We start from the raw sequence: 43,361 nt of genomic DNA on the forward strand, positions 1-43,361 counted from the left end.
TCATCAATGATACTGATTGATCCCCCCAACCCCCCTTAAAAAGGGGGGCTAAATTCTTTAAAGTCCTCGTTGAAAAGGGTGATTTAGGGGGATATGAAAATATTTGATACATCATGAGAGACTTTTAAAACATCCTCTGAGTTAAATTTCATTGGGAGTGCAACACAAGGGAATTAAAACCCCACAGGCTGATGTTGACCTCACAGCCAGAAGTATCTCATTTAATGAAAGGAGAATTTCAACGGTTCAGCGAGGGAAAACTGCTGATTTTCCTCAAGCGACTAGATACGGAAATCACCTTGCATCTTCGCAGTCGTTACCCGCAAGGCGAATCTGCTCAAACCGTCATATCACTATAGGGGAGTTTACTCTCTAGGTTGCTCAGGTGGTTCATTTTCAAGATCAAAAGTCGAAACCCGGTGGTTGAGCGTAGTCGAAACCCCGAAACCCTCAAGAAAGCTGTTCTAACCACCTTTGTAACTGTTCTATATCCCTAAAGTCTAGTAATTCTTCTGCTAAACTTTCCAGTTGCTCTACTGGTAGCATTTGAATTTGCTGTTTTACTGTATCGTCCAAGGTTCCTAAGCGACGCTGTAACAAACGTAGAACCATTAAGCTCTGTCCTTCAAGTCGTCCCTGTTGTAATCCCTGTTATAATCCCTGTTTTTCCCCCTGCTGTAATCCCTCTTTCAAGATTTCCTCATACCAGGGTGATTCTCTCAATACTGTCATGTCCCACCTCATGATTTGTTGAACTAAGGGAATATCTACTAATACAAAACTAGCAAAAAATGATAATTAAGCACCGGTGTTTTACGTAAATAGGATTTACGCAAGATTGGACTAAAAACCTGGTTCTGATGTAGGGGTGATTCATGAATTACCCCTACTTTTGTTCTGTTGTGCGTAAGTCCTGGTAAAAATCAAGTAGAGTAGCAAGTGTTGTTTAAATGCAATTTGAATGGAATCCAGACAAGGCGAACTCGAACCTGAAAAAGCATGGCGTTTCATTCAACGAGGCGTCTACTGTTTTCAATGATCCTTTATCTGTGACATTCCCTGACCCAGATCACTCTTACGGTGAGGAGCGTTACGTTATCATTGGATTATCCAGTGCTAATCGTATCCTGATAGTCTCCCATACAGATCGAGCAGATCGCGTTCGGATTATCAGCGCACGAGAAGGAACCCGAAATGAGCGGAGGTTTTATGAAGATGGAGAGTAACCACGAGCTAGAAGACGACTTAAGACCTGAGTATGACTTTAGCAAGATGCACGGTGGTGTTAGAGGAAAATATGTGGAGCGCTACCAAGCGGGAACAAATGTAGTATTACTTGAACCTGACGTTGCTCAAGCCTTTCCCACAAGTGAATCGGTTAACGAAGCACTTCGTCTGCTTATGCAAATCGCTCAGAGACAGAAATCTTAAACAGCAAACCGATGGCTTTAAGCATCATTCCCCACCCATCAAAACCATCCCTCTTGTTCTAAGGTTTCAATGAGCTGTAAGCCACGGGGGTCACCTACCCCTAATAGTGAGGCTTTAGCGTCTTCCCGCACTCCTAAATCCTTATCTTCGGCGAAGGCTTGAATCAAAGCGTCGATCGCTGTGGCATAGATAATATTAGACGGTAATTCTCGGCACAACTGCCCAATTGTCCAAGCGCAGTTACTGCGCACAGCTGCTACTGGGTCTTGGACTAAGGACTCAATTAGTGCTGGTATTGCTCCCACAACAGCCTCATATCCAACATCCGCCATCTGCGCTAAGGCGCTAGCAGACCACAAACGCACGGCGGAAATGTCGGTTTTTAAAGCGTCTGCTAGGGGCGCTAGAGAACGGCGATCGCGGCAATTTCCTAAAGCCCAAACTACCCCCTTACGTACATAGCCATTCCAGTCTTTGTTAAGTTGATTGATTAACGGTTCTACTGCTTCTGGGCTGGGATTGCGTCCAATCCCATAGGCTGCACTCACCCGCACCAAGGGACAGGTATCAGTTAACAGGCGAATTAAATGGGGTGTAGCCCGTGCATCTTCCAGATCACAAAAAGCACGAGCCGCAAGCATCCGCTGCTGGGGTTGATGATTTTCTAAAAGAGCTAGCATCTCCTCTGGATCTGGCTTTGGCCCTTGAGATTCAGTGGTGAGGGCTGCTATATTATCCAGGGGGCTTTCTAGCTCTACCTCTCCATCAAGTAGGCTTAGGTCTTCTTCGTCATACATAATTAATATTTATATATTTATCTGAGCACATAAAAATGGTTGATATATTTAGATCATTTAGGGGTCAGTAGAACTAGGACTCCTGACTACAAACCTTTAGATAGTGATTTTAGCATCCATAGGGATTGGGTTTGATAACCTAAGTTATGGTAAAGGTTTAAGGCTGCTGAGTTGGATGGAAAAACCTGTAAACCAATTTGGCGATCGCCTCTTTGAGTTGCCCAATTTTCCACATACTTGATCATAGCTGTACCAATACCCCTTCGCCGATATTCTGGGACAACGTAGAGAAGAAAAATGTGAGCATGGCGATCCCCCCGGACTTGATCTATGGCATTTCCTACCCAGAGACAGGCAATAATAGGGGATTCCTCACCCAAACACTCTACCCACCACAAGGGTGTATCTGGGGAGAAATACTGATCAACGGTTCTGGCTAGATGGGCAAAGTCTTGCTGGGGAAATAGTTCCCGGTAAGTTTGCTGCATAAACGTGACTAGCAGCGATCGCTCTTGTGTTGAACCGGGACGAATATAGTAGCCTGGTAGCAGTTGCTCAGACACACTCAATTTCCGTTAAATTCCTTGTTACCGTGGGTAACATAGACAAAGACACCCCAGGGGTTTGTGAAACAGAAAATAATTCTTCTTCCCCATTCACCCATGTTCCTATTTGCCCATTTTCTTCAACTGGTGCGGGTGCTGCCATATCAGAGGGTAGGAAAATGCGGGCGCTGACTGCTACCAGTGCTAATGAAAAGATTAACACTACGATCAATGGGGCAATATACTGACGAATGATCACCATAATTTAATTGCAATCTTGGGGCTGCTGAGAATATTGGCTTGATTTATTCTATCGAGTTTTGAATCTGGTTAGCGTTGCTCCCGTTCCAAATCATCAATAGCCCTCTCACAGTACCAATTTTCTGGCATTCCCGGATAATTGACCTTTGCTTGTTCAATCAGTCGTTCAGCAGCGGCTACATCACCTCCTAATTTAGCAATGAGTTTGTTTTTGAGATGGCTATCGTTTATGAGGGTTGTTGTTTGCTCCTGTACCGCATCTCGCCTGTGTTGATCTCTTAAGCGTGATTGTTCTCGACCTAGCTGCCAAAACAAAACGTAATAAAGTGTACCAAAGATTACAACTAGACTGAATGTTCCGAAGATTGTTAGTTGGTTAAGTTCTAGAAATCCTAAAACTAACTGTGAGAGAACATAGCCGAGTAACAAGCCGGTGAGTAAGAGAATAAATGTGCCAACAATAATAACTATTTGGTTCCCCATAAATCCTCATCTTCTTCAAGTCCTGGTCTGGATATTGCCACTGGTTTAGGGTTCCAAGGGGCAAAGAATGGTAACAGAAGTAGTCCTGGGATAGCAGCAACCATACTGATAATGAAAAATAGAGGCCAACCTGTGGTTTTTGCTAAATTCCCAGCAGGGGCGACTAGGATATCACGACTGACCGCCATGAAACTGGATAATAAAGCATATTGGGTGGCGGAAAACCGCTGGTTACACATATTCATCAAAAATGCCACAAAGGCTGCTGTTCCCAAGCCGCCACAGAAGTTTTCAATGTTAATTGTTAAGACTAAAGCCGAGTAGTTTTGACCAAGATTAGCCAGAGTATAATAAGCTAAGTTACTCACCGCTTGCAAAGCACCAAATAACCAGAGTGAACGGTTGATACCAATTCTACTCAAAATTGCTCCCCCTGCTAAGGTGCCAACGATGGTAGCAATTAGCCCCATACCACCTTGAATTGCGCCGATATCGGTTTGGGTAAATCCTGTTTGCAACAAAAAGGGTGTAGACATATTGTTAACAAAGGCATCGCCAAGTTTATACAGGACGATGAACAGCAAAATTAAAATTGCTTGGAGTACACCGTGGCGCCCGAAAAATTCCCCAAAGGGTAAAATGACCGCCGCTGCTAAGGATTCTGGTGGGCTGCTTTCTTTGGGTTCTGGTGCAAATAAGGTGGCAATAATTCCAATACCCATACCCAAGGACATCAATAAGTAAACTGATGACCAAGGTAAACTGTCGGCTAGAATTAATGCCAAAGACCCTGTGAATAAAAGTGCTACTCGATAACCTAAGACGTAAACAGCAGCACCTGCTCCTAATTCTAATTCTTCTAGAACATCGGTACGGTAAGCATCGGCGGCAATGTCTTGACTGGCACTTAAAAAGGCGATCACCACAGCATTGATCGCTAATAATTGTAATGCTTGCTTGGGTTGTTGCCAAGCCATGAGGGCAATGGCAATGAATAACCCAATTTGCAGTATGATTAACCAGCCGCGTCGCCTCCCTAAAATTGGCACTGCAAACCTGTCTAGCAAGGGTGACCAGATAAATTTTAAGGAGTAGGGTAGACCCACAAGGCTAAATAACCCAATAGCACCTAAATCTACCTGTTCTACAGTCATCCAAGCCTGTAGGGTTCGGCTGGTTAAGAACAATGGTAAGCCGGATGAGAAACCTATTAATGTCAAGGCGGCCATTTTACGGCTACCAAAAACTTTTACTAGCGATCGCACGGGGTTCATTTTGTCCAGGTTCTTTCTCAATTTGATCAATTGCAGTTATCTTGCCACAGTTGCTGTATTTTTCTTAGGAAACATGGAATTTAGTTAAAATTCTTTGAGTTGATGAATTTGATGTCCTGTGATTTTTACACCGTGTGCAGCCAAGCATTTTTCCCAACCTGCACGAGTACCAATGTCACTTTTTTGCTTGAGTAATCCTAATTCTTCTTCTTGTTGGGTAAGTTGGGTAAATTCTTGGTAGTGTGGGTAATTGGGAGTTACAAAGGTTTCTTTGCGGTGCAAAATGGGCGGATTGGCTCTATCTGCATAATCTCGGTGAGTGATGTATAAGGTTTTTAAGTCAATGGTAATACTGGCTGTTAAGGCTGGATGGGGATCAGTGTCAAATTGTGGGTAAAATAAGTAAGATATTTGTTGTTTGTCAAGATGGTATTTGATTAATGTGGCTCCGTCTACACGCCCGATGGTGCGGCTAGCACAGCTTTCATAAATTCGTAGTAAGGGGTCAAGGGCTGCTAGGGCAGACACATGAACGTAAAGTGCGCCCCGTGTGTGTTTGCCAATTTTGCTCTTTTCGCAGGCTTTGTGGATAACTTGGGGATTACCTAAGCTGAAAAGCTTTTGGTCAGCTACTTGACAAGCTTCTTCGTAGCTACCAAAAAAGGCTTTGATGTCTTGGCGCATTTCTGGGGGTAGTTTGTGCCATGTGGGACGTTGATCAAAGTGACTGAGGGCAAGATATACTTGAATGTCTAAGGAACGACGATAGGCGATCGCATCCCATTCTGCTTCATCGGTAACTTGTAAAACTACATTAAAGGCTCGGCGGAAGCTACCAAATTCTGTGAGTAGTTCCTCTTGATTCCCTAATTCACCTTTTACAGGTAGCCTGCCACGTTTGGTAAAAAAGTCCATCAGTGGTTTTAGTTGTTCTTGGTAGTCTTCAAATCGCTTACTGGGGATACGGACTCTTGGTGTAGAAGTGCTAGAAAAGAAGCGGATGGCTTTAAAACTTTCCTTTTCCACATCATCACGAAAGACAAAATACACACCCAATGCTACTGGTACGGCATCTACATTCAGTACCTCATCTATGTAAGTTTTGAGTTCTTGTTGTTCGTAATATTTCTGAAAGGTGTTGCGGCGAGTGACTATACCATCGCTGTAAGCTAGTTGAGTTTTACTAGGGGCGTTAATTAATACTTGTGCCGCGACAATTAGAACTTTTTGGGTAATTTCCCAGGCGCGAATCAGACTTTGGCGGCGTTCCTCTTGGTCTTCAATGACGTTGAGGACATAACCCAAGTTGACTACATCTGCGATGCTAATGGTGTCGTTGGGAAAGTAGTAAGGGTCCCAACCAGCGCTACTATAGCCTAATTTGGCTACTCGCTCTACATCACCACCGTACCCGCAGCCATAATCAAAAAATGAAGTCTCTTGATTGAGGATCTGCGATTCTATTACCAAGCGCACTGGGCGAGATATATCATGACGAGCGATCGCAGCTCTGTGACGCTCGATTTCTAAAGATTCGGCCATATCAGTTAACAGTCAACAGTTAACAGTTAACTAATATCCTTTCAATGTTTGAGTGCTAATTCAATTAAGTCTTCAATTTTCTTGATATTTGGGTCTCCTGCTAAGTAACCAATTCCACGATGCAAGTGCAGGCGAAATTGCGTGGCTAGGGTTTCTTTGTCTGTACCATAGCCATCATTATGGCAGCGTTGCTTGAGTGCGAGCAGAAGAATATCGGAGATTTCGCCACCAAATACCCGCCAGGTCATTTCTACGTTGCTATCTTGGGGAATTGGTACCGGTGAGGGTGGGGCAGATTCTGCTAAGGAACGACAAAAAGCCCAACGACATAAAATATTCCATTGGTCAATTTTAGTGCTACGTTTAAGTTTAAGTAGTTGTTCTTTGGCTGTTTGAGAAAGTTTGATTCTTTCAATAGGAGATTCCATATTTACCAAAAATATTGATTTTGTATGACTGTAGTTTGACGGGTAGAGGAGTTATACTTGAGGAGGTATTCCCGGGCGATCGCTTGATTATTTCTCAGTGTTTCTACTTCATGCTTACCAATTTCCGTATCTGTCGATAACAGTATAACTTGATGGCTAGCAGAGGGGAAATACCTTTCTAGGAGGTTTCCCCGATGAGATGAGTCTAGTCTACCCAGGGGTGTATCTATGGCTACGGGTAAGCGACGGCCTGAGACTCGCGCTAATCCCCAGAGAAACGCGATGGCTAGTAGTTGCTTTTCTCCTGCGGAAAGTCTCTGTTTGGATACTGATTTACCATTCAGATCATACAGCGATAGGCTGAATGTGTTGGTGTCGATGGCGACCCGATGCACTAAATCTGATTTGTGTAGCAGGTAGCGAAAGCATTCCGTAACTTCAATTTCTAGTTTATTTAGTTTTCTCAGAGTTAATTTCTCACGGAACAGTTTTAATGTATCTTGAACTTTAGCGGCTGCGTTAATAATATGTTCATTATGTTTGCGGTCAATATTAGTTTCTGTATATTGTTCTAGGCTTTTTTTTGTGTTACGAATCTCACTTTCTAATTGATTTAATTGACTTTTGGCTATTTCACAAGTTGCTTTTGCTTGTGCAACTTCCTTTTGTGTTTGTTGTAAGTTATCCACTAATCTTTGATAGTCTTCTGGAGATGCAGCGGTTTGAATTTGTCTTTCTAGGGTGATAATTTCTTCTTCTTGAAAGCGCAAATCTGTTAACTTATCTTGGGTTAGTTTTTTTGTATACAACAGATAATGATGAATAATATTATCTAATTGATTCAGGGTTTCTGAGTCAGTTAATAGCCAGGATTCTTGTATGGTATCTTGCTGAATCTTCTTATTTTCGGATGAGATAAATTCTGTGATCTTATCAACTTGCTTGTTGCTAATTTTTAATTGATTAATCAAGTCAATTAAACGCTGATCTCTTTGTAAGAGTAAATCATAGGCTACTTTAGCTTGTTGAGTACGAAATTCTCTCTCTCCTTGAATATAAGTTTCCTGGAGTAAAGGTTCAATTAAACCTAAAGGTAAGATATCCGCAGCTAATTCACCCATGGCTAAACGTGTCTTTTCTGCTGCGCTATTTATGTCATATTTTTGTTTTTCTAACTGACTGCGATCGCCTGCTATTTTACCACCTTCAGCAATGAATTTGTCAAAAGCTTCTTGCTGCTTTGTCTCCGCTTCCAATAAAGTCTGATTAAATTCTTGGAATTGCCGCTCAATTTTATGATATTCCTGTAGTTGTACCTTCAGTTTTTGCTCAATTTCTTCTAAATTCACCAAGTCTTGAGTATCAGCGATTTCCTTACGCTTGCGGTTGACTATAATATCTAAATCAACTGATAATCGTTCAGCTAGTTCTAAACCTAAAAGCCCACGAATTGCATCAACCACAATGGGAGGAGGTGTTTCCTGCTCCGCCAGTTCCTTGACTTGTTCACCATCAAATAAAAACAAGTTAGAAATTCCTAATGGTAAGAGATTTTCTATATACTCATCCCAAATATTCACTAAGGCAATATCCAGCCATTCTTGAGCATCTAAAATACCTAGTTGGTCTTTACCATCTTTAGGTTCTTTTGTCCAGCGTCGCACCACTCTATATTTTACTGGCTCATCATTTTCAATATGTTCAAAAACCAATTCAATGCGAGTATCTTCCAGTGGTGGAGTGTGGCTATTAACGCATTGGGTGAGAAAGTCGTTATAACTTAGGTTACCACGGGTGGAACATTGGGCGCGATGACCATATAATGCTAGGCGCATTGCATCCATCAGGGTAGTTTTTCCCCCGCCATTCATTCCCCCTAATAGGATAATGGGACAAGCATTTTCTCCATCAATTTTTGGGTTAAGATTGATTACCTGACGACCACAGTAAGGACCAAAGTTTTGTAATACGAGTTCAAGGAATATCATTGATTTGTGGGTTTATAGAATATGGGGGAATAACAGATTTTGACTAATTCCCTGTTATATCTTGCTTTTTAAATTTCATGCTTCCCCAAGATGGCGATTTATTGGGTTCATCCATAGCATTACCTAAAGTCAGCTGCTTAACCCTTTCTATATCACCTGCGTCAACGGCTGTTTTTAAATCACGTTTCAAATGGGCGTTTTTAATTGCTTCTTCAGGGGAGCGGGAACTGGTAGCAAAACATTTTTCTAGGGTGTCATATATTCCTACCCGTCGTCCCTTTTTACGATACTGGCGTTCTGTGTCCAATAACTTCGCCATTAGCTCCAAATGCATAGCATCATCACCACAGATTTCTTCTAGTACCACCCATTCATCACTACCGAGTAAACTATACCCAGCACCGGGACGGGGGTCTTGGAATACCTCACCAGTCACCTCTTGATAAATGCGCGGTAAGGTGTCATCAAACTCATGTCTTTCTTCTAGCCAGATGCGGCGAATTTCACTCAGTTCTTCAGGGGTAATTAAAGTAATATCGCGCATATTTTCTGGTGCTCTAACTCGGAGTTGTTTTTGAACTGTGAGTAACTTTCTGAGCCAATCTTCACGCGCTTCTTTAATATATGGTCCAGGAATAGGCTCAACTGATACTTCACCTTCTAAGTTACGTTCATATAGTTGGACATCCCCACTTCTGCGGCGAAAGTCTCTGCGATCGCGGTTTTCTTCAATATCTAATTCTTTACGGAAATCAAGTAAAGGTTGCATCCACTCTTTTTCTTCATCATTTTGAATCATAGCTGTCAGTGATTTATCCTGACTAACTAATGTACAAACCCAGCAACCAAAACGAGAGCTACCACAACTGGGAGTAGTTGTATCCACTACTAAAGGACATTCATTATCAGCAGATGCACCTCTATAAATGGCGAATAAATCTTTATTGCTATAATTCCAAGGGTTTTCCCATTGCATCAGATAAATCCAAACCTCATCATTTTGCCAGTCCTCAATGGGACTGTAAACTAGAGAGTTTGGCAAGTTCATGTTAGGACTCAGGTGAGCACGTACCCGTTTAGCTTCCCATTTTTTCATTCTATTAGCACGCGCTCTGCTTTCAGCTTTGCGAGTACCTAGTACAACAATGGCCTCCCCTTTCGTACGGATGACATCACGAATAAAGCGATTGGAGGGATTTATTTTGAGACGTTCTGTACACCAGCGAAATTTACCTCTTGGCGCTGGGTACCCTTTACCAATCAAACCAACCCAAAAAGTCTGTTTAGGTTCTGGCTGTAATAAATGGGTTTCAAATGGTAATCTTTGCCTTTGGGCTTCAGTTTTCATCTGTTTGAGCGAATTACGTACCCACGCAGCTACGATAGGATTTTCTACCAGTGTATCCGTAGTAATTACGTAAATTTTTTTGTGGATTTTTTCCGGTGGTAGTCCAGCGATCGCATTCCATACCAGTTGTAAAGTTGCTGTACTGTCTTTACCACCTGAATATCCCACTACCCAAGGTACATCATCTAAACAATACAATTCTTGAATTTCAGTGGTCAAAGCTTGGATATCAGCCACTAAATTTGCTACAGTAGGCGATTGCTGACCTTTATTTTCTGGTTGTTGTGCTGTATTCATGGTCTTTCTACCTCTGAAAATATCGGCGTGACTATTTCCATCCGTGTGAATGGAAATGGCTAACATACAAAAAAATTTACTTAATATAGGTACGAAAAATTTTTAAAAACCTTACTACTAATACCCAATTTTGCGGATAATTCTACTATCCTACACTATTTAGTTTTGAAAATTTAACATGACCCACTCTGACATCGCTCAGGAATACCTGGAAAGAGAACATAAGGAACAACAGGTACTATCCTTACTCCTCCAAAATTTCTTAGCCAAAAAAGACCATATTTTCGTCCAGAAAACTGAGATGGGTGGTACTGAGGCTTATGTTGGTTCTGTCACCCTAGAATGGTTTGCGGGTCGCGTTCACTTCGCCTCTGGTTTACCCTTACTTCAGAAAAAGTACAATCCACAAACTGGTAATGTAGTTGACGCAGACAGCATTGACGAAATTCAGCAACGTCCCCTTGACTGGTCACGACAAGCGCCCCTAGTACAGTACTTAGCAGCTCGGAAAAGTCACAAATTCCCACCTGTTCTCGTGGTGATTAATCAACCCTGGGTGGATAATCCCAAAGCTCCTGAGTGGGATAGTCAGGGAATAGCTTTAAAATCTACTACTGATTTTACCCCTTTGGATCAAGACGGTAAAGTGGGTCTGCTGAATATTTCCGAAGATGATGTGACTATTTATGCTTTAGATGGTCAACACCGCCTGATGGGTGTGCAGGGTTTGATGGAGTTAATCAAAACCAGCAAACTTCAGCGCTATAAGAAGGATAAAACTGCTGATGATAATTCGATCACAGTCAGTGATTTGATAGAACAGTACCAAGTAGACCTTGACGAGTTACAAAGTTTACCCAAAGAAAAAATCGGCATTGAGTTCATCTGTGCAGTTGCGTCTGGGGAAACTCGCACCCAGGCGCGGCGCAGAGTGAGATCGATTTTTGTTCATGTTAACTTGATGGCTGCACCTTTAACTAAAGGTCAATTAGCACAGCTAAATGAGGATGATGGTTTTTCCATTGTGGCCAGAAAAATCGCTGTTACTCATCCGCTTCTCGAACAACGACCAGATCGCAATCCTCGCGTTAATTGGAATAGTGGGACAGTGGCATCTAATTCTACTGTTTTAACCACCCTGCAAGCTCTCCATGATATGTGTGAGCGATATTTGGGGCAAAAGTTCCCTCACTGGAAACCGGCGGAAAAAGGCTTAATTCCTATGCGACCAGAGGATGACGAACTTGAGCAGGGAATTGAGGAATTCCGCCAGCTATTTGATTATTTAGCAACCCTTCCCAGTTATAAGCTGCTGGATGAAGAAGACACCCCCACTTTGCGACGCTTTAGTTTTGAAAAGGATGGAGGTGACGGAAATATGCTTTTCCGTCCTGTAGCTCAAGTGGCTTTAGCTCAAGCTTTGGGAATTTTGGTTTTTCAAAAGGGTTTCTCACTGGAGGATATCTTTAAAAAGCTGCGGAAATTCGACCGACAAGGCGGCTTGAGTGGTATGGAGTATCCACAATCGTTATGGTATGGTGTTTTGTATGACCCCAATAAAAAGCGGGTGCAGGTTTCTGGACGGCAATTAGCAGCCAAGTTACTCATTTATATTTTGGGTGGAGTTCAGGAGCAGATGGAACGAGCTGAACTGCGCAGGGCTTTGGCTGATGCGAGAACTGTGGAAAATAAAACCATAGGCTTTGATGGTCAGTTGGTTGAACCTAAGCAAGTAGGACTACCAATTATTTTATAAGTAGCAGAGTTAGCAAGGTTATGGTCATCAAAAAAGAAATTTGCTTAAATCAAATTCCTCTTCTTCTTCCCCGTAATTGCTTCTTTCATAAGTTAAAAATAATAAAATGCGCTCTGAATAATCCACTGCTCCCCTTAACTCTTGTTCTAATATCTCCAGTCCCCCATTAGCATATTCTTCAAAAATATGGTTACGTTGCTTATCATATTCTTCTTCATGGGGAGATAATACTTTAATATGCTGAGTTTCAGTTACTCCCAATAATTTAATCACTATGTCAGTTCCCACTGAAGCAAAATATTCTAACCTAATAGGTGATGGTTCCCTTTTGGAAATTTCCCCCAAAGGGACACGCTTTTTATGCTTTGCACCCAAAGCTGCTGCAAATACGATGACATCAGCAAAAGTGGAAAACGGTCCTGTTCCGCCCTCTGAAGATGTTAAATCCTTAACTAACTGAGCCTTATCTTTAGCAACCCTGATTCTACCAGTTTCAACCATTATCCGTAAAATCACTATTTTATACTAAAACATCTGGCGATCGCCTTTTTTCTCTTATCCTGCATCATTCACACCACAGTTAATTACGAACTACTTCCATAATTTCGGTATACTCAAAATCGTTGGGACTTTGCCTTATTAAAGAATATCTTTCTTTCCCTAACTGAATATAATCTTGCTCACAATCTGGTTTAGAAGAATAATAATTCAGCACATATTCTCTCCCAATCATCTCCGTCATTTCCTCTTCCACCTCACCCCGCCATTGAGTCTTAGTTACTAACACAATTAACTGATTAGCTAATTCAGGAATTTTCGCTGCTATACGTCTACGTGAGGTTTCATCCAAACTACCAAAGGGCGAATCCATGACTATGGGAAAAGTACTACTATCAGGAAGCATCATCATTTTGCGCTTTTGACTCCATTCCCTGACCTTATCCATGATACTAGTAATAAAAGATAAACTAAGAATTTGGTTTTCCCCAGTGGAAGATGCAACTGGTGCTTCTATACCCGCAGTATATTCTACTAAAGTCAATTCATATTTTTCGCTAATTTTGGGAGTATATGGTTTGACTGAAAGCAGATTGAATATCTCTTGTACTCGCTTTTCTAGTTGCAGACGAAATTGTTTTTCTTGCCGATTTTTAACTTCTGTTAAGCGTTCAATAGCATCTTGAGTAGCATGAATGCGGCGCTGTGCTAATATTTGTTTTCCTTCATTTAGTTGCTGTTTAGATATTTGTTTAGCTAAAGCATCAAGTTCTGTTTTTAATTGGATAACTTGCTGCTGATTTGCACCCTGTTCTCTATTTAATTCATCAATATTGAGTTCTATTTCGTCTAAACGTTTTTGTAAACTGCTAATTTCCTCATTAGTATCTTTTCTGAGTTTATCTTGAATATTATCTAACTCATTCTCCACTTGAGATATTGTGTCCCTTAACTGTTTAATCCTGGCTTGTTCTTTATCAACTTCTTCCCAAAAAGCCGCTGCTTGTTTATCGAGTTCATCTACTTGAACAGCCATACGAATTGCTGTTTCTTCTACTACTGAAGAACCTGCTTTAACCAACCAAGTTTGAATATGTTTATGATGAGCAGTACCAATGCTTAATTCAGCACCACAAATACAGCGTTTAGATTTTAATAAGTCATTGACAAATTCCCGCGAAATACCCGACTTTAACTCACCTCGCTGCTTTAAATCATCAATAATTTTCCGAAATTGAGATGTAGTATCCGAAAGCATGACTGTATAACCCCTTGCTGAAATGATCTTTTTCAGAGCTTCTTTATTTTTCTTAAATGCTTCCTGGTTTTCTGCTTTCTGTAATTCTAAACTTTTCCATCTGTCTTGCAATTCTTTAGCAGCAACAAGTTCTAGCAAGCGGTTACTTGTCTCTTTCTTCAAAGTGTGTTGATATTCTAATTCTTTTTTAATTTCTGTTTGTCGGTTGGTGATGCGTTCACTCTCTTGTTCTATCTTCTCTTGCTGTCTCAGTAGCTGTTTCGTTTCTGCATTACCAATCGCTTTTAGTTCATTTTCCAAACTTTTTTTAGCTTCTCCTAGGTGTCTAATGGAACGGTTAATCACCTCCACACCCAAGAAAATTTTAGTCGCTTCGGCAATTTCGGCTTTTTTATCACATCGCACTATTTCTTCTATGCGTTCACCGTCAAAGAAAAAATACTGATGTAAACTTGCAGGTAAAATCTGATTAATGATATTATCGGGGTGTTGGTTTGGGATATACCATTGACCATCATCCTCACATACCCACATCCGTAACTCAGTTTTACTCGCTTCAAAGTCAATATCATTTTTATAAACTCGACAGGAACGTTTAACTCGATAGCGTTTACCTTCATGTTCCCAGGCCACTTCTACCCAACATTCCACAGCTTGACCTTTTTGAGCTTCTGCTATTGAGCGTTTATTAACTAGTTGTTCTGTGGAAGCAAAAGCAGCAGTGAATTTTTCATATAAAACCCAAGTAAATGCATTGAGTAGACTCGTCTTTCCAGAACCATTATTTCCATGAATAATTGTGGTGTTACGATTATCTCCTACTGCAAGCAGTATTTCTGGTGTTGTGCCATAAAAGGAGCGAAAGTTGCACAGTTTAATTGAAGTCAGCTTCATCGCACCTCTTCCTTGACAATATCCAATATCTCTTCATTTATATGGCTATTGCTTTTCTTATCTAGTCTCCCTTTTTCTAACTTCCATACTCGCTCAATAATTTGCCGCACTTCTGGCGGTGCGCTGGTAATTGGTTCCTGCACATCCTCGATATTTGACTCTGAACGCATTTGAGATTTTCAATAGGTTTTTTATATTCTATCTACCTGATTATATTTATCTTTTTGTTCTATTGCGAATTGATGGCGGAAAAAGGTTGATTTTCACAATTGTTTCTGCTAAGATTATGTTGGTTATTCATCATAATGGGGCATTAGTAAAATTTTTATTTGCATTCACACCCAATTATAATTAACCTTAGTATCATTTTCCCATATTACGCCCCATTTATTCCCCAACTTATAAAAAAAATTTACAATATACAACTAATTTTAAGTGAGTGAGATGTATCCGTAGGTGGCAAGATATTTATATTACATTTGCTGTATTGTTTCTCTTGCACGAGGAAAAGGAAACCGCAGAATACCTCCAGGGAACAAGGCACAATTTATGAAATATCTCAAGTCGCGGGAAAAAGGTTGATTTTCACAATTGTCTCTGCTAAGATTAGGTTAGTTTTTAATCATAATCGGGTACTAGTAAAATTTTTATTTGCATTTACACCCAATTATAATTAACCTCAGTATCATTTTCCCATATTACGCCCCATTGATTCCCCAACTTATAAAAAAATTTACATTTTTTTGGTCTTGTATGTAGACTTAAACAGAAACATAGAAATATAGAAATATGGAGCGCCTGAGTCATGACTAAAATTCGTCAAATATCTAATAAACCATAACGCTTTTGTAAATGCAGTAACTGCATTCTGGCTTCCCCTGCGTTATCAGCTAAATCTGCAAACTCTACTAAGCGGCGTAATTCTTTCTTTAAAAGATTGCGTTCTACTTCTATGGTTTCCCGATCTAAATCAGGTGGTAAAACAATCATATCGAATATAGTGGCGCGTTCTTTGCCAATGTGAGGACGTAAAACTCGCCCCCGACGCTGAATAAACTGACGAGGATTTCCGGAACTGGATAAAATCACCGCGGTTTGAATAGCGGGAATGTCAACGCCTTCATCTAAACAACGAATTGCGACTAAACCCTGTAACTCCCCAGTTTCAAATTGACGGCGTAAAACTTCTCTTTCTTTTAAGGAAGTGTGTGCAGTGTAAGTGCTAACTCTATAACCTAAGTCTACACCTAGAATTTTAGCAACGGCTTTGAGTTGACGTAAGGATGAACGCTGTCCAGCTTCTTGGGAACCATCACTACAATAAAAAAGAGTGTGAGTAGTTTCCCTGCGAGTAGTCATTAATTCTCGCAAAGCTGTTAATTTATTTGAGGCCGCACCAATTAACCTGGCGCGTTGCATTAATAATGGCTTTAAATCTTCTTGGTCTTCCAAGTTTTCCCCTTTGCCATTCTCCCGTTCTCTATATAGTAGCGATCGCCCGATCTTTTTTGTCAGCTTTAAATAAGCTACGCTTTCCGCATCAGTTAACTCGACGAGTACGGGATAATACAAATAATGTACCAAAGCTCCCTGGGCGATCGCATCCTTCAAGGTAAATTCTGGCTGAAGAACCGGTCCAAAATAATCAAATAACGATTGTGTACCATAATCGTCAAAATACCTTTCCGGTGTAGCAGATAAAGCCAGACGTAACCCCACGCGGCGGGGTAAATTTTCTTCTAACTTCGGTGCGCCTAAATTATGGGCTTCATCGCCAATAATTAAAGTTTTTGGGGGAAAATACTTGAGTTGAGATTGCAACCCATCACTGATTAATGTGGAGTTGGTAGTAATCACAGTGATAAATTTTTCCGCACCGGAACGCAGATTATACAGTTGCGTAGACAGTTGACTTTGCCAAGTGCGTAAATTCTCGAAAGCTAAAATAGGCTGTAAGTTAAACTTTTCACATTCTCTCCCCCATTGAGTGACAAGATGACGATAAGGACACACCACCAGCAACACTTGTAAATCAATCTGTTGGTATAGTTCATAGGCGATCGCTAATGCTGTAATAGTTTTCCCACTACCAGTAGCCATTTTCAGCGTACCTCTGCCATTGTTGGCAAACCAACTAGTGATAGCCTGGCGTTGATATTGCCGTAATTGCAAAGATACAGGCATGATAGGGTATCCTGGTGATGTTTGACCAGCTTGATAATTCCCCTTAGCTTCGCTAACAGATGGAACTTTCAGCCTGAAACTAGGTAGATGGTCTACTAGATAATTAGCCATTAGTCATTGGTCATTGGTAATTGGGAATCTTTTCTCCACCATCCAGTCCCCACTTAATAAACTCGCCACACTCCAACCAGTGAACCCTGCACTTCTACTTGGGTAGCGAGAACCTCAATAGGTTGATACTTAGGATTAGCAGGTTTGAGGGTAACCAGATCATCCCGGCGATAAAAACGCTTTAAAGTAGTGCCGTATCCATCAACTCTAGCAGCGACGATGATACCATTTTTCAACTGATCTGGTTCTAATACTGGATGCAGAAATACTAAATCCCCATCAGCAATTAAATCCTCAATCATACTATCACCAGCGACCCGTAAACCGTAGGTCTGGGGGGGTAAAGTAATATGAGAAAAGTCTAAATAATCTATAGCATCAGTAAAAGGTTCTATTAAACCACCAGCAGCAATTGTACCTAAAATAGGGATACCCTGCTTCACAGGATGCAAAATCCGAATCGTCCGCGCCTTCCCCTCGTTCCAATCCAGATATCCTTTGGTGCGTAAATGGTCTAAACGACTTTGAATTGGTGCAGGTGATTTCAGCTTCATTGCTGCCATCATTTGCCGAATTGAAGGAGAATACTGGTGAACTCGGATATATTCTACTAACCAGTCATATAATTCTTGTTGAGCTTCTGTGAGACGTTCCATAAATTTATGGGAAAGTAAATACAAATGTCTTGAGAACATTTGTACTACAAAATATCTGAGATAACAAGGTGTTTCCTTGGTGAGTTCAGAGCTAGTCCTAAGCTGACTATTTTATAGACAAAACTATACTTATGTTGATAAGAATTGACATAAGTGAGTTAAGAAAATCGCCCACTTGATATATAATCCTACGATATCAAGTATTGAATTAAGACTATTGCCAAGGCGAAAAACCAAGCAATGATAGCGGTAGTCTTTCTTGTAAATCTTAACTTGAGAAATATCGCGTCTGGCTAAGGCGTGCAAGTCTACTGAGGGATAACCGCTCCCATGCTCCTGTTGAAGTAGAAAGTAAAGTCTAGCTTTGTCTAGGTTTTATATAGCAGTTGTTGAAAGGCAAAAGAAAGATGATGCTCTTAACTTTTGCCCTATACATAATTTTTTACTTTGCACCTAAGATACTAGCAAGCAAAGCTTTTTGGGCGTGTAAGCGATTTTCAGCTTGTTCCCACACTCGAGACTGAGAACCTTCAAGAACCGCTTCGGTGATTTCCTCACCACGATGAGCTGGTAAGCAGTGTAAAACAATTGCCTCTGGGTCAGCAAGACTTAATAACTGTTCTGAAATTTGGTAAGGTTGAAAAATAGGCAAGCGTTGATCTGCTTCTGTTTCTTGCCCCATACTTGCCCAAACATCAGTATAAAGTACAGCAGATTCCTTGGCGGCTAATTCCGGGTCATGAGTGATCAGAACTTCGGTTTTACCCCCTGCAATGGCTCTTGCTTGTTCTACAATTCCCAGATCAGGTTCATATCCTTTAGGTGTAGCAACTCTCACATTCATACCAGCCAAAGCGCAACCCAGCATGAGAGAATTAGCTACGTTGTTGCCATCGCCTACATAGGTCAAAGTTAAACCATTAACCTCACCAAAACATTCTTGAATTGTCAGTAAATCCGCTAGTATCTGACAGGGATGTTCTGAATCCGTGAGAGCGTTAATCACTGGAATTTTAGCATAACTAGCGAAAGTTTCCAAATCCTGCTGTGCAAAGGTGCGAATTGCCAAAATATCTAAATATCGATCTAATACCCGTGCAGTATCCTGCAAAGGTTCCCCGCGACTAACTTGAGTGACATTAGGGTTCAGATCAATTACCTGTCCACCTAGTTGGTACATTGCTACAGTAAAACTGACTCGCGTACGAGTTGAAGCTTTAGAGAATAACAAACCTAACACCTGATTACAATGCAACTTCAACTTTTGTGATTTCAGTTGGGTTGCTAGTTGCAGGATTTCTTGAAGTTCCTGGGGACTGAAGTCCGCTAGGCTTAATAAATCTCTTCCTATCAAGGCTGTCATGCTTCCGATTTGTAAAGAACAATAATTGATGTCTGTTCCTTTACCTAGCTGGGTAAAAAAAAGTACAGATTTAAAACTGTACCAAAAATTTTTGCATCCAGCCTAGTATTTGAATTAGTTTTTGCTATGCTATGTATATTAATTTATCAACTTTACCAGCCATTCAAATGACTATTTTTTCTCGTTGCTGGCGCTTTGCTCACCCACTCCACTCATCTCCTGAGCAACGACATCAAGAAATTTTTTTGCTCTTGACTATAGACAATCTAAATATATATGCTAAAATAGGTAATCGGTTGGGAAATTAAAAACATTCCCATACTTGCCAGCATAGCACAGTGGTAGTGCATCCGACTTGTAATCGGAAGGTCGCAGGTTCAAATCCAGCTGCTGGCTTTAAAAAATTCCCTGGGTATCGCTGCAATCACTCTTAAAGATACTGCCTAGCTAGAATGCAAGAATAACTTGGCAAGTGATCAAATAATTTAGCACTGTACAGCCAGATAACAAAGTTTGACGAAACAGATACTAATAGCTTAAAGCTGAATATGTTTGTTTAAGCGATCGCCTTTGACAAAGATAAAAGCACCAAAGCCCACTGGCTTTTAGACCTCGGATGAATGCGTAGCACCTCTAGGCGCACTATACCTTATATGTAAAGTTTCATAACAATATTTTCAACTTTCCCTGACAAATATCCTTAATATTGACTAATTTAATCCCTAAATCCCCCCCATGGGTGAAGTTGTCTTGCAATTACTTACAGATAATCATTAAAAGTCAAGTCAGTAATTGTTAAAATAGAAATTATTACATGGCTAATACAGATGGAAACCAAGAGCAGCAACTATTACCAGCGCTGAGGTCACGGAACTATCGTCTGTTTTTTGCCGGACAAAGCATTTCCTTAATTGGATCATGGATGACACATATTGCTACAATCTGGCTAGTGTATCACTTAACCAACTCCCCAGTTATGTTAGGAGTTGTAGGATTCGCTAGTCAAATTCCCAGCTTTTTTCTAGCGCCTTTTGGTGGAGTCTTTGTAGATCGTTTTTCGCGGTACCATACCCTAATTGGTACACAAATATTTTCCATGGTTCAGTCATTAGCCTTGGCAGTGCTGGCATTAACTGGTACTATTCAAGTATGGCATATCATCGGCTTAAGTTTGTTTCAAGGATTAATCAACTCAGTCGATTCACCAGCACGACAAGCATTTGCGCCAGAATTACTGGAACATAGAGAACATTTAGCCAACGCGATCGCCATAAATTCAACTATAATTAATGGGGCACAATTAATTGGCCCAGCTCTGGGAGGTTTACTAATAGCAACGATTGGTGCAGCTTATTGTTTCTTAATTGATGGATTTAGCTATATTGCTGTTATCATTGCATTATTGGAAATGGATATAAAACCCAGACAAATTGTAGTGACAACTGGTAATCCATTCCAACAAGTTGCAGAAGTATTTGTTTATGCTTTTAAATTCCCAGCAATTAGATGCATATTATGGCTATCAGCTTTAGTTAGCTTAATGGGATTACAATATACAATTTTACTGCCAATTTTTGCAGAAAAAATTCTCACTGGTAGTGCTAAAACATTGGGACTTTTAATGACAGCATCTGGAATAGGAGCTTCAGCAGGTGGTATTTATTTAGCTACACGGGTAAATATACTATTAATTGGTAAATTAATTGCCTTAGCACCGGGAATTTTAGGAATCAGCTTGATGGCTTTTTCATTATCTCGGTATTTACAACTTTCCTTATTTATCATGTTGTTTGTTGGCTTAGGAACAATGTTACAAATTGCCGCCAGCAACACATTTTTACAGACAATTGTAGATGATGATAAACGCGGAAGATTAATGAGTTTATACACAATGTCATTTTTAGGAATGTTACCCCTAGGAAACTTACTCGGAGGCTTCTTAGCTAATCGCATCGGCACACCCAATACATTAATGGTGGATGGAATAGTCTGTATTGTAGCTTCTGTTTGGTTTTACCAAAAGCTGCCACTATTAAAACAATCAATTGTAGAAGTTTATCAGCAAAAAAGAACCATACTCAGGAAAGAAACTAGCAGATAAAACATGAAAAAGTATGGCTTAGAAGTTATTTATAAACTAAATATTAAGTAGGCTGTTTTACGGCTATAAAAGGATTTGAGGTTTTGAGGTAATAAGAATTACCCCTAACGCACCAATTAATTGGTGCGTTACGCGTTGCTATAACGCATCCTACAATTTAAGGTTTAGTTGATAAATCATCTTTGAGGGGAGAAGAATCTAGTATTGTCACACAGTGAACCTCACCCCCAAGCATTTCGCCCTATCAATGATGCAGCTAGAGACAAAAGTCCCCAGTCACCAATCTGTCTAAGCGCCTTCCCGCAACTTATCTAAAACACTGCGATCTTCTAAGGTAGAAGTATCACCAGAAACCTCCTGACCAGATGCGAGACTGCGCAACAAGCGCCGCATAATTTTACCTGATCGCGTTTTAGGTAAAGCATCGGTAAAGCGAATTTCCCCCGGACGTGCGATCGCCCCAATTTCCTTGACAACGTGCTGTTTGAGTTCTTTACTCAAATCCTCACTCCCCTGATATGTCCCCTCTAAGGTGACAAAAGCCACAACTTCCTCACCTTTGAGTTCATCAGGTTTACCGACTACTGCGGCCTCGGCCACTGCTGGATGAGAAACTAAAGCCGATTCTACTTCCATAGTTCCTAGGCGGTGTCCCGATACATTCAACACATCATCTACACGACCCATAACCCAGAAATAGCCGTTTTCATCTTGTCTAGCCCCATCACCAGCAAAATAGATATAATTACCATCTTTGGGGGGGATATGTTCCCAATAAGTGCGGCGAAAACGTTCTGGATCACCGTAGACTGTCCGCATCATTCCCGGCCAAGGATAACGCACCGCCAGATAACCGCCTTCGTTCTTGGGTACGGTATTACCTTCTAAATCCACTACATCTGCAATAATACCAGGAAAGGGGAGAGTTGCCGAACCGGGTTTAGTGGGAATTGCACCCGGTAGGGGTGTAATCATAATACCACCTGTTTCTGTTTGCCACCAAGTATCCACAATTGGGCAACGTTCACCACCAATGATTTTATGATACCACATCCAGGCTTCTGGGTTAATGGGTTCCCCCACTGTTCCTAACAACCGCAAAGAAGATAAATTGCGGGTTTTGGGATGGTGTTCACCCATCTTGATAAATGCCCGAATTGCCGTAGGTGCTGTATAAAAAATGTTCACACCATATTTCTCAATTACATCCCAGAAACAACCAGGATTAGAAGCCCGAGGCGCACCTTCATACATTAAAGTGGTTGCACCATTGGAAAGCGGACCATAGACTATGTAGCTGTGACCGGTAATCCAACCCACATCAGCAGTACACCAGTATATATCTGTATCTTGTAGGTCAAATATCCATTTGGTGGTGATGTGGCTATATAAATTATAACCACCAGTTGTATGAACAACACCCTTTGGTTTGCCAGTGCTACCAGAAGTATACAAAACAAAGAGCATATCTTCACTATCCATGGGTTCGGGGGGACAGTCTGCACTGACACCTTGTTGTAAATCATGCCACCAATGGTCGCGGCCTGGTTCCATGTGGATTTGTTGACCTGTGCGTTTAACTACTAACACATCTGTCACCGAGGGAACAGTACCATCTGCTAGGGCTTTGTCTACCTGGACTTTGAGGGGAACAACTGTATCTTTACGCCAACCACCATCAGCAGTAATTACTATTTTGGCTTGTGCATCATTGAGGCGATCGCGCAAGGCCTCCGCACTGAATCCACCAAATACCACGCTGTGGGGTGCGCCAATTCTCGCACAGGCTAACATAGCGATCGCTGCTTCGGGAATCATCGGCATATAAATACCAATGCGATCGCCTTTTTTCGCCCCTAATTGTTTCAAGACATTGGCAAACTGGCACACTTCCCGATGTAATTGAGCATAAGTCAGAGTCCGGGAATCCCCCGGTTCCCCTTCCCAAATCAGCGCCGCCTTATTTTTCCGCCAGGTGGTCAAGTGTCTATCCAGACAATTATAAGAGATGTTGATTTTACCACCCACAAACCATTGCGCAAAAGGCGGCTGCCAATCCAACACTCTATCCCATTCTTTGAACCAGTGCAGCTGTGTGGCTGCTAGTTCTCCCCAAAATTCTTGTGGGTCAGCTTGGGCTTGAGCATACAGCTGCTGATAGTCTGCCAAACTTTTGATATGGGCGTTCTGAGCAAATTCCTTGGCCGGAGAGAATGAGCGCTTCTCTTGCAGGATTGATTCTATGGTTGGCTCAGACATAATTTAAATTTTTTCTCGGTAGTAGATTTATGACTAAAAACTATTGTGTACTGGAATTTATCAAAAATTGCTTTGATTTTGCTGAAGTGATACAATATTTTCACTAAAAGCACTTCTACTCTCCCGGAGTGAAGTACAAACACAATTTAAAAATTACAAATCTAAACAGATCAACACAAATCTTAAAAAATACCTATGCTCAGAGAAAGTTTAGATACTGCTAACGTCACAATTCTTTTCATATCCACAATAGAATAGAATATACAATGTATATTTGTTTTTTTGGTTAACTTCAGTTAGTTATCGATTGTTCAGCGAGGGCATTAGTGATTGAAAGTAGGGTATCGTTTGCAAGCACAGGAGATTAAGGAGCAGTTAAAATCCCTTATCGAGCAAGCCTCCTCGATAGACCCTAACTTGTCCAAAAAATTAGATGAAATTAACCGCTGGGTAAAAGATATTAAACCAGGGACTCTCACCGCCAAACCATTTGTTCTCGCTTTTCTTCTAGAGGTAATTACAGATTCTAGGATTTGGCTGATGATTAAATCATCACCTTCGGAAGAGGAACAAAAAGCTAAGTTCGATCTGATGACACCTAATGAGCGCTATTGGTATAGCTATCTTTTTCCCAAATGGATCAATGCCAATGACTCCAAATTTTACATTTGGAAACAAAAACTCATGGCAGGTGAATTTAATCAGGAAGATGATGATATCATTAAAGCTATAGCCCAAGATATTGTCCAGCGTGAAGGTGCTGTTTGGAAGCGTTATATTGCCGACCTGTCTATGGCCACAGATTTGATTGTTAGTAGTCGTCAGCACAAACCACTGTGTATTCAAATTACCAGTGTGTCAGAAGAGTTTAACAATCAAAAGTACCATTTTTGGCAAAATACACTGCACTCCTGGCAGATAGAAAGAGGAATATTTTTAAGTTACAATCCGAAACAGACCGATTTCATTAAGCAGTTAGTCAACATAGCACTGTACAACAGTGACTGTCTTTCTAGTGGCAAGTATTTAAAATTTGATTGAACCTGTCAAAAATTCAATAATTCTAGGTTTGTGTTCGTCCCCTACCTACTCATCAAATTATTACAGCTTCTATGGCTCACAAACAAGAAACTCAAAGCTACGAAACTACTGTGGAAGAATTTGCTCAAGCTTTGACAACCGCGAGGAAAATGCAGCACGACTGGTTAACTTATGGGGTAGATTTTGTGAATTTTTATGTTGAAGATGCACAAAGTGATTGGTTGGAAAGTTGGGGAAATGATGAAATTTTAGCCAATAAATTATTAGACGCAATTAAAGAGTTTTTAGTCAGTGATGATAGTGTAGCTATCAGAACCAGAAAACAGTTAGGTGAGCGTTCTCTGTTTGATTTAGCAGTCAATCTAGAAGTATGTTTGAGAATCGCAGCGGTAGATGACCGGTTATCTCTAGTTAGAAATCTGTTAGAGGGTGAGGAGAATAACCTTGACCACAATCATGAAGATTTATTAAATTTGGCAGGTAGTCTGTTGGAAAAATTGGTCAGTATTGCTGAGTAAATAGCTAAACCAGCTAAAGGTTAGAGATATAGGGTTTCTAGGTTAACACAAGATACAATAACTCTAACCCTAACATCCTCACCGGAATCCAGACCACTCTAGTCTACACCAATCGTTAAATTACTGCTAAATATTATCGCAGCAGCCATTCAAGGAGTATATAAAAAAGATGTTTTAGTAATTATTGACGATTTAGATAAACTAGACCTGAGTGTTGTTAATAATATTTATAAAGATAATATTAAAGCCCTGTGCTTACCAGGATTCCGGATTATTTACACTATCCCCATTGCAGCACTGCGAGAAACAGCACTCAAACCAACTATTGAAAGTGAAACTAATGATCAAGTTGTGGTAATGCCTGTGTTAAAATTATTTCCGAAAGGTCATAGTCGCCAACCAGATGCACAACCACGTCAAGAAACACTTGATATTCTCTGCGAAATTCTCGCCAAACGCATTCTTGCAGAATTAATGGAACCGCAAATAGCTGAACGTATCGCCTTAAATAGCGGTGGTGTATTGCGGGAATTAATTCGCATCGCTAACGAATGTTGTCGAATTTGTCTGCGGTTAATTCGTCGCCGGCCCCATGAGAATATCATGATTAATATTGATATCTTAGAGGAAGCAATTAATAACATTCGTAACGACTTTGCTTTACCTCTAGGTAGTAAAGAATATGAAATTTTAGAAACTACGTACAAAAATTTTAAACCAGAAGACCCTAAAGAACAAGAATTTTTAGATTTACTCCATGGGTTATATATTTTAGAATATCGTAATCATAAAAATTGGTATGATGTCCATCCCATAGTGGTAGAACTGTTATGCGATGAGGGTCTAATATGATGAGAAATCTAAAATCAGATCATCTAGATCAGCAAAATCAAGATGCCTATGATGATTTAATCGTTTCCATTGAAGCTGGGATAGGACGTTTAAATTTATTAATTGCCGTTTGCGACTATCAAGATTTTCGTCAAGAAATTATCTCTCGTTATCAAGGGGAATTACAACCAGATATACATTGCTATCATGTCACCATAGCGCGCAATGAACCCAGTTTGAAAGCAGCAATTCAGCAATTAGTCGCCAGGGAAGAATATTTACAGCAACATCAACCCGCAGTAATTACAGTTACAGGTGTAGAAAAACTTTATTTTTTGAAGCTAGACGAGTCACAATCTGAACAAGAAAAGTTTTTTGGTTATTTACAATGGACTAGGGAAGCGCTGCGGGAATTTCCCTTTGCTATTGTGTTGTGGGTAACTCATCAAGTGTTGGGTAACTTAATCAAAAAAGCCCCAGATTTTTGGAGTTGGCGCAATGGTGTATTGCATTTTGTCTGCAAACCTAAAAATGTGGTTTCTGTTCAAGATATCCAACCCATTATGAATATAATAAACAATGGTGAATTATCAAATTTAGATGATAGTAAATATGCGGGATTGCCAATTACCGATTTAGAAAAATTAGTTGAGCAGCTACAACAGCAGGGTGATTACAAAGACCCAAAATTACTAATTAGTTTATATTTGCAGCTAGGAAATATTTATGAAAGACGACTAGACCAAGGGGAAGCCCCAGATTATCAACAAGAACAAAATTCGGCAATTAGATATTATAGAAAAGCGATTGATTTGCAAACAGGATTGAATTTAGAAACTGACTTAGCCACCAGTCTCAACAATCTAGGATATATTTACTATTCCCAAGGACGGTACGACCAAGCCGAACCTTTGTATCTCCAAGCTTTAGAACTGAGAAAACGCCTGCTGGGAGACAATCATCCCCATGTCGCCACCAGTCTCAACAACCTAGCATTACTCTACTCTTCCCAAGGACGGTACGACCAAGCCGAACCCTTGTATCTCCAAGCTTTAGAACTGAGAAAACGCCTGCTGGGAGACAATCATCCCGATGTCGCCACCAGTCTCAACAATCTAGGATATCTTTACTATTACCAAGGACGGTACGACCAAGCCAAACCTTTGTATCTCCAAGCTTTAGAACTGAGAAAACGCCTACTGGGAGACAATCATCCCTATGTCGCTACCAACCTTAACAACCTAGCAGGTCTCTACGAATCCCAAGGACGGTACGACCAAGGTGAACCCCTTTTACACCGAGCTTTAGAGATTTATCAGCAAGTTTTAGGGGATAATCACCCAAATACACTGACTGTGTGTGAAAATTTAGCACAACTGCAGGCTAGAGCCAGTAATAGTCCCGAAGCTAAAAACTTCAAATGTATTGTATAATGCTTAACTAACCCTATAGGTAAAGCGATCGCCCGGATAACCGTACCATGATAATCTAGCAGCAACACGTTAAGCTGAATTAAGAGTAGCACTGTGTTGCTCTTTTGAGATAATTTTCATCCTCCCAGCTTGAGAAACTCGGAATGCTAGACCAAATTTTTGATTATCTTCACTTTAATTTCAGCATTGAAGCTCTCATAGTTCTGCTGATATTGGTGTTTTTAGAGGCGGTACTATCTGCTGACAACGCCATCGCCCTCGCGGCGATCGCCCAAGGACTAGAAGACAAGGAACTAGAACGCAAAGCCCTCAATTTTGGTTTAATTGTTGCCTACGTCCTCAGAATCAGCTTAATTCTCACTGCTACTTGGGTACAGAAATACTGGCAATTTGAATTATTAGGCGCTGCCTATCTACTGTGGTTAGTATTCCAACACTTTACCTCAGAAGAAGACAAGGACGACCATCATCACGGACCACGTTTTAAATCGTTGTTACAAGCGATACCTATAATTGCATTTACCGATTTAGCATTTTCTTTAGATAGTGTCACAACTGCGATCGCAGTTTCTCAAGAAAAGTGGCTAGTGCTGACGGGTGCAACCATTGGAATTATTACATTAAGATTCATGGCGGGATTGTTTATCCGTTGGTTAGATGAATTTAAAAACCTAGAAGATGCAGGCTATATTACCGTGGCTTTTGTAGGTTTACGCCTGTTGTTGAGAGTAGTAAATGATAACTTAGTCCCACCAGAATGGTTAGTGATTTCTGCGATCGCCCTAATTCTAGCCTGGGGATTTTCTGAACGGAATGTGATTTCAGTTCCTGAAATAGAACCAGAAAAAAGTGAAATATCCAAGTGAGGAAGATGGGGGAGAAAGGTTTTGTTAATATCCTAAATTCTCCCGCCCTACCTCTGCTCATTTCCTAGTCCCTAATTTACTCGTTTAACCAAGGTGTTAAATGTGGTTGCCAACTGACTAGTTCTTCATCTTTAAACCACAAGGCTATTTCCCTTTGTGCAGTCTCTAAGGCATCAGAACCGTGGATAAGATTGCGGCCAATGTTAACACCAAAATCTCCCCGAATTGTCCCAGGTTCTGCTGTTAGGGGGTTGGTAGCACCAATAATTTTTCTCGCAGACGCCACCACACCGTCACCTTCCCAAACCATAGCTACTACTGGGCCAGAGGTGATAAATTCCACTAAACTGCCGAAAAATGGACGTTCCCGGTGAACGTCATAATGCTCTTGTGCCAATTCCCGGCTCACTTTCATAAATTTTAAACCTACAAGGGTAAAACCCTTAGTTTCAAAGCGACCGATGATTTCCGCCACCAGTCCGCGCTGTACACCATCAGGTTTAATTGCTAAAAATGTGCGTTCCAAAGCTATCTCCCAAAACTGAATACATGATATTGATCATTTGCCAGGGGTGTCATATTCAGTCATCAAGATTTCATCGATGACTAATCACCCAAGAGTAGTAACCAATCAGAGTGTATCTCAGAAATTATCTGTAAGTGCATATCTGTTGCCAATTTAATGCGCTAAATTGTTAATTCGTGGGTAAAATACAGAGGTCACGGAAAATGGGTGCCGAGCTAACTGCTACATCTCAAGAGGTGGTCATGCCTTCTCATGCACACAAATCAGAGCTTAAAGGTCACAAACCCAAAAAGCTTCTACCACCTGGAAATTTACCTCATTCCTGGAAAATTGAGGATAGTGAAGCACTATACCGTATACAGGGTTGGGGAGAGCCTTATTTTTCCATTAATGCTGCTGGTCATATTACAGTTTCTCCCAAGGGCGATCGCGGCGGTTCTTTAGATTTATTTGAATTAGTTAACGCATTGAAGCAGCGTAACTTGGGATTACCGATGTTAATTCGCTTCTCGGATATTTTGGAAGACCGCATCGAGCGCTTAAATGCTTGTTTTAACAAGGCGATCGCCCGCTATAATTACCCAGGGGTATATCGTGGCGTGTTTCCCGTCAAGTGCAACCAGGAACGCCATTTAATTGAAGATCTGGTCAGGTTTGGCAAACCGCATCAATTTGGCTTAGAAGCCGGTTCTAAGCCGGAATTGATGATCGCCCTAGCTTTGTTGGATACACCCGGAGCATTGCTCATTTGCAACGGGTATAAAGACCGAGAATATGTCGAAACCGCAATGTTAGCCCAAAGACTAGGGCAAACCTCAATTATTGTCCTAGAACAAGTTGAGGAAGTTGATTTGGTGATTGCGGCTCACCGACAACTAGGGATTAAACCGATTTTGGGGGTGCGTGCCAAATTAAGTACCCAAGGTATGGGACGCTGGGGCACTTCCACCGGCGATCGCGCTAAGTTCGGTTTAACAATTCCCGAAATCGTAGCAGCTGTTAACAAACTACGTGCAGCTAATTTACTGGATTGTTTACAGTTAATGCACTTTCATATTGGCTCACAAATTTCAGCGATCAATGTCATCAAAGATGCCATCCAAGAAGCTAGCCGTATTTACGTAGAGTTAGCCATGTTAGGGGCGGACATGAAGTATTTAGATGTTGGGGGCGGACTGGGTGTAGATTACGACGGTTCCCAAACCAACTTCTACGCCTCGAAAAACTACAATATGCAAAACTATGCTAATGATATTGTAGCCGAGTTAAAAGATACTTGTGGCGAACACCAGATACCCGTACCAACACTGATTAGCGAAAGTGGGCGAGCGATCGCCTCCCACCAGTCAGTACTAATTTTTGATGTGCTGAGTACTAGCGATGTACCTCTAGAATTACCAGAACCGCCCGAGGAAGAGGAATCACCCGTAATCAAATACTTGTGGGAAACCTACCAATCCATCAACCAAGAAAATTATCAAGAATTTTACCACGATGCCACCCAATTTAAAGAAGAAGCCATCAGCCGTTTCAACTTAGGAATTTTGCGCCTCCAAGAACGAGCCAAAGCCGAGCGACTTTACTGGGCGTGCTGTCAAAAAATTCTGAACATTACTAGACAGCAGGAATACGTACCCGATGAATTGGAAGACCTAGAAAAAATAATGGCTTCCATTTACTACATTAATCTTTCAGTATTTCAATCAGCACCTGATTGTTGGGCAATAGACCAACTATTTCCCATCATGCCAATACACCGCCTAGACGAAGAACCCATCCAAAGAGGAATTTTGGCAGACCTTACCTGTGACAGTGATGGCAAAATAGACCGCTTTATTGACCTACGCGACGTCAAATCAGTATTAGAACTGCATACCTTTAAGCCCGAAAACCCCTACTATCTAGGGATGTTCCTCAACGGAGCATACCAAGAAATCATGGGTAATCTACACAACTTATTTGGAGACACCAATGCCGTTCATATCCAGTTGACACCCAAAGGTTACCAAATTCAACACGTTGTCAAAGGTGACACCATGAGCGAAGTGGTCAGCTATGTGCAGTATGACTCTGAAGATATGGTAGAAAATATTCGCCAGCGTTGTGAAAAAGCGTTAGAAGAAAAGCATATTACCCTAGCTGAATCTCAACGACTGCTACAAACCTACGAACAAAGTCTACAAAGATACACGTATCTCAATAGCTAGGTAGTAAAAAGCAGAGGGACAGGGGGAAAGGATGGTAACTTTCTAAGCACCAACCCCCAATCCCCAGTCCCTAGCCTCTAACTTGCATTAGTCCCCAGCAAATCCTCAATCGCTTGGCGTTCAAAAGGTGTTTCCGATGGTGGTGTTTGACGAGCATCCGTAATTAGCCAATCTAAAGCAGCAGCTTGAACATCTATTGCATTTCCCGTTTTATCTACACAGTAACGTCCAAACACTAACTTATCAACCAGTCTGACTCCCGGACCTAATCGCGACCATTCAAAAATTACACTGTTCTCTACCGTTGCACCATTGCATATCCAGCAATTCGGCCCAATCATAGCCGGTCCAACAATTTTAGCACCGTCTTCTATCCTGGTCATACCACCAATGTAAACTGGTCCAGTAATATCCACCTTGTCCCAATTCACTGCCACATTTAAACCCGTGTAAATACCAGGAGCGACTTCATTACCTGGAATTTGCACATTTTTAATATCTCCTAATAGTACACCATTAATTGCCCGCCAGTAATCCGGTACTTTACCAATATCTACCCATTCAAAGTCCATGGCAATCGCGTAGAAAGGCGCACCAACTTCTACTAATTTGGGAAATAACTGGCTACCAATATCATATTCCACGCCAGAAGGTATGTAATCAAACACCTCTGGCTCAAAAATATAAATACCAGTGTTAATGTTGGTGCTCAGAGCTTCCTCTTGCAAGGGTTTTTCTTGGAAAGCTTTAACACGACTATCATCGTCAGTGACCACCACACCGTAACTAGAAACCTCTTCCATGGGCACAGATTTCGTGATGATTGTAGCAATTGACCCTTTGGATTTATGCCACTTCACAGCTGCAGACAAATCTAGGTCAATCAGAGCATCACCACACAACACCACAAAGGTATCATCAAAAAAAGGTGAAAAGTCCTGGATACGCCGCATCCCCCCTGCTGAACCAACAGCTTCTCCCACCAGTTTGCCGTCATCATCAATTTTGCCTTCAAAAGAATAAGCGATTTCTACCCCAAACCTTTGACCGTCACGAAAATAGTTTTCAATTTCCTCTGCCAAATGACTAACATTGACCATAATCTGGTCAAATCCATGTTGGCGCAAAAGTTCCAGTAGGAATTCCATCACTGGCTTTTGCAGGATGGGAATCATCGGTTTGGGAATTGTATAGGTAATGGGACGTACACGAGTACCCTTACCCGCAGCGAGAATCATGGCTTTCATAAAATTTTATTCCTCAAACACAAGCCAGTTTACTTTTATCAAGTGATACTTAATCATCGGAACTTCTGGTATAAGTAACTCCTCAAAACAGGGATAACAGGAATTTGCCCGTCATTGCAACCTTTTAAGCATAACCACATAACAACTGACAGATGATAATTTTAACTAATTAGCGTCATTCCCCAGTCTTCTACAAGCTGGACAATACAGTTATATAGTCCCTTGAGACTGACGATTTTGACAATACTTGATACCTATGAGCAATCGTTTTATAGACGGGGAACATCAGCGAATTGCCAAATAAATTTCACATGAAAATGCCAAACTATTTCACACCGGTAAAGCGCACATATAAAAAGCGAAGTAGCTCAAGTGGATAACTCCTAATTCAGAACCCTAGTAGCGAAAATCGTAAATCTTGTACAAATGTGAGAGTCTTAGCACCAGTTTGGTTAAATCTCGCATCACACCCCCTTAGTACGTGTAAGCTTGTGCAGGTATCCACACCCGCAGGCTGGGTGCTTGCATTTACTCTCTAGGGGGGACGGATGAAACAAGAATCCCCGTCACCAAGCGTAGCGGAACTGTCAATTGGCTGAATCTGTCAGTAGGCTAATTTGAATGTCCTGGTAAAACTCGTCTTGTAATAACTCGACTTTAGATTGAGACGACAGCAGTAGTAAGGCCCAAAAAACGCTAACTAGGGGGCCGTTTTCTGACTCATGGCTAGAACTATTTTGCTGTGGTTGCTTTGTTTGAGTCCACAAATCTACCAGTTGTTCTAGACTTAAACAATTTTCTCCTAACAATAGCTCTCTTCTAGAACAATGCAACACTTGCTCTAGTTCTCCAGCTACCTCAGTCAAATTTTCGTGGTGAGCTAACTCTAAGGCCTGCCGCATATTTTGGCATCTGGGGTGACGGTGGGGGGAAACACGCTTACTAGATTTCTCAACCAGTTTTAGCTGGCGCGCCATAATTTGCAATTGCTTGATTAACTCTTGCACAGTCACAGGACGCTTTGGCGGTGGCATTGCTGAGGGACGGCGCCGCAAGTGCCGCTCTAATTGGAGACAGTGAGCATGATGTAATAACCCGCCTTCAGTGAATAAGATGGCATCATCTGCTATATCATCCTCCACCTCTTCCACTGAAGATAATTGCATTAAAGTGTTGGCCTTGAATAACACTAGCATCGATGCTGACAAAAAAGCTTGTCCCGATTGCGACAAGTCTGACTCATAGCCTTTAGGTGTGTCCTCCGGTGCCATTAATTCTAGGTAACGGTCAATCACCTTAATTACTTCAACATCCCAAGGATCGATCTCGCCTTGTTCAGCCTGCTCAATGATCTGTGTAATTGTTGCTAATAACTCGGAAGCATCCATAAAATTTACGAAAAACCTTCATCAAAGATTTTCTGGATATATTTGACTTTCCCCTACGTCAAGTAGCAACATCCAAGTAATCCCAAACTTTCTGGATGGGATAGAGGCACAGCCGTTTGTGCCTGTAGTTTTAGGACTTTGGACTAAGACTACGAACGTAAAACACTAGATTTATTGAGTATTTTATGAACGGTCATCACTTTTTCTGATTGAAATTTCACAAACCAACCGCGATGCCTAGTCTCCAGGCATCGCGGATTTTAGATTTTTATCTAAAATCCCCAATCGATATTACCGATTCACAGCCGCAGCTTCTCGCGCCGCAGTCGCTTGATCTGGGTGGATACCTAAACGTGTGAGATTAATCCGTCCTTTATTGTCAATTTCTCGCACTTTGACAATTACTTCATCTCCAACGGCCACTTCATCTTCAACTTTGCCAACGCGATAGTCAGCTAGTTGAGAAATGTGAATCATGCCTTCTTTTCCAGGCAGAAATTCTACAAATGCACCAATGGGGATAATCCGAGTCACACGCCCTACATAAACATCACCTTCATGTAGCTTACGAGTCATACCTTGAATGATGTTACGGGCTTTCTTAGCCCGGCTTTCATCCACAGCAGAAATCGTGACAGTTCCATCGTCTTCAATGTCAATCTTTGCACCAGTGTCCTCAGTAATAGCCTTAATTGTTTTCCCTCCAGGCCCAATCACCAGACCAATCATGTCTGAATCAATCTTGATAGTCAATAAACGCGGGGCATAGGGTGATGTTTCAGGACGTGCTTCTTGGATAGTCTGGAGCATTTTCTCCAGAATATGCAACCGGGCTGATTTAGCTTGGTGGATGGCTTGGGCAATAATCTCCAATGACAGACCGGGGATTTTCATATCCATTTGCAAGGCGGTAATACCGGTATCTGTCCCGGCTACCTTAAAGTCCATATCGCCTAAAAAGTCCTCAATGCCCTGAATATCAGTGAGAACTCGCACCTCGTCATCTTCTTTAATCAAACCCATTGCAGCACCGCTCACGGGTTTGATAATTGGTACACCAGCAGCCATCAATGATAGAGTGGAACCACACACCGAACCCATGGAAGTGGAACCGTTAGAAGAAAGCACTTCCGATACGACACGAATCACGTAAGGGAATTTTTCTTTTGGTGGTAGCACAGGTATCAGCGCCCGCTCTGCTAAAGCACCATGACCAATTTCGCGCCTTCCTGGAAAACGCATAGGTTTAGTTTCCCCCACGGAGAAAGGCGGGAAGTTGTAATGATGCAGGTAGCGTTTACATTGGTCTGATTGCAAGTCGTCGTTGAGGCTTTGAGCATCTCCAGGAGTACCAAGGGTGCAAGTGGATAGTACTTGGGTTAATCCCCTGTTAAATAAACCACTACCATGGACTCGTTTGGGTAAGACATCAACTTGACAAGAAACAGGACGGACTTCATCCAGTTTGCGACCATCAACGCGGACGTTATCTTCAATGATTTGACGACGCATCAAGTGCTTGGTTATGTCTTTAAAGTGATTACCTATTCCTTTACCGTTTGCGATCGCAGCAACTCGAACCTTGTCTTCTTCTGGTAATTCCTCGATCGCACTAGTAATTTTTTCCTTCACAGCGTCCAACGCTTCATCCCGTTGGGCTTTGCTGTATTCAAACTGAGACAGAATTTTCTTAATCTCATCGCTGGTGCGATCGCGGATAAAATTGCTCAGAGTCGGGTCTACCTCTGGTGGTTCTCCTTGCACAACTTGCAGACCCATTTCCGCCAATAAATCTTCCTGGGCTTGGATTAAATCTCTAACTGCTTCGTAACCAAAATCAATTGCTTCGATAATATCTTGCTCTGGTAATTGATTGGCTCCCGCCTCCACCATGATCACACCGTGGGGTGAACCAGCCACTATCAGATCCAAGTCTCCGCTTTGAATTTCTGCATAGGTGGGGTTAATAATGAAATCATCACCCACTAAGCCTACCCGTACTGCTGCCATAGGCCCATTAAAGGGAATTTGTGCGATGAGGGTAGCAATAGACGCCCCAGTAACTGCTAAGACATCTGGTGGTACCAACTCATCCATGGACAGCGTAAAAGCAATAATTTGCAGGTCATCCCGTAACCATGAAGGAAACAAAGGCCTCATGGGACGGTCTATCAACCGGCTAGTCAGAATTGTTTTCTCCGGTGGACGTCCCTCTCGCCGCATGATCCCTCCGGGAATCCTACCTGCAGCATACAGTCGTTCTTCGTAATCTACTGTCAGGGGAAGAAAATCAATTCCTTCTCTACCCTTTGCTCGCGTAGCGGTTACTAAAACAGATGTGTCCCCCGATTCTATGAGAACCGACCCACCAGCCTGGGGAGCTAGTAAGCCCACTTTTAGTCTAATATCCCTACCATCGAAGGATATTGACTTATCAACTTGTGCCATTCAGTTTTTTTTCCTTCTCTTTCGCTATTCTCTCTCTGTGGCAATCCTAACATTTATGCTCTCAGACTGACTTCTAGTACACACAAAGATAAATAAGTCCTTGGGCACCAAGCACGATATAATATTATCGTCCCTGCCTACCGCCCAGAGCATAGCTTCACTGTCAGGTTTGCTGCTATCACCAGCATATATTCGCCCAGAAACCTTTCTCAACCCTGACCGCGTAAGCCAGGTTGTACAATAAAACCAGCGTTGCAAATATCGCCACACATACTGGGGAAGTTTGGCTGGGTATTAAATACCCCATGCGGCTCCTTTGGCTGGTGTGTGGTATCCTGAGGAGATGTTTTCACCACCAAGGCATCCTGACTCAAACAGTATGCAGCAAATGCTGCCCGGGAGAGTGGTTCATTTTGGGGATAACTTTTACCTTCATTTAGTAATGACTACCTCCTGTTCTTTAGGTTTCATAGAATCTAATTCTACTGCCACCTCATTTTTTAACACTTGATAAAGAGGCAACGTGATTAGCAAATAAATTGATTATGTTAAATTTATATTTAAATTGAGGATGTTATATTTTTTTATCATTACATCTGACACGAGTCTAACTACCCCATGAAACTTAACAATCCTCGTTGTAAGATATGAAAAAATGCAGCACAGTTAGAAAATAATTATCTATATCATAACAAAGGACAATTAGAGATTTATTAGGTTATTTTACAGGAATTTTAGTAGTTAAAAATGACAATTTTACACGGAAATTGGTTAGTTAAGCCTGAAAATAGTTGTTTATTTATTTGGGGAGAAACTTGGCGTTCATCGCGCATAAACATCGAGACTAGTGCATCTCCACACACACCACTACATCCACTGGCTATCAACCCATTAGAGTTGTGTGAATGGTTGGTTTCTGAAAACATCATAATTTCCGATTTAGTCCAGCCAACCCCAGTTGCTGTGACAGCAATTCGGCGAACTCGTAAAAGTACAACTGCTACTCAAGTAAGCCTGCCAACCCACTCTCAAATAATTGCCCTACCAACTCATATCCCAGAAAATAATCAGCAAGAAATAGGATTTATTTCGCCTTTACATTCTGCAACCTCGGCATCTGAAATCAACTTACCCCAATATCTCCAACCTTGGAGAGTCGAGGGTTTTTGTCTTCACCCCAGTGCAGCTATAAAATTTCTGGCCACTGTGCCCTTAAATGCTGCTACCGAGGGGGATACTTTATTCGCTGGAGACCTACGTTTCTGGTCACAGGTTGCGCGTTGGAGTTTGGATTTAATTTCCCGGTGTAAGTTTTTGCCCACTATTCAAAGGCAGTCTGATGGTTCTATTGTTGCTAAATGGCAAGTCCTCTTAGACAGTGCTATAGACGGAACACGCTTAGAAAAATTTGCCGCCAAGATGCCTTTAGCTTGCCGTACTTATCAAACAACTCCTGAGTTAGAAGAAAAATACTTAGCCCTAGACTTCCCCACTCAACCACAGGAATTATTGCTGGGATTTCTCAACAGTATAGTAGATGCCCAAGTGCGAGAGATATTAGCAGATCAGCCTCTATTAGAAACCAGAGTAATGGCATCTCTAGCCTCATCTGTGCGACAGTGGTTGCAAGCTTTAACTAGTACCTCTGAAACCTTTAATGCAGATGCGCTGGAAGTAGAAAGACTCGAAGCAGGGCTGAAAGCTTGGACTATGCCATTACAGTACCAATTGTCAGGAACAGCCTTATTTCGCTGCTGTTTCCAGCTGCTTCCCCCGGCATCTGGCGGTACTGATTGGACACTGGCATATTTTCTACAAGCAGCAAATGATCCTGATTTCTTAGTAGATGCGGCAACCATTTGGGATCACCCCGTGGAGCAATTAGTTAATCAAAACCGCACCATTCATCAACCCCAAGAAACATTATTGCGCGGGTTGGGGTTAGCTTCAAGATTGTATCCAGTTATTGCACCCAGTTTAGAAACAGAATATCCCCAATCTTGTCACCTTAACCCATTGCAAGCATACGAATTTATTAAGTCAGTGGCGTGGCGGTTTGAAGATAGTGGTTTAGGCGTAATTTTGCCTCCTAGTTTGGCAAACGGTGGAGGCTGGGCGAATCGTTTGGGGTTAAAAATCACCGCTCAAACCCCAAATAATCAGCAGGGACGCTTAGGTTTACAAAGTCTACTGAATTTCCAATGGCAATTGGCAATTGGTGGGCAGACGATTTCTCAAACAGAGTTTAATAAACTTGTAGCCTTAAATAGCCCCCTGGTAGAAATTAATGGCGAATGGGTAGAGTTGCGACCCCAGGATATCAAAACCGCACAGGCATTTTTTGCCACTCGTAAAGACAAAATGGCACTTTCCCTGGAAGATGCTTTACGTCTGGGTTCTGGAGATACCCAGTCCATTGAAAAGTTACCCGTGGTCAGCTTTGAAGCATCAGGAACATTGCAAGAATTAATTGGAGCGTTAACCAATAACCAAGTCATCGCACCTGTACCGACACCTACTAATTTTCAAGGACAGTTACGACCTTATCAACAAAGGGGTGCAGCTTGGCTAGGGTTCTTAGAACGTTGGGGCTTGGGTGCGTGTCTCGCAGATGATATGGGACTGGGGAAAACCATTCAGTTAATTGCTTTTTTACTGTACCTCCAGGAACAAGACGCACTAGTAAATCCCACCCTGCTGGTGTGTCCAACTTCTATTTTAGGTAACTGGGAGCGAGAAATTAAAAAATTTGCTCCTAACCTGAAAGTTTTACAGCACCACGGTGATAAACGTCTTAAGGGTCAAGGGTTTGTAGAAGCAGTTAAAAAACACAATGTAATTATCACTAGTTACTCACTCATCCATCGGGATATTAAAACTTTACAAGGTGTTGATTGGCAGGTAGTTGTATTAGATGAAGCTCAAAATGTCAAAAATCCAGAAGCTAAACAATCCCAGGCTGTCAGGGAATTAAAAACTACATTTCGCATAGCCCTAACTGGGACACCAGTAGAAAATAAACTCCAAGAACTGTGGTCGATTTTAGATTTTCTTAATCCTGGGTATTTGGGAAATCGCCAATTTTTCCAGAGACGGTTTGCTATACCAATTGAAAAGTATGGTGATACGGCATCTTTAAATCAGTTGCGGGCTTTAGTGCAACCGTTTATTTTGCGCCGTCTAAAAACAGACCGTGATATTATTCAAGATTTGCCAGAAAAGCAAGAAATGACGGTTTTTTGTGGTCTGAGTGCACAACAAGCTGCACTTTATCAAGAAGTAGTAGAAGCCTCTTTGGCAGAGATTGAATCTGCATCAGGTTTGCAACGTCGAGGGATGATTTTAGGCTTAATAATTAAACTCAAACAAATCTGTAATCATCCAGCCCAATATTTAAAATTAGGGACATTGCAACAACATAGTTCTGCTAAAATGGTGCGGCTAGAAGAAATGTTAAGCGTGGCTTTGGAGGAGGGAGATAGGGCTTTAATTTTCACCCAATTTGCTGAATGGGGTAAATTATTACAGGCTGATTTACAGCAAAAACTTGGTAAAGAAATATTATTTTTATATGGTCGTACTAGTAAAACACAACGGGAAGAAATGATTGACCGTTTTCAACACGACCCCCAAGGACCGCCGATTATGATTCTTTCTTTAAAAGCCGGTGGTGTAGGATTGAACTTAACCAGGGCTAATCATGTATTTCACTTTGACCGGTGGTGGAATCCTGCAGTTGAAAATCAAGCTACTGATAGAGTATTTCGCATCGGTCAAACCCGTAATGTGCAAGTGCATAAATTTGTCTGTACTGGCACATTGGAAGAAAAAATACACGATATGATTGAAAGTAAAAAACAATTAGCTGAACAAGTAGTTGATGCGGGTGAGGAATGGCTCACGGAAATGGATACAGACCAATTACGTAACCTATTAATACTTGACCGTAGCGCCATAATTGAAGAAGATTAGGAGTGAAAGGCTTTGTCAAAAGGCAATTGAGCTTGCCGTTAGTTTATGTCACAAAAATTAACCCATAAATCAAGTAAAATATAAGTTAATTATACAGAAAGATTATGAATCATGCAACGTTACAGGCAAGCCGTGAATGGTGGTCACAAAAGTGGCTAGAGTTACTGGATTCTTATCGGTTTAAAAAGCGCTTAGAACGGGCGAGAAATTATTCTCGTCAGGGAAATGTTCTCAATATTGAGTTTAAAGGTGCAAAGGTATTAGCTAGAGTCCAAGGTAGTGAAACTCAACCTTATAGGGTTTCTCTTTCTATTGATCATTTTACTGAGGAAGAGTGGGGTTATGTCATTGAAAATATGTCCCAAAGAGCAATTTTTGCAGCTAAGTTGTTAGCGGGCGAAATGCCGCAAAATATTGAGGAGGTGTTTACAGCCAATGGTTTGTCTTTGTTTCCTTTTACCCTCTCTGATGTGCACAGTAAATGCTCTTGTCCTGATAAAGCAAACCCCTGTAAGCATATTGGTGCTGTATACTATCAGTTAGGCGATCGCTTTAGTGAAGACCCATTTGTATTATTTCAACTACGGGGGCGCACTAAAGAGCAAATTATCAGTGATTTACGTCAACTACGCGGTGCAAAGGTGCAAGTCACTGCATCGGAAACAGGGGAAATTGCACAGCCCAGGACACACCCCCAATATTGTGTTAACCTGAGTTCATTCTGGCAATATAATGAGCCCCTAGATTCTTCATTGGTAGTGATTACCCCATCTAGTAGCGAGACCGTATTAGATGTATTAGGAGCGATTCCTTTAGGGAAAACAGAAGAAAGTTTAGTTGGTCAGACCTCCGGTGATGTAGTGACCAGATGTTTAGGTACTGTTTATCAACAGGTCAGTCAGCAAGCAATGTTAACAGCGATGAATATGGGAGGGGGTTGATGGAATTGGGGGGATTCACTGTTTGAGCAAGCCTAACAAAACCTCTCCTTAGTCAGGAGAGTGATGGGAAATCTTAAGCAGGGGAACTAGTACTGTTCATTAACCCTAGCAGCATGAATAACTAACTCTGAAAGATTGTTGCAGGTTACAAATTCTTTTAAACTTATCTAGTCAGTTTAAAATCCCAATAGCCCCTCGTGATGGAAAACGATTCGGAATACATCAGGCAAACAGAAGCTACTCGTGTACGTGTACTCAGCGAAGCACTACCTTACATTCAACAATTTGTTGGTCGCACTGTTGTTGTAAAATACGGTGGTGCCGCCATGAAAGACAGTACCCTAAAAGACAAGGTCATGCGGGATATTGTGTTCTTATCCTGCGTTGGCTTGCGTCCAATTTTGGTACATGGGGGCGGTCCTGAAATTAATAGTTGGTTAAATAAACTGGGCATTGAAGCACAATTTAAAAATGGTTTGCGCGTCACCGATGCTCCCACCATGGATGTGGTGGAAATGGTTTTAGTGGGTCGAGTCAATAAGGAAATTGTTTCCCTCATTAGCCAGGCTGGGGGCTTGGCTGTGGGACTATGTGGTAAAGATGGTAACCTAATTACAGCCCGACCCCAGGAGCAAGAAGGTATCGGTTTTGTGGGGGAAGTCAGTAGTGTAAATATCAAAGTTTTGGAAACTCTCTCAAGTAGTGGCTATATTCCGGTAGTGTCTAGTGTGGCTACGGACGAGAATGGACAAGCTTATAATATTAATGCTGATACCGTAGCAGGGGAAATTGCAGCCGCCCTGGGTGCGGAAAAGTTAATTTTGTTGACCGACACCCCCGGTATTCTTAAAGATTACAAAGACCCCTCTACCTTGATTCCTAAAGTGGATATTCGCGAAGCGCGGGAGCTAATTGCTAATGGTATAGTTAGTGGTGGTATGATTCCCAAAGTAAATTGTTGTGTGCGATCGCTCGCTCAAGGTGTAAGTGCGGCACACATTATTGATGGTCGCATTCCCCACGCCCTACTCCTAGAGGTTTTTACTGATGGTGGTATTGGTACTATGATTCTCGGTTCCCAGTTTGCCTCAAAATAATTAACTGCGATCGCCTTGTGGATATTCTGGGTATCGTCAAGTATTAACCCTCATGTGCGATCGCTATTGAGATTTGACCCAGACTGACTACTGTCTAGTTGTTGGTGTATAACAGGTGAGTACAGAAAATTTAGAAATTGCCAGAAGTCTTTACCAGACAGGAAAACTTAACATTGAAAATGGGCAATATCGACAAGCTGTAGAAAATTTGCAACAAGCCAGCGCCCTATTATCTCGCAATTCGCGCCTGGGGGGTGAGGTGGAAATTTGGCTTGTCACAGCTTATGAAGCAGCTGGACGGAATCAAGAAGCCATTGATCTTTGTCAAGAACTCCAACGTCACCCCTTCCCAGAAACTAGCAAACAGGCAAAGCGGTTACTTTATATTTTAAAAGCTCCAAAACTCCAGCGCCCCAGTGAGTGGATGACGGAAATACCCGATTTAGGTACATTATCGGATAATGATCAGAAAATTCGTGCTACTGGTAATCCTATTAAATCTACCCGTCAAGTAGCTATTGAGCCGGAAATCATAGACCTTAACCAGGTGAATACAAAAGATAATCGGTTTATCTGGGTGGCACTAGTTGTTATTGTGTTAACACTCTCATACTTGGCCTGGTTAAGTGTTTAGAATTTTTGCTCTCAGGTTTGACACTCTCCCCGCCTTTAGGCGGGGAGTTCTGTGTGTCACTGAGGTTCCTTGCTTTTACAGGTCTTTTCCCAAAGACTGGAACAGCCGCTTGAGGATATCTCGCAGTTTTCCCCTGTCGCTATTTTCGCTATCTTCGCGGATTCAAACCAATTCTTGCTTCTCAGCAGGTACAGACTGCGCCATCAGGGCTTCTATTTCCTGGGCGGCGGTTTCAATTTGTAGGGGTTCTAAGGTTTCTAATAGCAACGCTCTTTCTAGTTGGGCAACAATGGCCTGGTGTTGATCCTTAAAAAACGAGGAGAAAAAAGCAATCACAGTACACGATGTGTAAAATTTAATTCTGAAAAGCCTGGTTAACATTCTGTTACATAGCGGAAAATTTTTGCACCCACTTACTTACCCTGGGCGGTGGAGAAGATTGAACAAGAACGCCAACGCGCTGAAACAGAAGCCCAAAAAGCTCAACAAGAACGCCAGCGCGCCGAAGCCGAAAGGCAAGCCAAGGAAAAACTCAGAGCCTATTTACAATCCCAGGGCATTGACCCCGATAATTTACCCCAGATTGCTCAATAGGAGATTTTAGCATCTGGTCTGAGGGGCGATCGCCCTTCCGTCAACAGTCAACAGTCAACAAGACAGCGATCGCACTATATCTGCTGCACTAAGCAGCCGGGTAATAAATTACCCGTCTGATAGCGAAAGTCCACTAGAAGTGGA

37 protein-coding genes, 1 tRNA gene and 1 pseudogene are annotated in these 43,361 nt (G+C 41.6%); 17 read left to right on the plus strand and 22 right to left on the minus strand.

The genetic code is table 11. The annotated features are described in order from the left end of the window. Positions 1–191: 191 nt before the first annotated feature. Positions 192–359: an XRE family transcriptional regulator gene (locus PN447_RS01060; protein ID WP_271760122.1), complete on the plus strand. Its 168-nt coding sequence runs from the start codon at positions 192–194 to the stop codon at positions 357–359. Between the two features lie 91 nt (positions 360–450). Here PN447_RS01060 and PN447_RS18670 read toward each other — a convergent pair. Then, positions 451–798: pseudogene (locus PN447_RS18670) on the minus strand (DUF4351 domain-containing protein); the annotation flags it as partial. A 152-nt stretch (positions 799–950) separates the two neighbouring features. Between PN447_RS18670 and PN447_RS01070 the strand changes: the two are divergent. Together PN447_RS01070 and PN447_RS01075 are read left to right on the plus strand one after the other, a co-directional pair. After that, entirely contained in the window at positions 951–1,226 is a 276-nt protein-coding gene (locus PN447_RS01070; protein WP_271760124.1) for a BrnT family toxin, read from the plus strand. Beyond that, positions 1,210–1,431, plus strand: a complete 222-nt coding sequence (locus PN447_RS01075; protein ID WP_271760126.1) for a hypothetical protein — start codon at positions 1,210–1,212, stop codon at positions 1,429–1,431. Before PN447_RS01070 ends, PN447_RS01075 begins: the two co-directional genes overlap by 17 nt. Before the next feature lie 38 nt (positions 1,432–1,469). Here PN447_RS01075 and PN447_RS01080 read toward each other — a convergent pair whose 3' ends face one another. From PN447_RS01080 to dndC, 9 genes are all read right to left on the minus strand, one after another. Then, positions 1,470–2,228, minus strand: coding sequence for a HEAT repeat domain-containing protein (locus PN447_RS01080; RefSeq protein ID WP_271760128.1), 759 nt, complete (start codon positions 2,226–2,228; stop codon positions 1,470–1,472). Positions 2,229–2,314: 86 nt separating this feature from the next. Beyond that, entirely contained in the window at positions 2,315–2,716 is a 402-nt protein-coding gene (locus tag PN447_RS01085) for a GNAT family N-acetyltransferase (RefSeq protein ID WP_442867065.1), read from the minus strand. 67 nt (positions 2,717–2,783) lie between these two features. Further along, complete coding sequence (locus PN447_RS01090) at positions 2,784–3,035, minus strand: hypothetical protein (protein ID WP_271760132.1); 252 nt, start codon at positions 3,033–3,035, stop codon at positions 2,784–2,786. A gap of 68 nt (positions 3,036–3,103) precedes the next feature. Continuing rightward, complete coding sequence (locus tag PN447_RS01095) at positions 3,104–3,517, minus strand: ABC transporter permease (RefSeq protein ID WP_271760133.1); 414 nt, start codon at positions 3,515–3,517, stop codon at positions 3,104–3,106. After that, positions 3,502–4,791 (minus strand): AmpG family muropeptide MFS transporter, encoded by a 1,290-nt coding sequence (locus PN447_RS01100; RefSeq protein WP_271760172.1) that lies wholly within the window; start codon positions 4,789–4,791, stop codon positions 3,502–3,504. The genes PN447_RS01095 and PN447_RS01100 overlap by 16 nt, the downstream gene beginning before the upstream one ends. An 84-nt stretch (positions 4,792–4,875) precedes the next feature. Continuing rightward, positions 4,876–6,333, minus strand: a complete 1,458-nt coding sequence (locus PN447_RS01105) for a DNA phosphorothioation-associated putative methyltransferase (RefSeq protein ID WP_271760135.1) — start codon at positions 6,331–6,333, stop codon at positions 4,876–4,878. Positions 6,334–6,374: 41 nt separating this feature from the next. After that, on the minus strand, positions 6,375–6,761 hold the full coding sequence (gene dndE / locus PN447_RS01110; protein ID WP_271760137.1) for a DNA sulfur modification protein DndE: 387 nt from the start codon (positions 6,759–6,761) through the stop codon (positions 6,375–6,377). 2 nt (positions 6,762–6,763) lie between these two features. Beyond that, positions 6,764–8,749, minus strand: coding sequence for a DNA sulfur modification protein DndD (gene dndD / locus PN447_RS01115; protein WP_271760139.1), 1,986 nt, complete (start codon positions 8,747–8,749; stop codon positions 6,764–6,766). 43 nt (positions 8,750–8,792) lie between these two features. Beyond that, positions 8,793–10,394 carry a DNA phosphorothioation system sulfurtransferase DndC gene (gene dndC / locus PN447_RS01120; RefSeq protein ID WP_271760141.1) on the minus strand — a complete coding sequence of 534 codons (1,602 nt, stop codon included), beginning with the start codon at positions 10,392–10,394 and terminating at the stop codon, positions 8,793–8,795. Positions 10,395–10,572: 178 nt separating this feature from the next. Between dndC and PN447_RS01125 the strand changes: the two genes are divergently transcribed. Then, positions 10,573–12,150, plus strand: coding sequence for a DGQHR domain-containing protein (locus tag PN447_RS01125; RefSeq protein WP_271760143.1), 1,578 nt, complete (start codon positions 10,573–10,575; stop codon positions 12,148–12,150). A 27-nt stretch (positions 12,151–12,177) separates the two neighbouring features. Here PN447_RS01125 and PN447_RS01130 read toward each other — a convergent pair whose 3' ends face one another. The 6 genes from PN447_RS01130 to argF form a co-directional block, all read right to left on the minus strand. Further along, positions 12,178–12,651 (minus strand): DNA phosphorothioation-associated protein 4, encoded by a 474-nt coding sequence (locus PN447_RS01130; RefSeq protein WP_271760145.1) that lies wholly within the window; start codon positions 12,649–12,651, stop codon positions 12,178–12,180. 79 nt (positions 12,652–12,730) lie between these two features. Next, complete coding sequence (locus PN447_RS01135; RefSeq protein ID WP_271760147.1) at positions 12,731–14,800, minus strand: AAA family ATPase; 2,070 nt, start codon at positions 14,798–14,800, stop codon at positions 12,731–12,733. Further along, positions 14,797–14,970 carry a hypothetical protein gene (locus PN447_RS01140; protein ID WP_271733740.1) on the minus strand — a complete coding sequence of 58 codons (174 nt, stop codon included), beginning with the start codon at positions 14,968–14,970 and terminating at the stop codon, positions 14,797–14,799. The genes PN447_RS01135 and PN447_RS01140 overlap by 4 nt, the downstream gene beginning before the upstream one ends. Positions 14,971–15,619: 649 nt before the next feature. Beyond that, positions 15,620–17,095 (minus strand): DNA phosphorothioation system restriction enzyme, encoded by a 1,476-nt coding sequence (locus PN447_RS01145; protein ID WP_271760150.1) that lies wholly within the window; start codon positions 17,093–17,095, stop codon positions 15,620–15,622. Between the two features lie 53 nt (positions 17,096–17,148). Next, positions 17,149–17,751, minus strand: a complete 603-nt coding sequence (gene lexA / locus PN447_RS01150) for a transcriptional repressor LexA (RefSeq protein WP_271760151.1) — start codon at positions 17,749–17,751, stop codon at positions 17,149–17,151. Between the two features lie 442 nt (positions 17,752–18,193). Continuing rightward, positions 18,194–19,114, minus strand: coding sequence for an ornithine carbamoyltransferase (gene argF, locus PN447_RS01155; protein WP_271760153.1), 921 nt, complete (start codon positions 19,112–19,114; stop codon positions 18,194–18,196). A 324-nt stretch (positions 19,115–19,438) separates the two neighbouring features. On the opposite strand from argF, the gene PN447_RS01160 reads away from it, so the two are divergent. Continuing rightward, positions 19,439–19,510, plus strand: a tRNA-Thr gene (locus tag PN447_RS01160). A gap of 418 nt (positions 19,511–19,928) precedes the next feature. Beyond that, complete coding sequence (locus PN447_RS01165; RefSeq protein ID WP_271760154.1) at positions 19,929–21,215, plus strand: MFS transporter; 1,287 nt, start codon at positions 19,929–19,931, stop codon at positions 21,213–21,215. A 288-nt stretch (positions 21,216–21,503) separates the two neighbouring features. Here PN447_RS01165 and acs read toward each other — a convergent pair whose 3' ends face one another. Further along, positions 21,504–23,474: an acetate--CoA ligase gene (gene acs / locus PN447_RS01170; RefSeq protein WP_271760155.1), complete on the minus strand. Its 1,971-nt coding sequence runs from the start codon at positions 23,472–23,474 to the stop codon at positions 21,504–21,506. A 348-nt stretch (positions 23,475–23,822) separates the two neighbouring features. On the opposite strand from acs, the gene PN447_RS01175 reads away from it, so the two are divergent. The 5 genes from PN447_RS01175 to PN447_RS01195 all read left to right on the plus strand — a co-directional run bounded on the left by PN447_RS01175 (position 23,823) and on the right by PN447_RS01195 (position 28,163). Then, complete coding sequence (locus tag PN447_RS01175) at positions 23,823–24,515, plus strand: hypothetical protein (protein WP_271760174.1); 693 nt, start codon at positions 23,823–23,825, stop codon at positions 24,513–24,515. 71 nt (positions 24,516–24,586) lie between these two features. Continuing rightward, entirely contained in the window at positions 24,587–25,033 is a 447-nt protein-coding gene (locus PN447_RS01180) for a hypothetical protein (protein ID WP_271760156.1), read from the plus strand. A gap of 363 nt (positions 25,034–25,396) precedes the next feature. After that, the gene (locus tag PN447_RS01185) at positions 25,397–25,885 is read left to right on the plus strand and encodes a hypothetical protein (RefSeq protein WP_271760157.1); all 489 of its coding nucleotides are present in this window, start codon (positions 25,397–25,399) and stop codon (positions 25,883–25,885) included. Beyond that, positions 25,882–27,297: a tetratricopeptide repeat protein gene (locus tag PN447_RS01190; protein WP_271760158.1), complete on the plus strand. Its 1,416-nt coding sequence runs from the start codon at positions 25,882–25,884 to the stop codon at positions 27,295–27,297. The genes PN447_RS01185 and PN447_RS01190 overlap by 4 nt, the downstream gene beginning before the upstream one ends. Positions 27,298–27,440: 143 nt before the next feature. After that, the gene (locus tag PN447_RS01195; RefSeq protein ID WP_271760160.1) at positions 27,441–28,163 is read left to right on the plus strand and encodes a TerC family protein; all 723 of its coding nucleotides are present in this window, start codon (positions 27,441–27,443) and stop codon (positions 28,161–28,163) included. A gap of 76 nt (positions 28,164–28,239) precedes the next feature. Here PN447_RS01195 and ndk read toward each other — a convergent pair whose 3' ends face one another. Next, positions 28,240–28,689, minus strand: a complete 450-nt coding sequence (gene ndk, locus PN447_RS01200; protein WP_271760161.1) for a nucleoside-diphosphate kinase — start codon at positions 28,687–28,689, stop codon at positions 28,240–28,242. A 203-nt stretch (positions 28,690–28,892) separates the two neighbouring features. Between ndk and speA the strand changes: the two genes are divergently transcribed. Further along, positions 28,893–30,896, plus strand: coding sequence for a biosynthetic arginine decarboxylase (gene speA, locus PN447_RS01205; RefSeq protein WP_271760162.1), 2,004 nt, complete (start codon positions 28,893–28,895; stop codon positions 30,894–30,896). Between the two features lie 77 nt (positions 30,897–30,973). Here speA and PN447_RS01210 read toward each other — a convergent pair whose 3' ends face one another. The 3 genes from PN447_RS01210 to PN447_RS01220 form a co-directional block, all read right to left on the minus strand. After that, complete coding sequence (locus PN447_RS01210) at positions 30,974–32,143, minus strand: NDP-sugar synthase (protein WP_271760163.1); 1,170 nt, start codon at positions 32,141–32,143, stop codon at positions 30,974–30,976. 587 nt (positions 32,144–32,730) lie between these two features. Then, positions 32,731–33,531 carry a segregation/condensation protein A gene (locus PN447_RS01215; RefSeq protein ID WP_271760164.1) on the minus strand — a complete coding sequence of 267 codons (801 nt, stop codon included), beginning with the start codon at positions 33,529–33,531 and terminating at the stop codon, positions 32,731–32,733. A 291-nt stretch (positions 33,532–33,822) separates the two neighbouring features. Continuing rightward, complete coding sequence (locus PN447_RS01220) at positions 33,823–35,979, minus strand: polyribonucleotide nucleotidyltransferase (RefSeq protein WP_271760165.1); 2,157 nt, start codon at positions 35,977–35,979, stop codon at positions 33,823–33,825. A gap of 747 nt (positions 35,980–36,726) precedes the next feature. Between PN447_RS01220 and PN447_RS01225 the strand changes: the two genes are divergently transcribed. The 4 genes from PN447_RS01225 to PN447_RS01240 all read left to right on the plus strand — a co-directional run bounded on the left by PN447_RS01225 (position 36,727) and on the right by PN447_RS01240 (position 42,623). Then, entirely contained in the window at positions 36,727–39,951 is a 3,225-nt protein-coding gene (locus tag PN447_RS01225) for a DEAD/DEAH box helicase (protein WP_271760166.1), read from the plus strand. Between the two features lie 104 nt (positions 39,952–40,055). Beyond that, positions 40,056–40,892: an SWIM zinc finger family protein gene (locus PN447_RS01230; protein WP_271760167.1), complete on the plus strand. Its 837-nt coding sequence runs from the start codon at positions 40,056–40,058 to the stop codon at positions 40,890–40,892. 197 nt (positions 40,893–41,089) lie between these two features. Further along, complete coding sequence (gene argB / locus PN447_RS01235; RefSeq protein ID WP_271760168.1) at positions 41,090–41,989, plus strand: acetylglutamate kinase; 900 nt, start codon at positions 41,090–41,092, stop codon at positions 41,987–41,989. A gap of 115 nt (positions 41,990–42,104) precedes the next feature. Beyond that, entirely contained in the window at positions 42,105–42,623 is a 519-nt protein-coding gene (locus PN447_RS01240; RefSeq protein ID WP_271760169.1) for a tetratricopeptide repeat protein, read from the plus strand. Between the two features lie 162 nt (positions 42,624–42,785). On the opposite strand, the gene PN447_RS01245 is transcribed toward PN447_RS01240, so the two are convergent. Beyond that, a complete protein-coding gene (locus tag PN447_RS01245; RefSeq protein ID WP_271760170.1) occupies positions 42,786–42,959 on the minus strand; it encodes a hypothetical protein in 174 nt (57 codons plus the stop codon). A gap of 93 nt (positions 42,960–43,052) precedes the next feature. On the opposite strand from PN447_RS01245, the gene PN447_RS01250 reads away from it, so the two are divergent. Continuing rightward, a complete protein-coding gene (locus PN447_RS01250) occupies positions 43,053–43,217 on the plus strand; it encodes a hypothetical protein (protein ID WP_271760171.1) in 165 nt (54 codons plus the stop codon). The last annotated feature ends 144 nt before the right edge of the window (positions 43,218–43,361 follow it).

It is taken from the genome of Anabaena sp. CS-542/02, assembly GCF_028331085.1.
Lineage (GTDB): Bacteria > Cyanobacteriota > Cyanobacteriia > Cyanobacteriales > Nostocaceae > Anabaenopsis > Anabaenopsis arnoldii.

What these genes read in the sequence shown, in the direction of transcription:
- PN447_RS01060 (WP_271760122.1), top strand. Translation starts at nt 192, where the DNA reads ATGTTGACCTCACAGCCAGAAGTATCTCATTTAATGAAAGGAGAATTT.
- PN447_RS01070 (WP_271760124.1), top strand. Translation starts at nt 951, where the DNA reads ATGCAATTTGAATGGAATCCAGACAAGGCGAACTCGAACCTGAAAAAG.
- PN447_RS01075 (WP_271760126.1), top strand. Translation starts at nt 1,210, where the DNA reads ATGAAGATGGAGAGTAACCACGAGCTAGAAGACGACTTAAGACCTGAG.
- PN447_RS01080 (WP_271760128.1), bottom strand. Translation starts at nt 2,228, where the DNA reads ATGTATGACGAAGAAGACCTAAGCCTACTTGATGGAGAGGTAGAGCTA.
- PN447_RS01085 (WP_442867065.1), bottom strand. Translation starts at nt 2,716, where the DNA reads ATGCAGCAAACTTACCGGGAACTATTTCCCCAGCAAGACTTTGCCCAT.
- PN447_RS01090 (WP_271760132.1), bottom strand. Translation starts at nt 3,035, where the DNA reads ATGGTGATCATTCGTCAGTATATTGCCCCATTGATCGTAGTGTTAATC.
- PN447_RS01095 (WP_271760133.1), bottom strand. Translation starts at nt 3,517, where the DNA reads ATGGGGAACCAAATAGTTATTATTGTTGGCACATTTATTCTCTTACTC.
- PN447_RS01100 (WP_271760172.1), bottom strand. Translation starts at nt 4,791, where the DNA reads ATGAACCCCGTGCGATCGCTAGTAAAAGTTTTTGGTAGCCGTAAAATG.
- PN447_RS01105 (WP_271760135.1), bottom strand. Translation starts at nt 6,333, where the DNA reads ATGGCCGAATCTTTAGAAATCGAGCGTCACAGAGCTGCGATCGCTCGT.
- dndE (WP_271760137.1), bottom strand. Translation starts at nt 6,761, where the DNA reads ATGGAATCTCCTATTGAAAGAATCAAACTTTCTCAAACAGCCAAAGAA.
- dndD (WP_271760139.1), bottom strand. Translation starts at nt 8,749, where the DNA reads ATGATATTCCTTGAACTCGTATTACAAAACTTTGGTCCTTACTGTGGT.
- dndC (WP_271760141.1), bottom strand. Translation starts at nt 10,394, where the DNA reads ATGAATACAGCACAACAACCAGAAAATAAAGGTCAGCAATCGCCTACT.
- PN447_RS01125 (WP_271760143.1), top strand. Translation starts at nt 10,573, where the DNA reads ATGACCCACTCTGACATCGCTCAGGAATACCTGGAAAGAGAACATAAG.
- PN447_RS01130 (WP_271760145.1), bottom strand. Translation starts at nt 12,651, where the DNA reads ATGGTTGAAACTGGTAGAATCAGGGTTGCTAAAGATAAGGCTCAGTTA.
- PN447_RS01135 (WP_271760147.1), bottom strand. Translation starts at nt 14,800, where the DNA reads ATGAAGCTGACTTCAATTAAACTGTGCAACTTTCGCTCCTTTTATGGC.
- PN447_RS01140 (WP_271733740.1), bottom strand. Translation starts at nt 14,970, where the DNA reads ATGCGTTCAGAGTCAAATATCGAGGATGTGCAGGAACCAATTACCAGC.
- PN447_RS01145 (WP_271760150.1), bottom strand. Translation starts at nt 17,095, where the DNA reads ATGGCTAATTATCTAGTAGACCATCTACCTAGTTTCAGGCTGAAAGTT.
- lexA (WP_271760151.1), bottom strand. Translation starts at nt 17,751, where the DNA reads ATGGAACGTCTCACAGAAGCTCAACAAGAATTATATGACTGGTTAGTA.
- argF (WP_271760153.1), bottom strand. Translation starts at nt 19,114, where the DNA reads ATGACAGCCTTGATAGGAAGAGATTTATTAAGCCTAGCGGACTTCAGT.
- PN447_RS01165 (WP_271760154.1), top strand. Translation starts at nt 19,929, where the DNA reads ATGGCTAATACAGATGGAAACCAAGAGCAGCAACTATTACCAGCGCTG.
- acs (WP_271760155.1), bottom strand. Translation starts at nt 23,474, where the DNA reads ATGTCTGAGCCAACCATAGAATCAATCCTGCAAGAGAAGCGCTCATTC.
- PN447_RS01180 (WP_271760156.1), top strand. Translation starts at nt 24,587, where the DNA reads ATGGCTCACAAACAAGAAACTCAAAGCTACGAAACTACTGTGGAAGAA.
- PN447_RS01190 (WP_271760158.1), top strand. Translation starts at nt 25,882, where the DNA reads ATGATGAGAAATCTAAAATCAGATCATCTAGATCAGCAAAATCAAGAT.
- PN447_RS01195 (WP_271760160.1), top strand. Translation starts at nt 27,441, where the DNA reads ATGCTAGACCAAATTTTTGATTATCTTCACTTTAATTTCAGCATTGAA.
- speA (WP_271760162.1), top strand. Translation starts at nt 28,893, where the DNA reads ATGGGTGCCGAGCTAACTGCTACATCTCAAGAGGTGGTCATGCCTTCT.
- PN447_RS01210 (WP_271760163.1), bottom strand. Translation starts at nt 32,143, where the DNA reads ATGAAAGCCATGATTCTCGCTGCGGGTAAGGGTACTCGTGTACGTCCC.
- PN447_RS01215 (WP_271760164.1), bottom strand. Translation starts at nt 33,531, where the DNA reads ATGGATGCTTCCGAGTTATTAGCAACAATTACACAGATCATTGAGCAG.
- PN447_RS01220 (WP_271760165.1), bottom strand. Translation starts at nt 35,979, where the DNA reads ATGGCACAAGTTGATAAGTCAATATCCTTCGATGGTAGGGATATTAGA.
- PN447_RS01225 (WP_271760166.1), top strand. Translation starts at nt 36,727, where the DNA reads ATGACAATTTTACACGGAAATTGGTTAGTTAAGCCTGAAAATAGTTGT.
- PN447_RS01230 (WP_271760167.1), top strand. Translation starts at nt 40,056, where the DNA reads ATGAATCATGCAACGTTACAGGCAAGCCGTGAATGGTGGTCACAAAAG.